Source organism: Dialister sp., from assembly GCF_036343215.1.
Lineage (GTDB): Bacteria > Bacillota > Negativicutes > Veillonellales > Dialisteraceae > Dialister.
Genome location: NZ_JAZASU010000009.1, coordinates 1 through 40,533 on the forward strand (window position 1 = coordinate 1; position 40,533 = coordinate 40,533).

Below are 40,533 nucleotides of genomic sequence, written 5' to 3' on the forward strand. Positions count from 1 at the left end.
ATTCCATGCTGTTTCCAAGAAAATCAGTCACTGCCATTATTGGTATTTCCAAATGCAGCCAGCGCCCGGCGCCGGCCAAGTGCAGGACCTGTTCCCTTGTGACCTGCCCATTCCGGCATTAAATGTCTATAATAAGAAGAAAAATATTTTTATAAAGGAGAATCTGTATGATTTTATTTGACGGAGGCATGGGCACCATGCTTCAGAAAGCCGGACTTCCCACCGGCGGCTGCCCGGACTATTACAATATAAGCCATCCTGAAATCGTTCAATCCATTCATAAAGCTTATGCGGAAGCCGGAGCCCATTACATCACCACCAACACTTTCGGCTCCTCCCCCATCAAGCTTTCCGATTATGATCTTCAGGACAAAGTGGAAGAAATCGCAGAAGCTGCCGTAGCCAATGCGAGAAAAGGGGGCGGAAGAAATATCGAAGTCGCAGGCGATATGGGACCTACCGGGGAATTCATCGCTCCCATCGGCGACCTTTCCTTTGATGAAGCCTGCGAAAATTATTACCGCCTCGCCAGGGCTCTTGCCAATGCGGGAGCAGATGCCCTGATCATTGAAACGATCATTGATATCCAGGAAATGAAAGCTGCCCTGATTGCTGCCAAAGCGGCTTCCCACCTTCCTGTATTCTGCACCATGACTTACGCTGAAGATGGAAGAACCATTCCCGGTACCGACCCGATTACAGCCACAGTCCTTCTCGATGCGCTGGGAGCCGATGCCATCGGCGCCAACTGTTCCGTGGGACCGGACAAGCTGATTTCCGTGGCAGAGAAAATCATTTCCTCTACCAGTAAGCCTGTCCTCATCCAGCCGAACGCAGGCATGCCCATCCTTGAAAACGGGGAAACCCGGTTCCCCCTGGGGCCTGAAGAATTTGCTTCCTATGTGCCGGAGTATGCAGCTCTCGGCATCGATATCATGGGTGGCTGCTGCGGCACCACTCCGGGTCACATCAGGGCCCTGAAAGAAGCCTTCGAAAGAAATCCAAAGGCAGATAAAAAACCGGTGAAGCCTTTCACCGCTCTCACTTCCCGCGCAAAAACCGTCTTCATCGGCGACGACTATGGGCCGGTGAAAATCGGGGAACGCATCAACCCCACGGGAAGAAAGAAAATGAGGGAAGACCTCCAGCGGGGCAGTTTTGTTTCCATAAAAAAAGAGGGCCTTGCTGAAGTGTCGGCTGGTGCTGATGTACTGGACATCAATATGGGGGCCCCGGGAATCGATCAGGCCAAAGCCATGGTGACTGCGGTATCCCAGCTTTCCATGCTCTGCCCGGTCCCCTTCTCCATCGACAGTACAGATCCGAAAGTCGTCGAGGCCGCCCTCAAAGTCTATCCGGGACGCCCCCTCATCAATTCCATCAACGGTGCCGACTTGGAAGCGGCAGACCGGATTCTTGACCTGGCAAAGAAATATGGCGCCGCCGTCCTCTGTCTTCCCCTGGAAAAAGGAAATCTTCCCAAAACGGCGGACGAACGGATCCGCGTGGCCAGAGGCCTCATCGAAAGGGCTCTCGCTCATGGGCTTCGAAAGGAAGATATCCTGCTGGACCCTCTGGTCCTTACGATTGGATCCTCCGATACCGGTGCCAGGGAAACACTGCGCACCATTTCCCTTTATAAAAAAGAATTCGGCCTTGCCTGCGTCATGGGTACCAGTAATGTATCCTTCGGCCTTCCCTCAAGGCCCCGGATCAATGCGGCCTTCCTCACCATGGCTTTTGCCTGCGGCATGAATGCCCCCATCATCAATCCCCTGGACCAGGGCATTCAGGATGCCTTCATCAATGCGAAACTCCTTCTGGGCTTTGACCCCGGCGCCATGAATTTCATCAAAGCCGCCTCGGCAGCCGCAGAACCGGTTCCCAGAAAGAAAGAAGTTTCCTCCCTTCCCCCGCTGGACCAGCTGAAAGAAGCGGTCAAGAGCGGAGATAAGGAAGAAGCATCAGGCCTGGTGAAAGCAGTCCTTGACAGCGGTATTTCTTCAGAAATACTCATTAAAGAGGGCCTCACAAAGGCCATGACGGAAATCGGGGACGGCTATGGTGCGGGGAAAGTATACCTGCCCCAGGTCATGATGGCTGCCGAAGCCATGCAGGCCGCTTTCAGGGAAATCAAAAAACTCCTGCCCGATATGAAATCTGCCGCCAAAGGCACCCTTGTCATTGGTACCGTCAAAGGAGATATCCATGACCTGGGGAAAAATATCGTTTCCGCCCTCATGGAAAACAGCGGGTATAAGGTCATTGACCTGGGCAAGGATGTGGAACCGGAAGTCTTCATCAAAACCGTGAAAGAGCAGAAAGCAGACCTCGTCGGTCTCTGCTCCCTCATGACCACCACCCTTCCGGAACTGGAAGAAACAGTCAGACAGCTGAAAGAACTCACCCCAGAAACAGATATTCTGGTAGGTGGAGCCGTGGTGACCCAGGATTATGCCAATAAAATCGGGGCGCCCCATTATTGCAAAGACGGCATTGCATCAGTCCGCATAGCCAATGAAATCATAGAAAAGAGGAAAAACGGATGACTACACTCAAAGAAAAGAATCAGCAGCACCTGTTCACCATTACTACGGAACTGGACCCGCCCAAAAGTGCTTCCTCCGCTCCTACGGAAGCAGATGTAGTGAAAGTGGCTCCCTATGTGGACGCAGTCAATATCGCGGACTGCCCCACGGCCCGTCTCCGCATGAGCCCCATTGCCCTCTCTTCCATTATCCAGAGCAAATATAACGTGGAATCCATTTTCCATCTCACCTGCCGGGACAGGAATGTTATCGGCCTTCAGGCTGAACTCCTGGGCGCCTATGCCCTGGGCGTCAGAAACATCCTCACCCTGACCGGCGACCCGCCCACCCTGGGAGATCACCCGAATGCCAAAGGAGTCTTTGAAGTGGACTCCACGGGACTCATTGAAATTGCCAGCTCTCTCAATGAAGGCCTTGACCTCACAGGCCATGAACTGGGTGAACCTACGGATTTCTATATCGGCACCACCGCCGGTGTTGGTGAGGATATAGAAAAGGAAGTCAGACGCCTGGAAGGCAAGAAAAAGGCAGGCGCCCAGTTTGTCCAGACCCAGCCCATTTATGATCTTTCCCAGGCCGAAGAATTCCTGAAAGCCGCCAAGGGCCTGGACCTTCCCATTCTCTTCGGCATCGTGCCCTTGAAGTCCTGGAAAATGGCCAATTACCTCAATACGAAAGTCCCGGGGATTTACATCCCACCCAAAGTGATGAAAGCCATGGAAGAGGGCGGCCGTGAAACAGGTCTTGCCCTTTCCAGAGAACTCGTACAGGGACTCATGGAAATGGGAGCTGCCGGCGCCCACCTCATGCCGGTCAAAGACATGGATGCCGTTCCGATTATCGTGAAAGGCCTCCGGTAATATTTCTCCATAAAAAAAGAACTGTGGATAGCACAGTTCTTTTTATTTTACTTTTTATCTCTTGATTTTTCAGATTTCTGTTTCCTTCTTCGGCTGTAATACCAGATTCCCCCATAAATAGCTCCAATCAGGATCACCAGCACCGTAAGGCGCAGGGAATTTTCTCCCAGATGGACGATATCGTGGCCCAGCACCACTTCCAGCGCCGTGGAAGGAAGCTTACCGATAAGACAGCCCAGGGCATAGTGGCGGAAATGCATACTGGATAAAGCGGCAATGGCAGTGACAAGGCCGTTTGGCATATAGGGAATCGCACGGGCAAGGGCCATGGCCTGCCAGGAATCGTAGGAATCCAGTTTCTGCAAAGTCTTGCTTCTGGCAATGATAGTGGCCGCCATGCCTCGGAACAGGACCCTCATGGCATAGAAGGAAATGTATACTCCCACCGTCTCTGCCAGCCAGGAAATGATGATGCCCCAGAAGAGGCCGAAAATCAGGCCATTGGCAGTGGAAATAAAAATGGACGGAAGGAAACCGACGATATTGATGACCACATCGATAAAGAAACTCATGGCTGCGGCATAGATGCCAAAGCTTTTCAGGTAATGAATGGTCCCCCGGAGGTCCCCGTCCTTAGACAAATGATAAACGGTAGGATAAAAAGTGGGGTCAATGAAGTGGATGGAAACAAGCACCAGCACAAGCAGGCCCAGCAGGGCCAGCCTGAACTTCCTCTCCCCCTTTTCATCCCAGTTCCGATACTTCATGCATAAAGACCTCGATTATTATTTTATAATTGTATCTGCGTAGGCCCTGATGGTTTCTGCCATATCCTTTCTTTCCACGGTGTCGGTGAACCGCTTTTCTCTCTGTTCCAGTTCGCCCAGCTGACGGGGAATGGCAATGCCCGTCGCTTTTTCGATTTCCCGAAGCGTATCATAGGGACTTTCCTTTTCCTCAAGGCCCAGCGCTTTGGCCACGACCCCCGGGAATTTGTAAGGATGGGCTGTGGAAATAATGACCGTATGGGTATGGCGGGTGATTTTCCCCGTCCGGCGCAGCTTGTCGTAAACCGCATAGGCTACGGCGGTGTGGGGATCCATGAGGTAATCGTACTTTTCATACACATCGGTCATGGCCTTCCTCATGGCCTCCGGGGCTGCCCAGCCGCCCATCATTTCCAGACCTGCCTTTTCCAGGGCTTCTCCGGAAACTTCATATTTCCCGGTATTTTTCAAAGCCTCCATATCCGTTTTCACTTCGTCCGTGGAGCCGGTGAGGAAATAGAGGAACCGTTCAAAATTGGAAGATACAAGGATATCCATGGACGGCGCTTCGGTCATGTAGAATTCACGATTGACGTCATAGGTACCGGTTTCAAAGAAATCGGAAAGCACTTTATTTTCATTGGATGCGCAGACCAGCTGCCCGATGGGAGTGCCGATCTTCCTGGCAATCCAGGCAGCCAGGATGTTGCCGAAGTTGCCCGTAGGAACGACCACATTGAATTCTTCCCTGGGTCCGATGGAACCGCTCTTCAAAAGTTTCAGCCAGATCCATACATAGTAAACCACCTGCGGAAGAAGTCTGCCTATGTTGATGGAATTGGCACTGGAGAAGAGGACTCCTTTTTCTGCCTCCTCTTTGCGGAGGTCACTGCTGAATACCTGTTTCAGCGTTCCCTGGGCATCATCGAAATTTCCTTCGATGCCCACGACTTTTACGTTGTTTCCCAGCTGTTTCTGCATCTGGTCTTTCTGGAGCGGCGATACGCCATGAGAAGGATAGAAGACCATAATATGAACGCCGGGCACGTCGCGGAAGCCTTCGAGAGCCGCTTTACCCGTATCGCCGGACGTAGCGGTAAGGATCAGGATTTCCTTCCCGTCCTTTTCCTGCTTCTTTGCATACACCAGAAGGTATGGAAAAAGGGACAGGGCCAGGTCCTTGAAAGCACAGGTGCGGCCATGAAACATTTCCGCCATGGAGAAGGATTCGGAAAGGGTTTTCACCGGAACGATCTCACTGGTTTCAAAAGTGCCGGTATAGGCATTGTGGGTCAATTTCCTAAGTTCCGCTTCCGGGATATCCGTAAGGAAATGGGAAAGGACGAAAGAAGCCAGTTCTTCATAGGAAAGATTCTTCAATGCCTGGGCATCGAGGAAAGGCTCCGGCAGGAATTCCGGCACATAAAGGCCGCCGTCATCGGCAAGCCCTTTGATGAGCGCTTCTTCCGCCGTTACGGTTTCATTACTTCTTGTACTTCTGTATTTCATAGTACACCTCCGCAGATTAATATATGTTTATTTTATCATAAATAAAGCAGAAACAATAGGAAATAAGGGCTGCAAAGGGCTGAATCTACACATATTTAAACAAAAAATACGAATTTTTTACAAAAAATCTTCATGATCGGATGACAAAATCCGCAAATTCTCCCCGCCACGGCTGAAAATGAAAATAGTACTTTCCACGCTGAAGGAAATATGGTATAATTCATTCTGTTAAGCGTCTATAGCTCAGTGGATAGAGCACTGGTCTCCGGAACCAGGTGTCGAGAGTTCGAATCCCTCTAGACGCACCAGTCATCAGCCGGCATGCCGGTTTATATAGAAAGTCCTTATGCCCTCCGGTGTAAGGACTTTTTCCGTAAGGAGACAGCGATGGATCAAGATATGGAAAATAAAGAAATGGAAGAGCTCTCGGAAGAAGAGCTGCAGGAATTCATGGCCTCCTACAAAAAGGAACTCGCCCACATCTATAAAATGGCAAGCGCCAGGAAAGCCTTCCTGGCCCGCTCCCATATGCCGAACCTGAAGGCTGCCCTTCTTCAGTGCGATCAGGATATGAGGAAGGACATTGAAGAATTGAAGCACAAGTACGGCATTCATTACTGACCTCCCCTGTCAATTCCGACTTGTCAAATCCCCCTCCCTGTGGTATAGTATCTACATCGCCAGTCAACAGGCGGCGCCCGAAAAAGTTTTTAAAAAAGCTTGACAGGGCAAAAGAAAGATGATATCATATCATTCGTTGAACGGATCATTAGCTCAGCTGGCAGAGCACCTGACTCTTAATCAGGGTGTCCGGGGTTCGAACCCCTGATGATCCACCAGACATCAAATCCCACGAACTGTCGTGGGATTTTTTATTGCCTTTTTGACCGGTTCCGGCAGGTCCCCGGCTTCCGGATTGATCACACTAAAAAAGCTGTGAAACGGAAATTCCCATTTCACAGCTTTTTTGATTGAATCAGCAGTTCTTATCGTAATCGATATCCACGAAGAGTCTCGGGATGCGCTTCAGGTCGCAGGTGATTTCATGAGGAATGGTTCCTGCCGTGACAGCTACTTCATCGAGGGAAATTTCTTCTTTTCCCTGACGGCCCATGAGGACGACTTCATCCCCCGGCTCCACATCATTGCCGCAGGCCACCATAAACTGATCCATACAGATACGGCCTACGATGGGGCATCGTTTCCCATTGATGAGGACAGCTCCCTTATTGGAAAGGCAGCGCGGATAGCCATCGGCATAACCGATCGGAATGGTGGCGGTCTTCATGTCCTTTTCTGCCACATAAGTGCCGCCATAACCGATGGCTTCCCCTTTGTGAAGGGTCTGCACATGGGTGACATGGCTGATGATGCGCATGGCATACTGGAGATCCAGTTTATTCGTCATCACGTCGGAAGGCTGGGGTCCATAGAGAATGATGCCCGGTCTTGCCAGGGTGTGCCAGCTTCTCGGGATATCGATGACGCCGGCGCTGTTGGCAGAGGAAATGACAAAATCCTTGTCCACGGGCATATGGGAAATGGCTTCATCGAAACGGTCCAGCTGTTTCAGGGCTGCGTCTTTTTCCTTATGGTCGGCCGTAGCCATATGGGTGAAGGTCCCTTTGATATGAATGTGCGGATATTTCTTCAGTTTTTCAAGAAGCGCAGGAACGTCTTCCGGATGGGTACCGATGCGGTTCATGCCCGTATCGATGGGAAGCATGACATCCACTACTTTTTTGGAAACAGCGGCGATGCATTCCAGGGAATCCAGGTCCACCGTATCATCTATCGGCAGGATCAGGTCTTTATTGACGCCGATGGGCATATCTTCCGGAAGGGGCAGGCCCAGCACATAAATGGGGCAGGTAAAGCCGGCATCGCGAAGTTCCTGTCCTTCTTCCACCCGGGCTACGGCAGCAGACGTATAGCCTTCTTCCAGGGCCAAACGAAGTTCTTCCACGGCCCCATGACCATAGGCATTGGCCTTGACCACGGCCAGGCATTCCACTTCTTTCGGCAGATGCTGACGAATGACCCGAAGATTGTGACGAAGAGCGCTTAAATTGACTTCCATGTAAGAAACCGGCATAATATCCCCTCCAACAAAAAAGAGCACCACAGCAAGTGACCATCCAGCCACGGAAGCCGCAATGCCTCATAAGAAACCTGTGAAATTAAAAGGTTACCCTTATGATAAAACACAACCATGAAAAAGGAAAGGGGCAGAGAAAAAATTCACTGAAATTTTCCTCTGCCCTTATTTTAATCCAGCAGGAACTGTTCGAATACGAAATTCCCCAGCGCCGCCCCGTGATACGTCAGAAACAGATGATTTCCTCCTTCTTTCAGAAGTTCCCTCTCCTTCAGCATGGCAAGGGGCTTCTCATACCAGCGGGAAATATCCGCGCCATACCTGGTCCTGAAATCGGCAAGGTCGATGCCCTCTTTCCTCCGGAGCGCAAGGAAGCAGTATTCTTCCATTTCGTCCTTTGGAGACAGTTTTTCCACTTCTTCGCCGGGAAGATTTCCCAGAAGAAGCTCCTTTTCATAAAGCCGGACCCCCGGGTTCACGGTAAACCGTTTGTGCCCGATGCGGGAAGACGCCGCCGGACCCAGGCCCAGGTAGTCGGCCAGGGTCCAGTATTTCTGATTGTGCCTCGAGCGTTCTCCATTTCTAGCAAAGCTCGATATTTCATAGCGTTCAAAGCCGTAGTGGGGAAGAATGCGGCACATGTCCTGGTACATGGCCCAGCTTTCCTCTTCCGTTGGCCGTAAAAGTTTTCCTTTTTCTGCCATTTGGGCGAATTTCGTCCCCTCTTCGAGGATAAGGCTGTACACGGACACATGGGAAATGGGAAGGTGCACCGCCCGGAGGAGGGATTTCCTGAAATCGGCTGTTGACTGTCCCGGAAGTTCATACATGAGGTCGATGCTGATATTGTGAAATCCTCCCCGATACGCCCGTTTTACTGCCGATTCCGCTTCCGACGATGTATGAAGCCTTCCGATGGCGGAAAGCAGCCGGTCCTCATGGGACTGGACGCCCACGGAAATGCGGTTGATACCAAGTGCTTTCGCATTGGCAAGATAAGAATCACTCATGTCGCAGGGATTCATTTCCATGGTGATTTCCGCATCTCCAGAAACATGGAAATACCGGTGAAGTCCGTCAAGAATCTTTCCCAGCTGATCTTCCGAGAGGGACGAAGGCGTCCCTCCCCCAAGGTATACCGTATCGCAGACGGAATCCCTGAAGGACGGGCTTCGTATTTCCATTTCCTTTAAGAGGGCTTCCACGAAGCGGTCTGTCGGTTTCCTCCCTATCGAATAGAAGCCGCAGTAATCACAGCGGCTTCTACAGAAGGGAATATGCAAGTATAATCCCAGATTTTTCAATTGAATTGCCTCAGTCGTCTTTCAGCACGGCCATGAAGGCTTCCTGGGGGATTTCCACGCTCCCCACCTGCTTCATGCGCTTCTTGCCTTCCTTCTGCTTTTCCAGCAGTTTTTTCTTACGGGTCACGTCGCCGCCATAGCACTTAGCCAGGACGTCTTTCTTGTAAGCCTTGATCGTTTCCCTGGCAATGACTTTGCTCCCAATGGCAGCCTGAATGGGTACCTCGAACTGCTGGCGGGGAATGATGTCTTTCAGCTTCAGGGCAAGAGCGCGGCCCCTGGCAGGCGCATTGCTCCGGTGAACAATGATGGAGAGGGCATCCACCAGATCTCCATTGAGGAGGATATCCAGTTTCACGGCGTCCGTCTTCTGATAACCGTCCACCTGGTAATCCAGGGACGCATAACCTTTGGTGCAGGATTTCAGTTTATCAAAGAAATCAAAAATGATTTCAGACAGAGGAATGTGATAGGACAGATCCACTCTCGTTTCGTCGAGATATTCCATGGTTTGGAAAACGCCCCGGCGATTCTGGACCAGTTCCATCACGTTGCCTACCATGTTGGAAGGCACAAGGATATCCACTTTGGCTACAGGCTCTTCAATATGCTCGATTTTTGACATGGGCGGAAGCTCTGCCGGGTTGTCCACAGGCACCATGGTGCCGTCGGTCTTGAATACATGGTAAATAACGGAAGGCGCCGTGGTAATGAGTTTTAAGTGATATTCCCTTTCCAGTCTTTCCTGGACCACGTCCATATGGAGAAGTCCGAGAAATCCGCAGCGAAAGCCAAATCCCAGGGCCTGGGACGTTTCCGGTACGAATTCAAGGGCTGCATCATTGAGCTGCAGTTTTTCCAGGGCTTCCTTCAGATTGTCATAATCCTTGCTGTCGATGGGATACATGCCGCAGAACACCATGGGAAGGGCTTTCCGGTAACCCGGGAGGGCTTCCTCTGCCCCGTTTTCTGCCGTTGTAATCGTGTCCCCCACTTCACAGTCCTGCACATTTTTAATGCTGGCCGCCACATAGCCTACGGATCCGCAGGTGAGGACGTCGGAGGCCTTCGGGAAGGGAGAGAAATAGCCTACTTCGGTGACTGTATAGACTTTGCCGGAGGCCATCATGCGGATATTCATGCCGGGACGGATTTCCCCGTCCATCACCCGGACGTAGGCGATGGCCCCTTTATAAGAATCAAAAATGGAATCGAAAATGAGGCAGCGGAGCGGTTTTTTGCTGTTATCCGGAGGCGGCGGCACCTGTTCCACGATGCGCTTTAAAACTTCCTCCACATTCTGTCCGGTCTTCGCAGAGACGGGAATGGCTTCGGACATATCGAGGCCGATGATATTTTCCACTTCTTTTTTGACCCGGTCAATGTCCGCGCTGGGAAGGTCGATCTTATTGATGACCGGAACGATTTCCAGATTGTTATCGATGGCCAGGTACACATTGGCCAGGGTCTGGGCCTGGACTCCCTGGGTGGCATCGATGATGAGAATGGCCCCTTCGCAGGCGGAAAGGCTCCGCGATACTTCATAGTTGAAGTCCACATGCCCCGGGGTATCGATAAGGTTCAGCTCATAGGTTTCCCCGTCTTCATAGGTATAGAGCAGGCGCACGGACTGCTCCTTGATGGTGATGCCCCTTTCCCTTTCCAGATCCATGGTATCCAGGATCTGGGCCTCCATATCCCTCTTCTGTACCGTCCCCGTGAGCTCGATGAGCCGGTCCGCCAGGGTGGATTTGCCATGGTCGATGTGGGCGATTATTGAAAAATTCCTGATGTGTTCGGTATCCATTCTGTTCATTCCTTTAATAAATTTTTATGCCATGAATATTTCTTTCAATCATTTATATCATACCATAGATAGAAATAAAAGTTTTATTTCTTCATCACGGCGGGCACGATAATGGCCGTAAGGACAAGGAGAATCCCCACCGTCTGGAGTCCCCCGAAATCCATATCGAGAAAAAGCCGGGACATGATGACGGAAGACGCCGGTTCGGCAGCGGCCGTAATGAGGGCCTGCTGGGGAGAAATATACATGAGGGCTATGTTATAGAGTAAAAATGCAATGACCGTTCCCAATACCACGATGCAGAATACATTGAGCCGTACATCAGGCGCAAGGAAAGCGGACCAGTGCATGCCGGGGTCAAGGGCCCAGGACGAAAGGCCGCCAAGGAGCATGCTCAGGGCCAGGACAAAAGTCTTATCCATCTGAAGAAATATATGCTTTGGGTAAATGGAGGAAAAGGCATAGATGGCCCCATTGAAAAGGGCCAGTTCCACACAGAGAAGGGGCACGGAAAGCCTGCTCACATCCCCTCCCGTGACGAGAAGAAAAGTCCCGCCTATGGCAAGACACACCGTAATGATATCTCTTTTCGAAGGAAGGCGTCTGTATCGGAGAGAATGATACACGATCACCATGGCCGGAGACGTATAGAGAATGACCGTAGCCGCTGCGGCATTTCCCACATGGACCGCTTCAAAATACGTATAGGCCATCAGCATGAGGCCCGCATTGGCATAGAGGAAGATATGAAGAAATAATTTGGGTGACTGGCGAAGCTTTTCAAATCCCGGCCGGATCTTCCCTGTCCACCCGCAGATGATAAAAAGAAGAATCCCTGCCATGGTCATGCGGAAAGCGGTGAGGCCCATGGCATTTTCGCTGCTGTGCACAAAAAAGAGCTGTGCCCCCAGCCCGCTTCCGGCCCAGAACATAGCTGAAATGATCACTAAAAATACAGATCCTGTATTTCCTGAATTTTTCTTCATTGAAATGCCTCTTTTATATTTTACTTCTATCCATTATATACAGATCCGATTCATTTGCAAAACACAAAATGGACAAATATGAATTATTTCTTCTTTCCCATTTCCGAAAGCGGCGGGCCCGCGATAGCCGCAAGGACCATCAGCACTCCCAGGATTTCCCAGAAGCCGAAGTGGGAATGAAAGAGGAAATAAGACGCAATGACTGAAATCGCCGGCTCCACGGTGGTCGTCACGGAAGCCACAATCTGGGGAAGCCGGGAAAGTCCCGCATTGTAACAGATGAAAGCCACCATGGTCCCCAGAATGACGATCCAGAAGACGTCAAACCGCACGCCTTCCGCAAAGAAACCGGAAAAATCAGTGACAGGATCCATGAACCATGCCGCCAGGGCGCCCAGAAGCATGCCCCCGGCAATGAGGAAATGATTATCCATCTTTACCATGAGGTGTTTGGGGAGCACCATGCAGACCGCAAAGAAAAAAGCGGAAAGAAGGCCCAGCAAGACGCAGTCAAAAGGGACGGAAAGGCGGTCCGTATTTCCTCCCGTCACCAGAAGGACCGTTCCTCCGAAGGCAAGTAAAACCGCTACCATTTCCATAAAGGAAGGGAGACGCCTCCCGGAAATGACAGACCAGAAAATGACCATGGCCGGAGCCGTATACTGGATGACTGTCGCAGCTGCCGCATTTCCTGCCGCAATAGAAGCAAAGTAAGTATAATGCATGGCCAGAAGACCGCCCACGCCATAAATGACAATGGAGAGAATCAGTTTCGGTTCTCTCCGGACGGCTTTTATGTTTTTTCCCAGTTTCCGTTCTGCCGCAGTAAGAAGGCCCATGAGAATTCCCGTGCAGACCATGCGGAAAACAGTGAGATCCATAGGAGTGAGGGAACTCTTTGAGAAGAAGTCCTGGGCTGCCAGGCCCGTCCCGGCCCAGGCGGCTCCCGCAATAAGCACAAGAAGGATGGCAAAGTAATTCATAGCGCCCCCTGAAAAAACAAAACCCGCCATTGGCGGGAAAATTTCTGGTGGGACTATTTGGATTCGAACCAAAGACCTCTTCGATGTCAACGAAGCGCTCTGACCAACTGAGCTATAACCCCGGATTTGGAAATATTATATCATGAAAATCTTTGAAAATGCAACGAGCGGGATACCCAATAATGAATATACAAGTCGAATTGCCGAAATGTATAAAGTGATCAGTTCACAGTGATCAGTGAAAGCACTGACAACTGCTAACTGCTGTTATGAAGTGACCGTTGTCAAGAGGTAATTTGCAACTTTTCAACGATTCACCCTTGGAGCCATGCATCGATTCCTCCTTAATGACATCTGGGAAAGACCCTGGTCTACGGCCTTACGGCATTTGGCCACTCTGTTATTCGCGGATTGGTTACCAAGCAGGCTAATGGTTTCGCCGAGGAGTTTCTGAATCTAACATCGTGAATCGCTGTAAAAGTGCCAACATAGCAGTTATCTGAAATACTCAACCAGTGCCATATTTACAGGATCCTTCCCACATGCCACCAAGGATTTCCCGGTGTATGCTGCCAGTATTTTCTTTTTGTTCTACCCGGCCATCTTTGATGGCCGCTGTCTATTCACCACATGATGGCTTCCCATCATGTATAAACCTCTAAGATTACGTCTTAATTACTTTCAAAAAACAGCTATGCTGCCAGCATAATTTTACCCGTTGCCATGCCCCAGATGAATTCAGCTAATTCCCTGGCTGCTGCCACGATGGTTATATTTTTGGTCTTCCCACGTTCCATGAGTCTTCTGTACTTTGTATACACTCTTCTACTGCACTTGTCGGCATAAGCTATGACTTCCTGGGATTCTCCATTTTGCCTTGCCTTTAATGCCTTGGATTTATATCCCAGATGTCCCTGGCAGGCCGCCTGGGCTGCCTCTATCAGCAATGTCCGCAGATGTCTGTTCCCTGCCTTGGTTATTGGAAGAAATTTCTGATCGGAACCTGTCGTGTGCTGCCCTGGTACAAGTCCAAGGAAGGCCGCGAATTGTGGGGCCTTTTCAAAACGCCTGAAGTCGCTGACTTCTGCGATTAATGCCATGGCCGTGTAAGTCTTGATTCCTTTGATACAGCACAGCCTCTTCACCATTTCCCTGTATCTTTCACCTTCAGCAATTTTCTCAATGCGTTGATTCATCCTTTCAAGCTTTTCGCTGATCCGGTAATAGGAGTCCATATACTCACTCATGGTTTCAATATTCAGGCCTTCAAATTCCAGGGACAGCAGCCATTTCATGTATATCTGAGTCCATTTGGCCTTTGAGGGATCATAATGGTAGCCATGCTTATTGCAGAATCCGATGATCTGCTGTTTTACCTTTTTCAGCTGATCCCTGTGATCGTCTCGTGCCCGGATATAGCTGACAGTTGCTTCGTCTTCTTTAGTTGGAACATACACATAAGAGAGACTGTCATTAGCCATGGCTTTGGCAATGATTTGAGCATCAATACGGTCTGTTTTAATGCATTTCTTCCCTTTCTGGGTAGGAAGTGTTGTAGGAGCGATAACTCTGCATTCAATGCCTTTTGCTGCAAGTGCCCCCTGCAGAGAGAATCCCAGTCCGCCAGCTTCGCATCCACAGATAAATGTCAAGTCTGCATTAGCTGGAAAAAGCTTCCTGACGCTTTCAATAAATCTGACAACATTTCTGGGATCAGCAGTGACCTGCCTTTCACATACGACCTGGTCCTTGATTCGATTTATACCATCATAGTAACCAGTTAAACGAGCATTGAGGGAGTAAGATTCATTGTGGACATCCATGCCAATATAGATTATTCTATTCATAGTGACCTCCGTTTGCGTGTAGGTAATTCCCTGTTCGGGATGGGTGTTTTGGCTGACTCCATTGTACAGGGTAAATCCACGAATGTGCAAACTGGAGGTCACTTCATATTATCCAACTGATCACTCCTTTAATCCGGCCGTTTATCCCCCATACCATGTATACTCACATGAAATCAAAGAGGGAAATCTGTTCTTCCTCCGGCATACCTTTGAGAATTCCCATGGCTTCCATAGTATCGATAATGCTTTGGCTCACTTTTCCCCGCTTCTTCAAATCTTCTTTTGATGTGAACCGATGCTGGTCGCGAGCTTCTACCAACGCTTTGGCTACGGAATTGCCAAGGGCAGGAATGCAGTTGAATGGAGGCAAAAGTTTGCCATCCACCATTTTAAATTTTGTAGCATCAGAAAGATCAAGATTAATATTCATGAATTCCAGGCCCCTGAGGTACATTTCTGCTGCCACTTCGATAACCGTGGCATTCCCTTTTTCCACAGCTGTCGGGTGTTCAAGAGAGGCAATCCGGGCCAGTTCCTGTTTTTGCGATTCCAGTCCTTTCAAAATGACAGGAGCATTGAAAGAACCCACTGCACGAATTGTGAAATAAGCACAATAGTAGGCAAGAGGCTGATACACTTTGAACCAGGCAATTCGGAATGCCATCATAACGTAGGCCACTGCATGGGCCCTTGGGAAGAGATATCCGATTTTCAGGCAGGAATCGATGAACCATTGTGGTATATGAGCTGCTTCTAGTTCTGCCCTGTTATTAGATCCGTTCTTTTCCAGACCCTTCCCTTTTCGGACATTTTCCATGACCTTGAAGGCAATGATAGGCTGGACTCCGTGAACGATCAGATAGTTCATAACGTCATCACGGGTGGAAATAGCTTCTTTCAGATTGACAGTACCGCTTTTGATGAGATCCTGGGCATTGTTCAGCCATACGTCGGTGCCATGGGAAAATCCGGAAATGCGGACAAGTTCAGAAAAATTTTTCGGTCTCGTATCTTCCAGCATACCGCGAACAAAGGGCGTACCATATTCAGGAAGTCCCAAAGCCCCCACGGTGACCCCTTTATTTCCAATGGCACCGGCGAGCTGCTGAGGAGTCAGTCCCAACGCTTCGGTAGAACTAAAAAGGGACAATGTTTTCTGGTCATCGAAAGGAATGGACATAGGATCAATGCCTGTCAGGTCCTGGAGCATACGGATGACTTTCGGATCATCGTGACCCAGAATGTCAAGTTTCAGCATACGCCCGGAAATAGAATGGTAATCGAAATGGGTGGTGATGGTACCGGGAATCCGGTTGCCATCCTCATCTTTTAAATACTTTTTATTGGCTGCATACTGTAGCGGAGTGAAATTATGGATGTCCATATCCCTCGGGCATACCATGATTCCTGCCGGATGCTGCCCAGTGGTGCGCTTCACACCTGCCACGCCGGCAGATAGTTTTTCTATGAAAATATCATTAAATGTAAGACCTCTGTTTTCCGCATATTTTCTAACAAACCCGTAGGCTGTCTTGTCCTGAATACCAGCAATAGTACCAGCACGAAAAACATTATCCCGACCAAAAAGTTCTTCTGTATACTTATGGGCCACACCCTGATCATCGCCAGAAGAAAAGTTCAAATCGATATCAGGAACCTTATCCCCATCGAAGCCGAGGAATACGGCAAATGGAATATCATGGCCGTTCTTTTGGAGCAGTGTACCACACTTCGGGCATTTTTTGTCCGGCAAGTCAAAACCGCCGCCTACAGAACCATCAGTAAAAAACTCTGTCCAGTGACATTTGGGACATACATAATGGGGAGGAAGCGGATTGACTTCCGTAATACCTGACATGGTAGCAACAAAGGAAGAGCCTACGGACCCACGGGAACCTACCAGATATCCTCTATCATTGGAATGTTTTACCAGCTTATGGGCTATATAGTACAAAACACCATATCCATGTTTAATGATTGGAGTCAATTCCAAAGTCAGACGATCATCCACAATTTTGGGCAGCGGATCACCATAAATTTTATGAGCATTCCTGTAGCACATTTCCACCAGTCTGTCATCAGCGCCGGAAATCTTCGGATTATAGGATTTCCATTCTTCCGCCAGTGGCTTTATGACTTCGCATTGTTCCGCAATCTTTCGTGTGTTGGTAACCACGATTTCAATGGCCTTTTCTTTGGGCAGATAATCGAATTCATCCAGCATTTCCTGGGTAGTACGGATGAAGACGGGCGGGTGTGATTCGATTCTCCCCGGTTTTTCCCAGTTGGAAAGAAGGATGTCCCGGTTCCTCTGGTCTTCGGCAAACATGTAATGGGCGTCGGATGTGGCGCATACCGGCATACCTGCCTTTTCCCCTATTTCAATGACCTTGCGATTCAAGTCCTGCAGGTCTTTAATGGTATTCACATTAGCAAACTTGTCTTCATGCATGAGGAATTCATTGTTTCCCAGAGGCTGCACTTCCAGATAGTCGTAGAATCTTGCCTTTTTGATGAGTTCTTCATCACTTTTTTCTGCGAGAACGGCACGAAAAAATTCCCCCATCACACAGGCGGAACCGTAGATAAGCCCCTCATGATATTCCTTAAGTATAGCTTTGGGAATGAGAGGACGTTTCCTGTAAAATTTCAAATGAGAAAGGGTTACCATACGGTATAGATTTCGAAGACCTATAATATTTTTCGCAAGAATAATGATATGATTGTACTGCTGACGGTCCGTATCTGGATTTTCAGGGATTTCATCAATCATGTACCCTTCCATGCCATAGATGACTTTCTGGTGATATTTGTCCGCCAAATCCTGGATTTTGGGGAATGCCTGAATAACGCCGTGATCTGTAATAGCCACGGCGGGATGATGCCATTTGGCAGCGGTTTTGATGATTTCTTCATTATCGATAAGACCGTCAAGGCTCATTTTCGTGTGAAGGTGAAGTTCTACTCTTGGCGTTGGGTAATCATCCACATGGTCAATGGTGTGCATTTCCCCTTTTTCCATCTGCTGCAGTTCCAGAGAAAGGCCACCAGAGTATTTATCCAGCCTCACATTGCCCCTGACTTTAACGACAGTTCCAGGCTTCAGGCTTTCCACGCCTGCCGCCTCATCAGGCCGGTCAAAAAACTTCTTACAGGGAATGCCGTTCGTATCATCAGCGAGGTTCATAATGAAAAGCTTCTTTTTGCTCCGAAGTTCCCTTACTTCACTGCTGATGACAGTCCCTATGAAAATCACACCATCTACTTCACCAGTAATGCTCCGTATATCCACGGAATCTCCGATAATATGTTTCTTTCCAAGAAATATTCCATTTGATGCCCCTTTCTTGTCCCCGCTTTTAGATGCCTTAAAAGCACTTTTTGGGAGGACGCTGGAAAGCGTGGGAAGTATATCCGGCATAGCCAGTTCGACTTTATCCGACGATTCTCCTGCATCACTTTCAGACGAAGCCTGAGCGGCCTTTGCAATATCTTCAAATCCGGAAAGTCCTGCATTGTCCGGTGGCAGAGCAAAATTTTCTATTGGCGCTTCGGGCAGGGGAATGTCCTCTCCCGGAAATTCATCATCGGGAAGCATTTCCTGAACATCGGAAGTCTCCAGAATTGACATATCTTCTTCTGCAGGCAAAGGGATTTCATCCGCCGGCAGAGGGGCTCCCCCAGCCAAAGGAATTCCTTGGCTCATGGCCATTTGGGAAAATACTTCATCCGTCACATCCTCCCCATTAACATAGATGGATTCGATAGATGCGATATCTTTTCCCATATCCTGCAGTGCTTTGACGGCCGCTTCTTTATGGTCTGCCCTGATATACCAGGCCCGGCACTCCGTATCCACTTCCATGAACGTGATGACGGACCCTTTTTTCCGCGATGTGAGGCGGTATTTTCCCATATTTTTCCTTTCTGACGTATGTCATGCCCGGGGGGCTTGTTTTTTCTTCTTTACTGCTTTCGGGGCAGGTTTTGTTTCTTCTTTCTTATTGAGGGTAATCACCGTGTCCACCGGTTCGTAATCGGATAGAAACGTATCCTGAAAAGACCTGCCGTCAGCCCATTTCACGGTCTGCTGAATGGTCACATTTCTTCCCTCATGGCCTTCTTCGACTTTTCTTGCTTCCTTTTGGGAAGGGTCAATCTTTGTGACTGTCTTGAAGGGCAGCGTTTCATCCTGAATTTTTGAAAGGTCCACATAGGACGGTTTATCTTCCTTATTTCCAAGGATGAAAACGGTGACCTGTCCCGGAGCATATTCGGCATAGACGTAAATGCCATGTTTCAGATGATTGATGAAACGGAAATCGAGGTACCCTTCTGCCACCGTGGCATCCCGTCCGATGGGCACATAGGCCACGGGCGAAAAATGACAGGTCCTGTCGGTAATCTGAAGACCCGCCAGGAGGGTGGCATTAAAAAGGGTGGAGCTCACCTGGCACACGCCTCCCCCGCTTCCCGGTTCCAGTTTGCCATTGATAATGACGGGAGCTTCTTTATAGCCGTTTTCCGCGGAACGGGAGCCGGTGGACTGGTTATAGGAGAAATCTCCTCCCGGTTTCAGATAGGTACCGCTGATGTGTTCCGCTGCCAGGCGGATATTGCTGCTCCGATTCGAATCTCCCCCGAAGTACGTGGTGTACCGGCCAAGGATGGTATCGATTTCTTTGGCTTCCTCAGGAGACATATTCGGTTTCGTCTCCCCGGAAACAGGGATTTCCACCTTTCCCGATTCCCCTGCCCGCAGGGCTGCCTCTATGGAAAGGGCAAGATCTTCTTTGATGATTTCGAGATGCGGCCGGCCATGGGAGAATGTAATGGACCCGTCCTTGTGGAACGAAGGATAGGCATTCTCGGCAGGTTTCCTATATTTTTCCATCAGTTCAGCCGTCTTTTTCTCGAGAATCCCACTGTCCCAGTCCGCATCGATATGGGCCGCTTTTCCGGTCAGGAGGACTTCCCAGCGGTCTTTCCATTCTTTGAAAAGACTGCCTTCCCGGCCGATAGCCATGGCTTCGTCCAGACTCTTTTCATCGTAGCGGACGTTCAAATCTTTATAATTCCATTCTTCATGGACCAGATCATCTTTCACCAGTTCCAGCTTTCCCTTCGCCAGAGCCTGATTTTTTTCTTCAAATAATCTTTCCAGCTCATCCCTCGTCATGCCGCCGGCTTTCATACCGTTGATACGGACTCCCGGCACCACGGCATCCCTTTTTACCCATATAAAGGGAGCTGCCGCCACGCCCAGGAGGAGGATGACGGAAAACAGCCCGAAGATTCTCCCTTTTCTAAGTCTCAATGAAACCCCTTCATTTCATGCAATATTCAAGCAGCAGGTCTTTCAGTTCCATATCCGAAGACCCCTGCCTCGATTTCAGCTGATAGTCAAAAATCCGGAGGAGAAACCATTCCGCTTCCTCTTCCTTGACTTTGCGCGCTTCATTGGCCATATTCTTCCACATCCAGGAGGAGCGGATGCCCAGGGCCTGCCACATTTCCTTTTCCGGCCGGCGATTCCGCTGCATTTCCTTGAAAATCTTGATTTTCCTGAATTTGGCAGAAAGGAAGCCCAGATTTTTGATGGTGGCGGAAATATCGGTAAAGACCCGGTCCGCGCTCTCCAGCACCACTGACGAATTCTTATAGAGAAGAGCATCGGTGAAGCGGAAGATTCCCTGATTCATGTATTCGGGGAGCGCTATTTCCAGAAGTTTCTGAGTTACCTGGGTCTGGGCGCCGCACATCAGAACAATTTTATCACATTCCGTCTGCAGGAGGGGCGCCGAAATTTCATCCCAGGAGGAAAGAACCGTTTCCAGGTAAGCCCTTGCATTATAATTCACCTGTTTTCCCTCGTCTGCCAGCATGCGGATGAGGGTCCCTGCGGCATCTCTCGGATTCATGAGGGACAGTTCCTCGCTGTAGCAGACGGAAAGAAGGGATTTCATGATTTTTGTCCGTTTATCCGGTTTCCCGTCCTGAAGGATAACGAGAAAGATGTCCGGTGAAAGATTGCTGATGAGAGCAAGAAAATCATTCTGGGGACGGTCCTCTTTCTCAGATTTCGATATCCGTTTCAGGAAAAAGGGATTATGAATGACCACAGCCGTTTGCGGATCGAAAAGGGACTGCCCTTCCAGGGCGTTCCTGTATTCTTCATAGCTCCCATTTCCATCAAATAAAGTGACATCTGGAGGATTTCCCCTGAAATACCGGTGGATCAGGTCGTTTTTCCGAAGATTTGCCGATACCAGGTCATCCCCATAGAGGAAGCAGCAGTTCTGCCTGTTCAATTTCTTTACCGCCATAAGTTTTTTTCCCGAAGTTTCCATTCTTGATCAAAGGAAGCCGCCTGCATACCGTCTTTGTACACATTGGCTGCCCTGTAATTTTTAAATTCAAAAAGGTCCATATCTTCCCAGGAAGACTGCATCCGGCTGCCCCCGTAAATGATGGCTTCCGGATGGATCCGGTCTGTTTCTTCCTCTGTATAGCCATTGCTGCCCATTTTCATCCCTGCCACCCACAGCAGATGGTCAGGGTACGAAGGAATGGAAAGCTCCCTGCGACCAGAAATATAAATATTTCCTTTTTTATAAGAAATAAGCCAGCTACTGCCGTTTGTCACAAGCCTTATATTTCCCAGGGAAAGCTGCCCTTTGCCCGCTTCCCGGATTATCTCTTCATGGTCACGAAAAACTTCCGGAGCCTTGAGCTCCGCCTTTCCGCCGGTAACCCATATTTCCTTAACAGGAAAGGGAACGGTCAAAGGAATGGGCTTTTTCACCTCTTCCAGATTCAGTATCAGGAGGTCTGCCGAAAACAGGCCTTCATAGCCCAAAAGGGAATTCCACTCCCAGTTTGAAGTATGAGACGGAATACCGCTGCCCTTATAGTATAAGATTTTATGGTCCCCCATGACAAGAGCCGCTCCCCGGTCACTTCCCAAATCGGGACAGTAAACCGTCATGGACGGTGCCGTGACATAGAGGAAAAGAATGAGCGAAAGAAGTCCTCCCCATAAAATACCTACGGCCGCTATCCGGATATTCCTGTGAATGGTTTTGTCTTTAAACCATAAAATCAGAACGGTGACATAGTAGAAAATAATCTGGGGAACCGTCATGCCCCCAATCTGGAGAGACGCCCTTGGGAAAGAGGAAAGTTTCAGATTGAGCCGGAGGGACAGCCAGAGCAGGTAGTCCGCCGCCTGGAGAATGCCCCCGGCAAGAGGCATGAAGACCATGGACAATACAGAAGCCAGCAGTCCTGCGATAATGACCCATTCCAGAAAGGGTGTCACGAAAAGGTTGGCCGGTATGAAGTAGAGCGGAAATACATGAAAATCATAGAGAATGAGAGGGATAGTCAGTACCTGGGCCGAGAGGGACAGGGCAATTCCTTCCCTCACCCAGCCCGGCAGGCGAGGAATCTTCAGCAAGAAGAAATTCAAAGGTTTATAGAAAAGGAGGATTCCCCCCGACGCCCCCACGGACAGCTGGAAGCTGACGTCGTAGAGATAATAGGGATCCCAGAGAAGCATGCCCGTCACTGCAGCGCCAAGAAGGTTCAAAGATGTCTTTTCCCGGCTCACAAAGACACCGCCTACCGAAAGGATCCCCATCAGCGCTGCCCGAATGACAGGAGGCACGAGGCCCGACAGGGCCGAATAGAAAAGGACCAGCAGAATGGCTCCCGTAATGACAAGTCTTTTGGGGAGGTGAAGCCATTTCCCGAGGAAGTACAGAAACCCGAAAAGCAGAGCCACATGGGAACCGGAGACGGAAAGGATATGAACGATCCCCGTAGCAGAGAAGGAATTCATGATGGTTTCTGGGATTTCATTATAATTCCCGCCGAAAAGAAGAGTCATTAAAATGTGAAGGCGCACGGGGTCCATGTAGGGTGAAAAGTCATTCATCAGCTTTGCGCGGATATCTTCCGCCCACCGGATGGCCCTGTATTTTCCGCTGTCCCCTTCATAATGAATGGTTTCCCTCCGGTCCGGGTAAATCCTTCCGAGAAGCCTCCTGCTGCGATACCGCCCTTCCAAATCGATTTTCCCCGGATTGTTGTAAATCCGGACAGGATTCATCTTCCCGGCCACAGAAATCCTGTCTCCTGTCCGGTAAATCCTCTTCGGATCAGCCTCATAAATAAACGCCGTCCCGGAAAGCTCTTTTTCACTCCCGTCGGGATAGCGTATCGATTCCAACTCCGCATAGTACCGGGCATAGGAATCCTTTCCCTGGCTCACCGACGGATTTTCTTTCACAACTCCCGTCCATATACCGCTCCCCCTCAAGGCCCATAAAGAATTCGCCAGAAAAGATTCGTCCGCCAGGTACATCCTCGCCATGCCGGCAGCAGAGAGAAAAAGAAGGGAAATACCTATAATGAACCCCTTTCTCCCCAAAAAGCGGATAAGCACGAGAGTAAAAAAAACACCCCCTGCCGCGGAAAGCCATGTCCATTGCGCAATGATAGAGGGAAAGGAATCATAAAGGACGATTCCCATCGCCAGGCAAAGGGCACTCCAGAGCAGAGGATATTTCGTATTCATAGGGTTATTTTGTCCGCCATTTTCTTGAACTTGCTCTCACCGATGGAGGGAACTTTCATGATGTCTTCTTTGGCTTCAAATCTGCCATGTTCTTCCCGGTAAGTCAGGATCTTTTCAGCCGTCGTCTTTCCCACGCCAGGAAGAGTTTCAAGCTCTTTCTCTCCCGCCGTATTGATATTGACCAGTCCCTGACCGGCAGGATCGGACTGATAGGGGTCAAGGGGCACATAGATTTTCATGGCCTCTTTCACAGGCTCCGCCATATTGATTTCATTCATGGCCGCATAGGGCAATACATCTCCTGCAGCCTTGACGGCATCATAGACATGGCTCCCTTCAGGGATTTCATACACCCCGGGATGCTTCACGGCTCCCACCACATAAACCAGTATTTTCCCTGAACCTTTTACATCTTCCGCCGAAATCTCAAGAGGCTCCGGGTCTTCGGCATGCAAAAGAGGATCAAGCACATAGTAAGACAGGACCCCTAGGACTATAACGATACAGAGACAGATGACCTGCACTCTCCTGTCATGTAAATTCAGTCCCATAGGCCCATCCTCCTGTTTTGATCCTCAGTTTAATCAGATAGTACCTGATGTCTTAAAAATTTTATTTCCGACTTTCCTGCTCCTGCTGTTCCTGCTGACGGGCCGCGGCGGAATTGGAGTCAATCAGGCTCTGGCGGTTTTTCTTCAGGCTGTCCAGCACGTTTTCCATATTGGTTTCCACGTACTTCAGTACATCCGTGGCATAGGTGACAGAGCTGGTGCGCAGTTCTTCAGCCGATTTGTTGGCGGAAGTAATGATTTCGTTCGCCCTTTCCTGGGACTGCTTCACTAGTTCGCTTTCTTCCGTAATGCGGGCAATGTAGTCTTTTGCCTGGGCGATATTGTCTTCTGCCTTCTTTTCAGCGTCCAGCATGATCCGTTCCTTGTCGGCCACGATGCGGCGGGCACTTTCCAGTTCATTCGGCAGGGACTGGTTGATGGCATCGATCAGCCTTTCCACTTCATCCTTGTCCACCATTTTCTTATTGGTGAATGGCACATCGCTGGCATTGTTGATTACATTTTCAAGTTCTTCGAGAAGTTTTCTTGTATCCATCATACATCCTCATTTCTGCATAGAATCCAGTTTCTTCCTGATCATTTCCTGTACATATTCCGGCACCATCCTGGTGATATCACCATTGAAATGGGCCAGCTCACGGACGCCTGTTGAAGAAAGATAGGAATAATGGCTGTCCGTCATAAAGAATGCGGTTTCCAGGGTGGGGTCGATCTGTTTGATCATGAGGGCACGCTGGAATTCATATTCAAAATCGCTGAATGCGCGGAGACCGCGGATAAGCAGATGGCAGTTTTTCTTCGCACAGTATTCATTGAGAAGCCCGTCAAAAGCATCCACTTCCACATTGGGGATGTTCTTCGTGGTTTCCCGGAGCATATCCAGTCTTTCTTCGGTAGTAAACATATAATGCTTGGTCGGGTTGATAAAAGCAGCCACGATCAGCTTATCCACGAGGCATGCGCTTCTTCTGATAATATCGAGGTGACCGTTGGTGACCGGGTCAAAACTGCCCGGGCATATTGCCAGTTTCATTGAACTCATTGAAATTACTCTCCTGTCTGCATTGCAGATAGCTTACAACTATGGCTCCCACTTTTTTCTCTTTCCAGAGGGCCAGCCTGCCTTTAAAAAGGGAAAGATCCGGCGGTTCGGAAATGGAATGCTCTGCGATAATCACAGCATCTTCTGCGGGCAGCCCAAGGTCAAGCACCATTTTCAGGATTTCATTGATATACCCCCTGCGATAAGGAGGATCCATGAAAATATAATCAAACTGACTGCCTTCCAGTGCTTTCAGTGATGAGGAAACGTCTCCGCGAAGAATTTTCACCCGGTCCGCCACATGGCAGCGGGCTGCATTTTCACGAATGATGGGTGCCGTGGCTTTATCGATAAAGACCGCTTCTGCCGCTCCCCGGCTCAAGGCTTCCAGGCCCATGGCGCCGGTGCCGGCAAAAATATCGAGCACCTTTGTTTCCAGAATTCCTACATTGGCCAGAACATTGAAAACGCTTTCCCGCACCCGGCCGAGAGTCGGCCTCGTATTCCGTCCCTGGGGAGCGGAAAGAAGGGTGCCTTTGGCATTCCCACCAATGATATTCATAACTACCTCGCAGCAATGCGGAAGTCTTGTCCGCATTTAAGTTAATTATAGCATAAAACGAATCTGTAATTGACTCTTTTTTATTTTAAATTTTTAGAGAAAATTCATTTCTGAAAGAAGGAAGAAATATTCCTACCGGCCTCTCAAAAAATCAAAATCTTTCCATTACATGGGATAGGTCTCCGATTCCGCCTTCTTGGCTCTCGTCATAAGGGCTTCCAGGGCTCCCAGGGCATTGTGATCGCCTTTGATGAGATGGCAGACTTCTTCCGTAATAGGCATATCGATATGTTCGCGAAGGGCGATTTCATGGACCAGTCTGGCCGTGCGGATTCCTTCGACCACCATATTGGTACTGCTCCTGATTTCTTCTGCCGTCATCCCTTTGGCCATCATCATGCCGGCCCTGTGATTCCGGCTGTGTACGCTGGTACAGGTACAGACGAGATCTCCCATACCGGAAAGTCCGAAAAATGTGGTCATTTTCGCCCCAAAGTGGACTCCGAAACGGGTCATTTCCACCAGTCCCCGGGTCATGAGAGCTGCCCGGCAGTTATCCCCCAGGCCAATTCCGTCAAGGACCCCGCAAGCCAAGGCCATGATATTTTTCAAAGCGCCCCCGTACTCCACACCCCGGATATCATCACTCCGGTAAACGCGGAAAACGGGACTCATATAGATATCCTGTACACTCTGTACGGCTTCAGGTACTTCCGAAGCAGCTACCGTGGCGCAGGGAAGGCCGATTCCTACTTCTTCTGCATGATTCGGACCCGAAAGGGCCACGATTTTATTCGTTATACCGTCCACTTTTTTCGCAATCACTTCGGAAAGGCGGTGACCTTCATTGTCTGCCAGCCCTTTGGATGCGCAGACGACGAGAGCATCTTTCTGAAGAAACGGCGCAATCCGTTCCGCCATATTTTCCACCACATGAGATGGCGTGCAGATGATGCAGCAGTCTGCTCCCGAAACGGTTTCTTCCAGATCACTGATAATGCGGACTTTTTCCGGAATCCGTGCATCCGGCAGATACTCCTGATTGATGCGGCTTTTCCTCATCTTCGCCGCGGTTTCAGGATTTCTGCAATACATGACAAGGTCATCATGCCTGCCGGAGAGTTCGATCATCATGGCCGTTCCCCAGCCGCCGGCTCCTATCATGGCTATTTTCATGGGGTTACCTCTTTTCCCTGGAAATAGGCTTCTCTTCCCCTCTGAGAAGTCTCTTTATATTATCCTTATGCTTTCCAATCACGATCACTGCTGCCAGAGTGCCGAATCCCACGTATTCCAGAGGTTCTCCCCTGAGAAACATGACGATGGGCACCACCGGCGCCCCGATGATGGAGCCCAGTGAAACGATATGTTTCCATTTGAAAATGACAAGCCATACCAGAAAGGCAGCAAGTACGGCAGGCCAGCAGATATAGGTAAAGGCGCCGACCCCGCAGGCCACGCCTTTACCGCTTTTGAAATGAAGAAATACGGACCAGTCATTGCCAATGATGGCAAAAACGGCGCAGGCCAGGACAAGAGTAGGGTCCGGCATGCCGAGATGGACGGCGATGAATCCCTTCAGGAAATCACAGATAAAGACGGCAAGGCCCGCCCTGACGCCCAGTTCCCGGTAAGCATTGGTGGCGCCGATATTCCCGCTTCCCACCTTTTTCAGGTTGACGCCATAAAAGACACGGCCAATGATATACCCGCTCGGAATGGCGCCAATGAAATAGGCCAATGCGATCCAGAGGATGGACTCCATCACTCGGCGTCACCATCTTTCTTGCTTCTTACAACGATCCGGATCGGGGTGCCGTCAAAGACAAAGGCTTCCCGAAGTTTATTTTCAATGAAACGGACATAGGAGAAATGGATCAGTTTCGCATCATTCACGAACATGACAAACGTAGGCGGACGGATGCCCACCTGGGTCATGTAGTAAATCTTGGACACCCGGCCGGAATGGGCGGGCGGCGGATTGATCATCTTCGCGTCTTCCAGAAGATCATTCAGCACAGCCGTAGGCACGCGCAGGCACTGCTGCTCAGCCACGTTATAAATCATGTCCCCCAGCTTGTGGATGCGCTGTTTCGTAAGCGCTGAGCCGAAAAGCATGGAAACATAGGGGGCGAAAGGAAGGCCGTCCCGGATTTCCTTTTCCATTTCCACCATGGTATTCGTCTCTTTGGCCACGGTATCCCATTTATTGACGAAAAGGATCAGCCCCTTTCCGGCTTCATGGATATAACCGATGATTTTCTTGTCCTGTTCTGTCAGTTTGTCAATGGCATCGATGACGAAAATGGCCACGTCGCAGTTATCAATGGCCCGGATGGACCGGATAACGCTGTATTTTTCAAGAGGCTCATCGATTTTGCTCTTTTTCCGCATTCCTGCCGTATCGACCAGGATGAACGTTTTTCCTTTATATTTCCATACGGAATCCACGGCATCCCGGGTCGTCCCCATTTCATCAGCCACCAGGGACCGTTCATAGCCCAGAAGGGAATTGATGAGGGTGGATTTGCCTACATTCGGGCGGCCCACGATGGCAGTGCGGATGATATCTTCCGATTCTTCCGTATCGGCCGGCGGGAAGCCTTCCGTGATCCGGTCAAGGACTTCGCCAAATCCCAGGCGGTTCACTGCGGAAATAGCCACGGGATCCCCCAGGCCCAGGGAATAGAATTCATAGACGTCCATTTCCTGGTTTTCACTGTCCACTTTATTGACTCCCACCACCACAGGTTTTCCTGTTTTGCGGAGAAGTCCCGCAATCGTTTCGTCATCGGAAGTCATTCCGGCCCTTGCATCAACTACAAAGAGGATGACGTCGGCTTCTTCCATGGCCAATTCCGCCTGCTGACGGATTCCGCTGGAAATCTGGTCATGATCGTCCCGGAATTCGATGCCTCCCGTATCGATGAGGGTGAATTCCTTATCCAGCCATTTCACGTCACAATAAATCCTGTCCCTGGTCACCCCGGGAATATCCTCTACAATGGACACGCGGCGCTGGGCCAGTCCATTGATCAGGGTGGATTTCCCTACATTTGGCCTGCCAACGATGGCTACGAGAGGTTTACTCATATTCTGATCCTTTCCTTTAATGAGAATTGAAATCTCTATCTTTCACATGGGAAACACTCTCCCATTTTTTATTCATACTGTCTTAAAATTGTATGACGTAAAAGGGATTATGTCAAGCTGACAGACCGGCCCCGGCAGAAATGGACGTTTCAGGAAAAGATCAAAGTTCAATGGTTTGCTGAAATAAAAAAATCGGAAACCCTGCGCCATAAAAAATCTGCCGGAGGCTGCTGAAAAAATGAAATCAGCAAAAATCCTCTCAAGTTTAGAAAATTTAACGAATTTCTAATGAGACAAAATAAAATTTTTTCTACTATATGTATAGAGAGCAAAAAGAACGAGGCCTCGAGCCCGGCTCCAGCCGATCCGCCAGGCGCCCAGAAATTTAAAGCGGATCCGGAGCAAGGCCCACGTGTTCCGGATGCTTTCCATCCTCGAGGATTCTAAAATTCCAAAGTTGTTATAAAAAGCAAATACTCCCCCCGAAATGATTCAGTAACGGCAACCTCGCTCCGTACTCAGTCACGGGAAGCATATCCCAATGCGGGAATTCCTGATGCCGTATTGACAGGTAAGACCGAAACTCCGGAAAACGAACAATTCCTCGCTCCGGGAGTATTTTGCTGTACCAAAACCTTCGCCCTCCGGCGAAGGTTTTTTATTTTCATCGAAAGCTCCCCTCCGGGCGCAGTCCGGTTCCTGAATTTCCGGAGGGTATTTTTTCATCATTCCACAGCCGATTTCTGAAAATAAAAAAGCCGCCCCTTTCGGAGCGGCTTTTTTTGCAGTCAATTATTCAGCTTCATGAACCGGAGCTTCCACGAGCTGGAAGGAGATTCTTCTGCGGCCTTCATCGATATTGATGATGCGGACTTTCAGATCGTCTCCAACCTGGCAGATATCGCCCGGTTTCTTGTTGTGGTCATCGGTCATTTCATTGATGTGGAGCAGACCGGTCAGGCCGTCATCCAGTTCAACGATAACGCCGAACTCAAGGATCTTCACAACTTTAGCTTCTACTTCATCATCGATGTGATGGTTTTCGAGAGCGGTTTCCCAGGGGTTCGGCAGGCAATCCTTGTGGGAGAAGGAAATTCTCTGTTTTTCACGGTCGAAGGATTTGATCTTGACGTCAATTTCTTCTTCCGGTTTGAGAACGTCTTCTACCTTGCCGATCTTCTTCCAGGAAATATCGGAAATGTGAAGCAGGCCTTCCACGCCGTTGATACCAACGAATGCGCCGTATGGCATGATCTTCTTTACAACGCCTTTGAGAACGTCGCCGTTTTCATAAGCCTTTTCGATTTCGTCCATTTCAGCGTTTCTTTCATCTTCGAGGACTGCTTTGCGGGACAGAACGAGTCTGTTCTTTGTGCGGTCTACTTCGAGGATCTTGGCCTGGAACTTCTGGCCTACGAGACCCTGCAGGGAATGAACGAAGCGGAGATCACCCTGGGACAGGGGGATGAAACCGCGGAGAGATTTAAGCTGAACGAGCAGGCCGACTTTAATAGCTTCGATGCCTTCGCATTCAACGGATTCACCTTTTTCAAATGCTTCTTCAACAACGTCCCAGTCAGCCAGACGGTCTACCTTAATCTTGGACACGTAAATCGTGCTGTCTTCTTTGACGCCGCTGACAATCTGAACGCGCAGGGAGTCACCAACCTGCAGAACGTCCTTCAGGGATGCCGGTGCGGGGAAAGAATATTCATGGGCGAGCAGAACAGCTTCTGTCTTATATCCGAAAGAGATATAAGCCTTATCATCGTAAAGGTCTACTACCTTTCCTTCAACTACGCTGCCTTTATGCACGTCCAGGTTCATTTCTTCCTGATCCAGCATTTCCTTCATGTTTTCCATTATACAAACTACCTCCTCTATGATCCAGTCCGGTGTGGATGCACCGGCGGTGATGCCAATCTTGTCCCGGCTCGAGAACCATTCTGGTTTCAGTTCTTCTGCCGTTTCGATGTGATGCGTGGTGGTGCCCGATGACCGGCAGATTTCTGCCAGCCTCGTGGTATTGGCGCTGTTTTTTCCACCAATGACGATCATCACATCTACTTTTTCCGCCAGCTCACGCGCTGCCTGCTGTCGCTGCCTGGTCGCGTCACAGATGGATCTGTTCACGTGAAGGTCTTTCACCTTCTTTGCTATGGCAGCAATCAGTTGATCAGCCAGGGGCACTGAAAATGTAGTCTGCATGACTACATGGGCTTCCTGCATCGGCGGGAGTGCATCTACATCTTCCATGGTTTCCACCTGGTAAGAATGTCCCACCGCCCATTCAGCCACACTTATCATTTCCGGGTGCCTTTTTTCACCGATGAGTATAACCTGCTTTCCTTCATCCACCAGTTTCTTTGTGAGAATCTGATTTCGCCTGACGAAAGGGCAGGTCGCGTCCATTAGGGCCAGATTTTTGCACTTAAGCATATTATAGCACGAAGGGCCCACTCCGTGCGAGCGGATTATTACAGTTTTATCGGTGATTTCGTCGATTGTGTCTGCAGGGGGCACGCCTTTTTCAGCCAGCCTTCCCACCACCTGGGGATTGTGGATGATGGGCCCCAGCGTAACGGCCGGAATGCCCGAATCTGCGGCATTTTCCGCTATTTTCAGGGCTCTCCTGACGCCGTAGCAGAAGCCCATGACTTTCGATTTATAGATTTCCATTATGATTCCGTTATCCTTTTGTGCCGGCTATAATCCGACTTCAAAGATAATTATAAAAAATATCATTATCAGTCTCAGAGGCATTTCCTGAGAAAATAAAAGAACTGCCTTTACTTTGCCCTCTTCAGGTATTCATCCCTCATGGCCTCGATGCGCCCTTTGATATCGTCATTGATTTCCTTGACCAGGTCATCCGTAGGTCTCTGCTTTTTGACCGGTACCGGTTTGCCGATGAGTACGGCCAGGGGTCCCTTCCGGTGAGGAAGATCTTTGGAGCCGATGACGGCTACCGGAATGATAGGAGTCCCTGTCATGAGGGCAAGGGATGCCATGCCGGAATGGAAACGGCCCAGGCCCTCTTTCCGGATGCGGGTGCCTTCCGGGAAAATGCCCAGGGGATTTCCTGCCTTCAGTTCACGGACAGCCTGGCGGATGGCCGTGCGGTCAATGGTCCCCCGCTTGACGGGAAATGTGCCGAACTGACGGATAAGCCAGCCGAAGAAAGGATTTTTGAAAAGTTCTTCCTTCGCCATGTAGTGAATGACCCGGTTATGGAAAGCCACGCCGATCACCGGGGGATCCCAGTAACTTTTATGGTTCGGCGCCACGATGATGGCTCCCCTGTCCGGTATATTTTCCCGTCCCTCCACATGAAGGCCCAGAATTGTAAAGAAGAGGAAATTGAGGACTGCCCTTGTAATCACGTAAAACATGGTGCCTCCTTACCGGTCAAAGCCGGGGAATTTCTTTTCACAAATGGAAATAATAGCTTCCGCCGTACCCTCGAGGGTGAGGTCCCCGTTGTCGAGAAGAATGGCATCTTCTGCCTTTCGGAGAGGAGAAATCTCCCGATGGCTGTCCAGATAGTCTCTCCGGCTGATTTCCTTCTCCACTTCTTCCATGGTCATTTCCGGATGGACTTCGGTGATTTCCTTGAACCGGCGAAGCGCCCTCGTATGGACGGAAGCGGTGAGGAAGATTTTCACATCCGCCTTCGGAAGGACCGTGGTACCGATGTCCCGGCCGTCCAGGACGATTCCTCCCTTTTCGGCCTGTTTCCGCTGGATGACCACCATGGCCTTCCGGACGCCGCCGATAGCGGAAACTGCGGAGACCTTTGAAGACACTTCAGGAGTCCGAATGAAAGGAGTCACATTCTTTCCATCCACGAAGACTTCCATGCCCGCCTCTCCCGGCTGCACTTCCATATCCAGTTTTTCTGTCATGGAAATAATCGATTCTTCCCCTTCCACTTTCCGGGTGAGGACTTCATAAGTCACGGCCCGGTACATGGCACCGGTGTCCAGATAGGCATAGTGAAGCCGTCCGGCGAGGATTTTGGAAACACTGCTCTTCCCTGCCCCTGCAGGTCCATCAATGGCAATAGATAATTTACGCATGTTCACTCCTTACGGCAGAAAGGGCTGCCAGATGGCCGGTGGAAAAAGCGGCCTGTAAATTATACCCGCCGGTGAAGGCATGGATATCCAGCACTTCTCCTGCGAAATAAAGATTCTGAATGAGTTTCGATTCCATGGTGGACGGATTGACTTCTTTCACTGAAATCCCTCCGGCCGTCACAATGGCTTCTTCAATGGGTCTTGTCCCTGTAATGGTGAGAGGCATGGCTTTCAGGGTCTCTACCAGTTTGAGGCGGTCCGCCTTTTTGAGATCGCTCACGGGAAGGTCTCTCGGAATGCCTGCCAGGTTCAGGACCACGTCGATCATGCGATGAAGCATGAGGTCCTGCAGGGCTCCCGCCATCTGCCGCTTCTGGTATTTCTCCAGATCCCGGAGGACTCTTTTGTCCAGCACTTCCCTCGTAAGAGCCGGTTTGAGGTCAATGGACCCTTTCACGGAATGGCCCTGGGAGAGCCACAGGGAAACTTTGTCGGAAAGGGAAAGGACGATGGGGCCGGAAATGCCGAAATGGGTGAAAAGCATTTCGCCAAATTCTTCCCCTTTCCTCCTGCCCCCGCCGTCTACGGAAAGTGTGACGTTTTTCAAAGAAATCCCCTGGAGCTCTCTGCAGTATTCTTCCCGGCAGACTAGAGGAATCAAAGCCGGACGAATGGTCGTCACTTTGTGGCCCAGCTCTCTGGCCATGCGATACCCGTCTCCCGTGGAGCCGGTCCGGGGATAAGAGGCCCCTCCTGTCGTCAGGATGACTGCGTCGGCCTCATACATTCTTTTCCCCGTCAGGATGCCTTTGACCCGGCCGCCCTCTGTAAGGATTTTCCTGACCGGTTCTTCCAGATGAAGATCCACTTTTTCATCGGCCAGTTTTTTCATGAAAAGGTGACGCACTTCCTGGGCATCGTCGCTTTGGGGAAATACCCGTCCTCCCCGTTCCACTTTGGTGGCCAGGCCCCAGCTGTGGAGAAGGTCCAGAAGGTCTTCATTATTGAATTTTTCATAGGCGCTGTAAAGAAAGCGGCCGTTTCCCGGAGTTTTGGCGATGAAATCCATGATGGGAGCCGCATTCGTGATGTTGCACCGGCCTTTCCCCGTGATGCCCATCTTGAGCCCCACCTTGGGCATTTTTTCGAAGAGGGAAACCTGTCCCCCTTCATGGGCTGCGGTAATGGCACAGAGAAGGCCTGCCACGCCGCCGCCGATGACAATAATTTTCTTAGCGGTAGAGCTCATACAGTTTACGAACCTCCTCGCTCGTCAGCCTGCGATAGCTTCCCCTGGATAAGCCTTCCAGGGTAAGGAAGCTGTAACCCACCCGGACCAGTTCAAAAACCGGATAATGATAGGCTTCCATCATCTTTCGGATTTCCCTGTTTTTCCCTTCGTGAAGGGTCATGCGGACCCGGGTCTTATTTTTTTCTTTATTATATTCCAGCACTTCGATCTTGCAGGGCGCGGTGACTCCCGTATCGATGCGGACACCCCGGGACATTTTATCCGCAGCCTTGGGCGAATACCTTCCCCGCACGGTGACCTCATAAATTTTCTCCACTTCATGGCTCGGATGGGTGAGGATATAGTCCAGGTCCCCGTCATTCGTCATGATGAGAAGTCCTTCGGAATGGTAGTCCAGCCGTCCCACGGGGAAAATCCTCTCCCGGATGGTGCGGAAATAGTCCATCACCGTCCGCCGCCCCTGAGGGTCGGAAACGGACGTAATGACGCTGTCCGGCTTGTAGAAGAGGAAATATTTCTTCCGCTCCGGCTTCACCACCGTACCCAGGGCTTCGATTCTGTCCTTCACGGGATCCGCTTCGCTCCCCAGCTCGGTTACCACCTTGCCATTCACTTTCACCTGTCCTGAAGTGATCAGTTCTTCCGCTTTTCTCCGGGAACAGATGCCGGCATGGCTCAATATTTTCTGCAGTCTTTCTTTCAAAATAAATCTCCTTCATCTGGCTTCTCCGACCACCGGGTCTTCAGCTCGCTCACGTCATTGAGTCCCGTGCAGTTGAGAAACCGTTTTGTCGTTCCATATAAGATGGGCCGGCCCGGCACGTCAAGGCGGCCCCGCTCTTCGATCAGGTCTTTATCCAGGAGCTGGGAAATCATCCTCCCCGCCGATACGCCCCGGATCTTCTCTATTTCCACCCGCGTCACCGGCTCTTTGCAGGCGATGACGGCCAAAGTCTCCATGGCCGACTGGGATAGAGGAGTCTGCTTTCCGAGCACCTCGTTCAGCCAGGAATCATATTTCTTCTTTGTCACCAGGGAATAGCCCGCCCCCGTCTGATGGAGGGTAATGCCCGAGTCGGGACCGTCATATTTCTCCTGCAGGAGGGAAAGGGCTTTTTCCACGGTCACCGTATCTTCTCCCAGCACTTCTGACAGGTCTTTCAATTCCACCGGACTTCCCTTGGCGAAAAGGAACGTCTCAATGAGCGCCATCAATCCTTCCAGGCTTTTCATAGATTCACTCCTTCCACCACCATGCCCTCTGCCCGGTCTGAAATCCTTGCCTTCCCCAGGCGGATCAGCTCAAGCAGGGCAAAAAACGAGACCACCAGGCGCAACCTTGTCTTCAGCCCCTTCAGATACTCCATAAAATTCACCTTTCCATAGAGGGAAAGGTGCTTCTCCCAGCCTGCGATTTCCTCATCCAGCGAAACTTCTTCAGCCGGGAGCAGGGATCCTTCTTCTTCCCGGATCGAATCATAGAGGGAAAGGAAGGCAGCCCGGAGACGGATGAGGGAAATTTTCCCCTGAAAAGCGCCGCCCCTGATGACCGCCGGTTCCCTGGCCCGGTAAGGCCGCTCCTCCTCCATGAGGCTTTCGATGCGGGCCTTGATTTCCTTCATCATTTTGAATTCTTCCAGGGACCTTGCCAGTTCCTGCCGGGGATCCTCGGACTCATCCGTTTCCTCCTGCCGCCGGGCAGGGAGAAGCATTCGCGACTTGATGAGAAGGAGGGTCGAAGCCATGGCAAAAAAACTGCTCCCCAGCTCCAGATTGAATTCCCTGGCCTTCCGGAGATAGTCCAGGTACTGATCCGTGATGAGATGGATGGGAATGTCATGAATATCGATCCGGTCCTTCGTGACCAGATGGAGGAGCAGATCCAGGGGTCCCTCGAAAACGGGCAGATTCACCTGGTACTCCACTGCTTTTTCTTCGTCCATCCCCTCATCCTTTCCGCAAGAACACTTTTCCAATATACCTTTTACATATTAACACAGAAGATAAGAAAGGAAAAGAAAAGAGCCCTCCTTTTTAAGGAAATCAGAATTATGTATAATGAATCAGAAGGAGATTTTATATGAATCAAAATAAAAAAGGAAATAGACCTCTTCCCCCTTTCACTTCCGCCCTCCTTTCCATGGCAGAAATGAATCGGGAAGACTTCGATACCCCCGGCCATCACGGGGGAGCATTTTACAATCTCACCGAAGAAGGCCGGCTCTTCACGAAACTCATGGGCCCCGCCCCCTTCCTGGCCGACGTTTCCGATTCGTCGTCCCTCATCGGCGACCCTTCCTCTCATGAAGGCGTCACGGGACTGGCTGAGAAAATGGCTGCAAAGACCTGGGGCAGCGATGAATGCTTTTTCGTTACCGGCGGCACGTCCGCATCGAACCGGATCTGTGCCTCCGCCCTTCTTTCAGAAGGAGACCTGGTCCTCTTTGACCGGAACAATCACAAATCCTCCTGGCAGGGAGCCCTCATCGAAACGGGGGCGAAAGCGGTGTACCTCCCGTCGGAGCGAAATGAAAACGGCATCATCGGCCCTATCGATGAAAAATGGTTAAATGAAGAAATCCTCCGCGAAGAAGCCGCCAAAATCAGTCCTGCTGCGGCTGGAAAAGAGCGGCCTTTCCGCCTTGCCTGCCTCCAGCTGGCCACCTATGACGGACTCTTCCTCAACATGAAGGAAATACTGAAACGCATCGGGCGGCTTGCGGATTACGTCCTTCTAGACGGCGCCTGGGCGGGCTATGAGAATTTCATTCCCCTCCTTAAGGATTCGGCGATCCTCACTTTCCCTCTCACGAAAGAGGACCCGGGCATCCTGGTCACCCAATCCGTCCACAAGCAGCTGGCGGGATTCTCACAGACCAGCCAGATTCACAAGAAAGACAGCCATATCAAAGGCGAAGCGCGATACCTTCCCCATGACGTCCTGAACGATGCCTTTCTCATGCATATTTCCACGTCCCCCTACTATCCGCTCCTCGCGGGCCTCGAGATGAATGCGTTCATCCATCAGAAAAAGGGAACGGACCTGTGGGAGAAAGCCTTCCGTTCTGCCATCGGGCTGAAAAAGAGACTTCGGAAGGAAACGGAATTCTTCAAACCCTTCCTCCCCGAAAAAGTGCATGGGAAAGACTGGGCTGACTTTGATACGGAAACCATCATGAAGGATCCTGCCTTTTTTACTGTAAATAAGGAAATGGGATTCCAGAGATCCTCCCTCGTGACCCTGGACCCCTGCAAGACCCTCATCACCACGGGGTCCTTCACCGATGAAAACCACTCCATTCCCGCCCCCCTCGTTTCCTCGTACCTGGAGAGCCAGGGAATCACTCCGGAAAAATCCGATTTCTATACCCTCCTTTTCCTGAACCAGCCGGGAGACACCCCGGAGAAAGCGGAACGGCTCCTCTCCGCGCTGAAGGAATTTGAGACGGCCTACCACGAAAACAGGCCCATGAAGACTTTCCTTCCTTCCATTTCCGCAAAGCCCGGGGAAGGGGTAAAAGATTTCTGCTGCCGATACAGCCATTTCCTTTTCACGAAAAAGGCGGGAGACCTCTCAAAGGCTTTATTTCAAAAGGAACATTTCCCGAAAGCGCCCCTTTCCGCCCGACGGGCCCATGAGCTTTTTGTCAAAGGGAAAAGGAAAAAAATCCCCCTTGCCGAAGCGGAAGGTCGTATTTCCCTGGAAAATATCCTTCCCTACCCGCCGGGGATCTGCGTCCTGGCGGCCGGTGAAGTCTGGTCAAAGACCGTCCTCGACTATTTCCTCTTCCTTGAAGCATACGGGAAAGAATTCCCCGATTTCCTCCCCGAAATCGTAGGCCTCCACCGGGAAGATGATAGTCCTTATGTATGGGTGGGATGAATAAAAAGTGACTTGACAAAATAATCTTTTCCGATTAATCTACAAAGTATAAACCGTTGAAGCGGAGATCAAAGCAGGAAATGCGCGCAAAGAGAGTCCTACCCGGTGAGAATGGATCGAGATGCAGTCTGCCAAATGGACCGCTGAGGGCATGGCGAAACCTTCGGGGAGTATCCCATGACGTAGGGCATACGTTAGTTGCCGGGGATATGTCAGTATCCCGCTAAGAGCACGTAATCGTGAAACAAGGTGGCACCGCGGAAACATCCGTCCTTGGCAGAATTATTCCTGCCCGGGCGGATTTTTTATTGCCCGGACGTTTCAAAGGAGGTTACTATGTACCCGTCTCTTGAAGAAGTCAGAAAACTCAGCGCAGAAGGGATTTACAAACGGATCCCCGTGTGCCGCGAAATCATGGCAGACCGCTTTACGACCATCGAAGTCATGCGGACTCTCCGGGCCGCCAGCCATCACTGCTTTATGCTCGAAAGCGCAGAAAACAATCAGCCCTGGAGCCGCTATTCCTTCCTGGGTTATGACCCTACCCTGGAACTCACCTGCCTGAACGGACGCCTTCGCATCCGGAAAGGTGATGAAAATGAAGAACAGGAAGAAACCATAGAAATGGTGGACCACCCCGGCGATGCCATCCGGAAAATTCTCGCCGAAAACAAAAGTCCCAAACTCGAAGGCCTTCCCCCTTTCACGGGCGGCCTCGTAGGCTTTTTCTCCTATGACTACATCAAGTATGCCGAACCCACATTGAAGCTCACCAATGTGGAAAACGCCGATTTCAATGACGTAGACCTCATGCTCTTTGATAAACTCATCATTTTTGATGCCTTCAAACAGAAAATCATTCTCTTCTGCGGCGTATCCACGGATAATCCTGAAGAATCCTATAAAGAAGCGGAAGAAAAACTGGAAGACATGGCGCGTCTCCTCTCCTCCGGCGCCCGGGCAGCCTTCAAGCCCCTGGAACTCCTGGAACCTTTGACTCCTGCCCATTCGAAAGAAGAATACGGGGCCATGGTGAACAAGGCGAAACACTATATCGTGGAAGGCGACATTTTCCAGGTCGTCCTGTCCAATCCATTGACCGCGAGAGCCAAAGGCAGCATTTTTGACGTCTATCGCGTTCTCCGCATGCTGAATCCCTCGCCCTATATGTTCTACTTCACCTCTGACAATGTGGAAATAGCGGGCGCCTCCCCCGAAACCCTGGCCAAACTCCAGGACGGCACCCTTTACACCTTCCCCCTGGCCGGCACCCGTCCCAGAGGAAAGACGCAGGAAGAAGACAAAGCTCTGGAAGCTGGCCTTCTCAAAGATGAAAAAGAACTGGCCGAACACAATATGCTCGTCGACCTTGGCCGAAACGATCTGGGAAAAATCAGCCGGATCGGTACCGTCAAAGTAGACCGTTATCTCAATATCCTCCGTTTCTCCCACGTCATGCATATCGGATCCACCGTAGAAGGAAAAATCCGGGATGACAAAGACGGAGTCGATGCCATCGATTCCGTCCTCCCTGCAGGAACCCTCTCGGGAGCGCCGAAACTAAGGGCCTGCGAAATCATTGAAGAACAGGAATCTAGGAAACGGGGCATCTACGGAGGAGCCATCGGATATCTTGATTTCTCAGGAAATATGGATACCTGCATCGGCATCCGTCTCGCCTATAAGAAAAATGGAGTCCTCTGCGTCCAGTCCGGTGCAGGCATCGTAGCCGACAGCCAGCCGGAGAAAGAATACCAGGAATGCCTGAACAAGGCCAAAGCCCTCACCACCGCTATTTCCGAGGCAGAAGGAGGATTAGAATGATCATACTCATTGACAACTACGACAGCTTTTCCTACAATCTATACCAGCTTGCAGGAAGCCTCTATCCCGATATCAGAGTCGTCAGGAACGATGCCTATACCGTCCAGGAACTGGAAGAAATAAATCCCGAAGCCATCCTCATCTCCCCCGGTCCCGGACGGCCCGAAGACGCAGGCGTCTCCATCGAAGCCATCCGCTATTTCGCGCCGAAAATCCCAATTTTAGGCGTATGCCTGGGCCATCAGGCCATCTGCAAATGCTTCGGCGCCACCGTCTCCTATGCCAAAGAACTGGTTCATGGCAAAGCCTTCACCATTACCCTCGACACCGAAAGCCCCCTCTTCAAAGGAATGGACAAAGAAATCAAAGCCGCCCGCTACCACTCCCTGGCAGCTATAGAAAGCACGATGCCCGAATGCCTTAAAATCACCGCCCGCACAAAAGACGGAGAAATCATGGCGGTCGAACACAGAGGCTATCCCGTCTACGGACTCCAGTTCCACCCCGAATCCATCATGACCCCCGAAGGCCATAAAATCCTCGAAAACTTCTTCGCCATAGCGAAAGAGCGGGGAGCAGTGAGCCGTTAGCTGTTAGCCGTTAGCAGCCAGCCATTAGCCATTAGCCATCCGCTCAAACGAATGGAAATATTTCCACTGAAAAGCCCGAAAAAGTCAACTATTTCCACCGATTTCATTTGACAGGAACCGGAAAATCTTTTATAATAATAAAGCTGTTTCATATCGGACAGCGAAATTTTTAGAGAGGTGATCTACACAATGGCAACAAACAAGAATCTCCGTTTTAAGACAAGCAGACGTTTCGGCGTAAACGTATACGGCCATCCGAAAGCGTTAAAACGGCAGGTAGCAGACGCTCATCAGAAAAAACAGTCTGAATACGGCGTTCAGCTCGCAGAAAAACAGAAAGTGAAA

The 40,533-nt window shown here is 50.3% G+C and carries 32 protein-coding genes, 3 tRNA genes and 1 pseudogene; 9 read left to right on the forward strand and 27 right to left on the reverse strand.

Annotation, left to right across the window (positions count from 1 at the left end; all coding sequences use genetic code 11):
• The first annotated feature begins 167 nt into the window (after window positions 1–167).
• The gene (locus VZT47_RS03730) at window positions 168–2,549 is read left to right on the forward strand and encodes a homocysteine S-methyltransferase family protein (protein ID WP_330223635.1); all 2,382 of its coding nucleotides are present in this window, start codon (window positions 168–170) and stop codon (window positions 2,547–2,549) included.
• Complete coding sequence (locus VZT47_RS03735) at window positions 2,546–3,409, forward strand: methylenetetrahydrofolate reductase (protein WP_330223636.1); 864 nt, start codon at window positions 2,546–2,548, stop codon at window positions 3,407–3,409. Before VZT47_RS03730 ends, VZT47_RS03735 begins: the two co-directional genes overlap by 4 nt.
• A 47-nt stretch (window positions 3,410–3,456) precedes the next feature.
• Here the strand turns inward: VZT47_RS03735 and VZT47_RS03740 are convergent, their stop codons facing one another.
• Both VZT47_RS03740 and thrC read right to left on the reverse strand, forming a co-directional pair.
• A complete protein-coding gene (locus VZT47_RS03740) occupies window positions 3,457–4,176 on the reverse strand; it encodes a TVP38/TMEM64 family protein (protein WP_330223637.1) in 720 nt (239 codons plus the stop codon).
• A gap of 18 nt (window positions 4,177–4,194) precedes the next feature.
• The gene (gene thrC, locus VZT47_RS03745; RefSeq protein WP_330223638.1) at window positions 4,195–5,685 is read right to left on the reverse strand and encodes a threonine synthase; all 1,491 of its coding nucleotides are present in this window, start codon (window positions 5,683–5,685) and stop codon (window positions 4,195–4,197) included.
• Between the two features lie 232 nt (window positions 5,686–5,917).
• Between thrC and VZT47_RS03750 the strand changes: the two genes are divergently transcribed.
• From VZT47_RS03750 to VZT47_RS03760, 3 genes are all read left to right on the forward strand, one after another.
• A tRNA-Arg gene (locus tag VZT47_RS03750) sits at window positions 5,918–5,993 on the forward strand.
• Between the two features lie 79 nt (window positions 5,994–6,072).
• Window positions 6,073–6,306 (forward strand): hypothetical protein, encoded by a 234-nt coding sequence (locus VZT47_RS03755; RefSeq protein WP_330223639.1) that lies wholly within the window; start codon window positions 6,073–6,075, stop codon window positions 6,304–6,306.
• A 142-nt stretch (window positions 6,307–6,448) separates the two neighbouring features.
• Window positions 6,449–6,524: transfer RNA gene (locus VZT47_RS03760), tRNA-Lys, on the forward strand.
• A gap of 137 nt (window positions 6,525–6,661) precedes the next feature.
• Here the strand turns inward: VZT47_RS03760 and alr are convergent.
• From alr to VZT47_RS03885, 25 genes are all read right to left on the reverse strand, one after another.
• Window positions 6,662–7,780, reverse strand: coding sequence for an alanine racemase (gene alr, locus VZT47_RS03765; protein ID WP_330223640.1), 1,119 nt, complete (start codon window positions 7,778–7,780; stop codon window positions 6,662–6,664).
• Between the two features lie 173 nt (window positions 7,781–7,953).
• Window positions 7,954–9,087 (reverse strand): radical SAM family heme chaperone HemW, encoded by a 1,134-nt coding sequence (hemW, locus tag VZT47_RS03770; protein ID WP_330223641.1) that lies wholly within the window; start codon window positions 9,085–9,087, stop codon window positions 7,954–7,956.
• A 10-nt stretch (window positions 9,088–9,097) separates the two neighbouring features.
• Window positions 9,098–10,894 carry a translation elongation factor 4 gene (gene lepA, locus VZT47_RS03775; protein WP_330223642.1) on the reverse strand — a complete coding sequence of 599 codons (1,797 nt, stop codon included), beginning with the start codon at window positions 10,892–10,894 and terminating at the stop codon, window positions 9,098–9,100.
• Between the two features lie 83 nt (window positions 10,895–10,977).
• Window positions 10,978–11,880 carry an EamA family transporter gene (locus tag VZT47_RS03780; RefSeq protein ID WP_330223643.1) on the reverse strand — a complete coding sequence of 301 codons (903 nt, stop codon included), beginning with the start codon at window positions 11,878–11,880 and terminating at the stop codon, window positions 10,978–10,980.
• An 83-nt stretch (window positions 11,881–11,963) separates the two neighbouring features.
• A complete protein-coding gene (locus tag VZT47_RS03785) occupies window positions 11,964–12,863 on the reverse strand; it encodes an EamA family transporter (RefSeq protein WP_330223644.1) in 900 nt (299 codons plus the stop codon).
• 45 nt (window positions 12,864–12,908) lie between these two features.
• Window positions 12,909–12,985: transfer RNA gene (locus VZT47_RS03790), tRNA-Val, on the reverse strand.
• A 570-nt stretch (window positions 12,986–13,555) separates the two neighbouring features.
• Window positions 13,556–14,800: an IS110 family transposase gene (locus tag VZT47_RS03795; protein WP_330223645.1), complete on the reverse strand. Its 1,245-nt coding sequence runs from the start codon at window positions 14,798–14,800 to the stop codon at window positions 13,556–13,558.
• Window positions 14,801–14,873: 73 nt separating this feature from the next.
• Window positions 14,874–18,626, reverse strand: a complete 3,753-nt coding sequence (locus tag VZT47_RS03800) for a PolC-type DNA polymerase III (RefSeq protein WP_330223646.1) — start codon at window positions 18,624–18,626, stop codon at window positions 14,874–14,876.
• Between the two features lie 21 nt (window positions 18,627–18,647).
• Window positions 18,648–20,027 carry a VanW family protein gene (locus VZT47_RS03805; RefSeq protein WP_330223647.1) on the reverse strand — a complete coding sequence of 460 codons (1,380 nt, stop codon included), beginning with the start codon at window positions 20,025–20,027 and terminating at the stop codon, window positions 18,648–18,650.
• Window positions 20,028–20,037: 10 nt separating this feature from the next.
• A complete protein-coding gene (holA, locus tag VZT47_RS03810; protein WP_330223648.1) occupies window positions 20,038–21,036 on the reverse strand; it encodes a DNA polymerase III subunit delta in 999 nt (332 codons plus the stop codon).
• Window positions 21,027–23,291: a ComEC/Rec2 family competence protein gene (locus tag VZT47_RS03815; protein ID WP_330223649.1), complete on the reverse strand. Its 2,265-nt coding sequence runs from the start codon at window positions 23,289–23,291 to the stop codon at window positions 21,027–21,029. The genes holA and VZT47_RS03815 overlap by 10 nt, the downstream gene beginning before the upstream one ends.
• Window positions 23,288–23,842, reverse strand: coding sequence for a helix-hairpin-helix domain-containing protein (locus tag VZT47_RS03820; protein WP_330223650.1), 555 nt, complete (start codon window positions 23,840–23,842; stop codon window positions 23,288–23,290). The genes VZT47_RS03815 and VZT47_RS03820 overlap by 4 nt, the downstream gene beginning before the upstream one ends.
• Before the next feature lie 61 nt (window positions 23,843–23,903).
• A complete protein-coding gene (locus tag VZT47_RS03825; RefSeq protein WP_330223664.1) occupies window positions 23,904–24,398 on the reverse strand; it encodes an ATPase in 495 nt (164 codons plus the stop codon).
• Between the two features lie 9 nt (window positions 24,399–24,407).
• Window positions 24,408–24,896, reverse strand: a complete 489-nt coding sequence (gene coaD, locus VZT47_RS03830; protein ID WP_330223665.1) for a pantetheine-phosphate adenylyltransferase — start codon at window positions 24,894–24,896, stop codon at window positions 24,408–24,410.
• Entirely contained in the window at window positions 24,865–25,467 is a 603-nt protein-coding gene (rsmD, locus tag VZT47_RS03835; protein WP_330223651.1) for a 16S rRNA (guanine(966)-N(2))-methyltransferase RsmD, read from the reverse strand. The genes coaD and rsmD overlap by 32 nt, the downstream gene beginning before the upstream one ends.
• Window positions 25,468–25,632: 165 nt before the next feature.
• Window positions 25,633–26,643 carry an NAD(P)H-dependent glycerol-3-phosphate dehydrogenase gene (locus tag VZT47_RS03840; RefSeq protein WP_330223652.1) on the reverse strand — a complete coding sequence of 337 codons (1,011 nt, stop codon included), beginning with the start codon at window positions 26,641–26,643 and terminating at the stop codon, window positions 25,633–25,635.
• A 4-nt stretch (window positions 26,644–26,647) separates the two neighbouring features.
• Window positions 26,648–27,232, reverse strand: a complete 585-nt coding sequence (plsY, locus tag VZT47_RS03845; RefSeq protein WP_330223666.1) for a glycerol-3-phosphate 1-O-acyltransferase PlsY — start codon at window positions 27,230–27,232, stop codon at window positions 26,648–26,650.
• Complete coding sequence (gene der, locus VZT47_RS03850; protein WP_330223653.1) at window positions 27,232–28,560, reverse strand: ribosome biogenesis GTPase Der; 1,329 nt, start codon at window positions 28,558–28,560, stop codon at window positions 27,232–27,234. Before der ends, plsY begins: the two co-directional genes overlap by 1 nt.
• A 792-nt stretch (window positions 28,561–29,352) precedes the next feature.
• On the reverse strand, window positions 29,353–31,239 hold the full coding sequence (locus VZT47_RS03855; protein ID WP_330223654.1) for a bifunctional 4-hydroxy-3-methylbut-2-enyl diphosphate reductase/30S ribosomal protein S1: 1,887 nt from the start codon (window positions 31,237–31,239) through the stop codon (window positions 29,353–29,355).
• 110 nt (window positions 31,240–31,349) lie between these two features.
• Window positions 31,350–31,952: a lysophospholipid acyltransferase family protein gene (locus VZT47_RS03860; protein WP_330223655.1), complete on the reverse strand. Its 603-nt coding sequence runs from the start codon at window positions 31,950–31,952 to the stop codon at window positions 31,350–31,352.
• 9 nt (window positions 31,953–31,961) lie between these two features.
• The gene (gene cmk / locus VZT47_RS03865) at window positions 31,962–32,639 is read right to left on the reverse strand and encodes a (d)CMP kinase (protein ID WP_330223656.1); all 678 of its coding nucleotides are present in this window, start codon (window positions 32,637–32,639) and stop codon (window positions 31,962–31,964) included.
• Window positions 32,632–33,888 carry an NAD(P)/FAD-dependent oxidoreductase gene (locus tag VZT47_RS03870; protein ID WP_330223657.1) on the reverse strand — a complete coding sequence of 419 codons (1,257 nt, stop codon included), beginning with the start codon at window positions 33,886–33,888 and terminating at the stop codon, window positions 32,632–32,634. The genes cmk and VZT47_RS03870 overlap by 8 nt, the downstream gene beginning before the upstream one ends.
• On the reverse strand, window positions 33,872–34,594 hold the full coding sequence (locus VZT47_RS03875) for a pseudouridine synthase (RefSeq protein ID WP_330223658.1): 723 nt from the start codon (window positions 34,592–34,594) through the stop codon (window positions 33,872–33,874). The genes VZT47_RS03870 and VZT47_RS03875 overlap by 17 nt, the downstream gene beginning before the upstream one ends.
• A complete protein-coding gene (gene scpB / locus VZT47_RS03880; protein WP_330223659.1) occupies window positions 34,591–35,124 on the reverse strand; it encodes an SMC-Scp complex subunit ScpB in 534 nt (177 codons plus the stop codon). Before scpB ends, VZT47_RS03875 begins: the two co-directional genes overlap by 4 nt.
• The gene (locus tag VZT47_RS03885; protein WP_330223660.1) at window positions 35,121–35,834 is read right to left on the reverse strand and encodes a segregation and condensation protein A; all 714 of its coding nucleotides are present in this window, start codon (window positions 35,832–35,834) and stop codon (window positions 35,121–35,123) included. Before VZT47_RS03885 ends, scpB begins: the two co-directional genes overlap by 4 nt.
• 137 nt (window positions 35,835–35,971) lie before the next feature.
• Between VZT47_RS03885 and VZT47_RS03890 the strand changes: the two genes are divergently transcribed.
• The 4 genes and pseudogenes from VZT47_RS03890 to VZT47_RS03905 all read left to right on the forward strand — a co-directional run.
• Window positions 35,972–37,774, forward strand: coding sequence for an ornithine decarboxylase (locus VZT47_RS03890; RefSeq protein ID WP_330223661.1), 1,803 nt, complete (start codon window positions 35,972–35,974; stop codon window positions 37,772–37,774).
• Between the two features lie 336 nt (window positions 37,775–38,110).
• A complete protein-coding gene (gene trpE / locus VZT47_RS03895; protein WP_330223662.1) occupies window positions 38,111–39,598 on the forward strand; it encodes an anthranilate synthase component I in 1,488 nt (495 codons plus the stop codon).
• The gene (locus VZT47_RS03900; RefSeq protein ID WP_330223663.1) at window positions 39,595–40,188 is read left to right on the forward strand and encodes an anthranilate synthase component II; all 594 of its coding nucleotides are present in this window, start codon (window positions 39,595–39,597) and stop codon (window positions 40,186–40,188) included. Before trpE ends, VZT47_RS03900 begins: the two co-directional genes overlap by 4 nt.
• Before the next feature lie 189 nt (window positions 40,189–40,377).
• Window positions 40,378–40,533, forward strand: a pseudogene (locus tag VZT47_RS03905) (30S ribosomal protein S4); the annotation flags it as partial.

Bases quoted from the DNA above. Each gene is read 5' to 3' on its own strand.
- VZT47_RS03730 (WP_330223635.1), top strand. From the start codon at position 168: ATGATTTTATTTGACGGAGGCATGGGCACCATGCTTCAGAAAGCCGGA.
- VZT47_RS03735 (WP_330223636.1), top strand. From the start codon at position 2,546: ATGACTACACTCAAAGAAAAGAATCAGCAGCACCTGTTCACCATTACT.
- VZT47_RS03740 (WP_330223637.1), bottom strand. From the start codon at position 4,176: ATGAAGTATCGGAACTGGGATGAAAAGGGGGAGAGGAAGTTCAGGCTG.
- thrC (WP_330223638.1), bottom strand. From the start codon at position 5,685: ATGAAATACAGAAGTACAAGAAGTAATGAAACCGTAACGGCGGAAGAA.
- VZT47_RS03755 (WP_330223639.1), top strand. From the start codon at position 6,073: ATGGATCAAGATATGGAAAATAAAGAAATGGAAGAGCTCTCGGAAGAA.
- alr (WP_330223640.1), bottom strand. From the start codon at position 7,780: ATGCCGGTTTCTTACATGGAAGTCAATTTAAGCGCTCTTCGTCACAAT.
- lepA (WP_330223642.1), bottom strand. From the start codon at position 10,894: ATGGATACCGAACACATCAGGAATTTTTCAATAATCGCCCACATCGAC.
- VZT47_RS03780 (WP_330223643.1), bottom strand. From the start codon at position 11,880: ATGAAGAAAAATTCAGGAAATACAGGATCTGTATTTTTAGTGATCATT.
- VZT47_RS03785 (WP_330223644.1), bottom strand. From the start codon at position 12,863: ATGAATTACTTTGCCATCCTTCTTGTGCTTATTGCGGGAGCCGCCTGG.
- VZT47_RS03800 (WP_330223646.1), bottom strand. From the start codon at position 18,626: ATGGGAAAATACCGCCTCACATCGCGGAAAAAAGGGTCCGTCATCACG.
- holA (WP_330223648.1), bottom strand. From the start codon at position 21,036: ATGGCGGTAAAGAAATTGAACAGGCAGAACTGCTGCTTCCTCTATGGG.
- VZT47_RS03815 (WP_330223649.1), bottom strand. From the start codon at position 23,291: ATGAATACGAAATATCCTCTGCTCTGGAGTGCCCTTTGCCTGGCGATG.
- VZT47_RS03820 (WP_330223650.1), bottom strand. From the start codon at position 23,842: ATGGGACTGAATTTACATGACAGGAGAGTGCAGGTCATCTGTCTCTGT.
- VZT47_RS03825 (WP_330223664.1), bottom strand. From the start codon at position 24,398: ATGGATACAAGAAAACTTCTCGAAGAACTTGAAAATGTAATCAACAAT.
- coaD (WP_330223665.1), bottom strand. From the start codon at position 24,896: ATGAAACTGGCAATATGCCCGGGCAGTTTTGACCCGGTCACCAACGGT.
- rsmD (WP_330223651.1), bottom strand. From the start codon at position 25,467: ATGAATATCATTGGTGGGAATGCCAAAGGCACCCTTCTTTCCGCTCCC.
- VZT47_RS03840 (WP_330223652.1), bottom strand. From the start codon at position 26,643: ATGAAAATAGCCATGATAGGAGCCGGCGGCTGGGGAACGGCCATGATG.
- plsY (WP_330223666.1), bottom strand. From the start codon at position 27,232: ATGGAGTCCATCCTCTGGATCGCATTGGCCTATTTCATTGGCGCCATT.
- der (WP_330223653.1), bottom strand. From the start codon at position 28,560: ATGAGTAAACCTCTCGTAGCCATCGTTGGCAGGCCAAATGTAGGGAAA.
- VZT47_RS03855 (WP_330223654.1), bottom strand. From the start codon at position 31,239: ATGGAAATCTATAAATCGAAAGTCATGGGCTTCTGCTACGGCGTCAGG.
- VZT47_RS03860 (WP_330223655.1), bottom strand. From the start codon at position 31,952: ATGTTTTACGTGATTACAAGGGCAGTCCTCAATTTCCTCTTCTTTACA.
- cmk (WP_330223656.1), bottom strand. From the start codon at position 32,639: ATGCGTAAATTATCTATTGCCATTGATGGACCTGCAGGGGCAGGGAAG.
- VZT47_RS03870 (WP_330223657.1), bottom strand. From the start codon at position 33,888: ATGAGCTCTACCGCTAAGAAAATTATTGTCATCGGCGGCGGCGTGGCA.
- scpB (WP_330223659.1), bottom strand. From the start codon at position 35,124: ATGAAAAGCCTGGAAGGATTGATGGCGCTCATTGAGACGTTCCTTTTC.
- VZT47_RS03885 (WP_330223660.1), bottom strand. From the start codon at position 35,834: ATGGACGAAGAAAAAGCAGTGGAGTACCAGGTGAATCTGCCCGTTTTC.
- VZT47_RS03890 (WP_330223661.1), top strand. From the start codon at position 35,972: ATGAATCAAAATAAAAAAGGAAATAGACCTCTTCCCCCTTTCACTTCC.
- trpE (WP_330223662.1), top strand. From the start codon at position 38,111: ATGTACCCGTCTCTTGAAGAAGTCAGAAAACTCAGCGCAGAAGGGATT.
- VZT47_RS03900 (WP_330223663.1), top strand. From the start codon at position 39,595: ATGATCATACTCATTGACAACTACGACAGCTTTTCCTACAATCTATAC.